The sequence below is a fragment of the Myxococcus xanthus genome, assembly GCF_013116825.1.
GTDB lineage: Bacteria > Myxococcota > Myxococcia > Myxococcales > Myxococcaceae > Myxococcus > Myxococcus xanthus_B.
The window spans coordinates 54,678-96,532 of sequence record NZ_JABFNS010000009.1; the positions used below are offsets into that span (position 1 = coordinate 54,678).

Here is a 41,855-nt window from a genome sequence, read left to right on the forward strand (position 1 = left end):
CCCGCCCCTGACTCCGCTTCCCTGGAGGCACTGGAGCACCAGGCATCCAGCCGCAGGCCGGAACTCATCGCAGCCCGCAAGGAACTTGAGGCGGCGCGCGCCGAGCGGAAGCTCGCCACACGTGCGGCCTTTCCTTCCTTGCGGCTCGGCGCGGCCTACAGCCGTGAGGAGGGCGACCAAATACTTCAGGGCGTCCTCGCCTTCGATATCCCCGTCTTCAACCGTAACCAGGCTGAGCGCGGTGAGGCTGCAGCAAGGATTGCCCAAGCAGAGACCGCTTTGGGCACTGCCGAGCGCTCCGTGCGCCAGGAGGTGCAGTTGGCGGCAGCGCGCCTGGGCGCAGCGAGCGCCTCTGCGGCGGCCTTTGCCGGTGAGGTGCGGGAGGCCTCTCAGGAGAACCTCCTACTCATCAACGAAGCTTACGCCGCAGGGAAGGTGGACTTCCTGGAGCTGCTACTCGTCCGGCAGGCAGCCCTCGAAGCGCGGCGCGGCTACCTCGAAGCAATGGAGGAACTCATCAGCGCCCGGGCGGAACTAGCACGCGCCTCAGGCACCGGATTGGATGAACTGCCGCAGTGACGAGTACCGCGCCGCCCTTTATTCGAGGGCGGCGCACGGCTGGCCCCCGGGGCGCCCGGCCCCTCTCCACTTTCTGTCGAGACGACGCCCAATGAAAAGCGACAACAACCCTTCAGACATCACCGACAGGAGCGAATTCAAGGTGCCCCGCATGGACTGCCCCTCAGAGGAGCGTACCGTGCGCATGGCTCTTGAAGGCCTGCCCATGGTACGCGCACTCACCTTCAACTTGCCCGAGAGGCGCCTCACCGTCTGGCATGCGAGGGACACGGCATCCGAGGTGGCGGGACGCCTGGAACCACTCGGGCTCGGCGCCCAACTTGTCGAGACGCACAGAGGTGCGGCAGCAGACGAGGGCTTGCCCGAGGCTGGAGACGACCCGGGCACGGAGGCCCGCACCCTCTGGGTGCTACTGACCATCAACGGGATAATGTTTGTGGCCGAACTCGTTGCAGGCTGGCTCGTCCAGTCCACAGGCCTTATCGCGGACTCCCTCGACATGCTCGCCGACGCCATGGTGTACGGCCTCAGCCTCTATGCGGTGGGCCGCGCAGCCACACATAAGCTGCGCGCCGCGCACCTCAGTGGCTATCTGCAAATAGCGCTCGCACTGGGTGCCCTCTTCGAAGTGGGCAGGCGCTTCCTCTTTGGCAGCGAGCCGGAGCCCAATTGGATGCTGGGGGTGGCCACACTCGCCCTCGCCGCCAACGTGACGTGCCTCCTGCTCATCTCTCGTCACCGAAAGGGCGGAGCCCACATGAAGGCCAGCTACATCTTCTCCACAAACGACGTGCTGGCGAACCTTGGTGTCATCGCAGCGGGCATCCTCGTCGCGCTCACCAAGTCTCCCTACCCTGACCTCCTCGTAGGCCTTGGCATCGCGGTTCTCGTCCTCTCTGGCGCAGTGCGCATTCTTCGTCTCCGGGCGTGAAAGAGGGCCCATGCCGCTCAAGCTCGTTGAACTTGGGGCATAGGCTGCCCGGCCCGAGGCTGACACTCGGAGGTACGTTGGCCCAGGACATCAACCCCGCTGCCCGGGCCCTAGTACATCTTCGCCGTGGCAGAGCTTCACCGCTGGCGCCATCAACGCCGGTGGGTGGACGTCCAGACCACCCATGACACCTGTGCCTCCCCAAAACCCGGTCCCTTCGTCGTGGGGGAACCAAGGCCACTTCATGCAGTGCGTCAGTGCGAGTGAGCGAGGCGCGCGAGAGGGCATCGGCAGCTCAGTGTATCCGCCGAGGCGACAACTTCCCTGACATAGGGGGTAACGTCTTTCCTACTCGAGCTGACCATTTGCCCAGCCATCTTTGCCTCTGGGAGGGGCAAAAAGTTCCCTGAATTGCACGAGGGAGGAGGGCCCGGTGGTACGGCCGCTCGGGAATGCACGGCATCGCGCCAGTCCGCGCCGCGTAGTGCAGCGCGGAGAGAAAGCGAACAGCCATGCCCCGGCAGCCTCCGCTCCATGGCGGGAGGGGCAGCAGGCCATTTCCCGACCCCGGCATGAGTTTTTATAGGTGGACAATTCCAATTTCCGGGAGGAATTAGCGTGAGGAAGCTTGGATATGGACTACTCGTCACTACGGGGCTTCTTATCGGCACATTTACTGAAGCCCAAGGGGCTTCCCAGCCACCGTCCGCGGGACGCCAGGCGGATGACTCGACAAGGCAACAGCCAAGCTGCGCCTGTGGAATGATGGGCAGCGGCATGATGGGCCAGGGAATGGGCGGCGCGGGAATGAACTGCCCCATGCGCGGAATGGCGGACGTGCAGATGGAGCAGACGCAAGAAGGGGCCACATTGCACCTCACCGCAAAGAACCCCAGTCAGGTCGAGGACGTCCGGCACATGGCGGAACGGATGCAGCGCTGCATGAGCGGAAGCGGCGCCCCGCAGCAGGGTCAACCGGCTTCGCCCCGTCAGCAACAACGCTGAGCACGGCGCGTCGTTCCCCGGTCTAAAAAGCGGCGTTTCAGTCCACGGGCTCGCTGTGGGCAATGAACGCACTCTTGAGAGACACGCTCACGGCAGGACGCGGCGAGCCACTGCCTCCTCCGCATGAAGCCCCTGTGGTGTAGCCCCCTCCGACACCTCGACGTAGGCGTCCCGGGCACGCCGGGCACTCGCGACGCTCCGCATGCGGTACAGCCCCGGCGCCGTCACCCGCACCGTGGCCGGGCCGTTGAGGTCCGCCGTCCCATGCAACCACCGCACGCGCCACTCAGCGGCTGCAGGCTGGAGCTCAGCAACCCCACCCCGACGCGACGATGCGGACGCTGCCGCACAGGCAGCCGCTGGTGAAGCGCTCGGGTCCTTCCACGCTCATCCCGCTTTGCGTCGGAAGTGGAGCGCCTGCACGCCGGACTTGAACCGCTGCGTCGAGAGGAGTTCGAGATGCCGCGCACTCGACAGGCCATGAAACAACGTCGGCCCGCGGCCACTGATGATGGGATGAACGACGATGTGATGGACCTACCCATCGGATCGCTCGCGGGTCACCTTGTCGGATCGCACTTTCGATCAAGACCGAAGCCCGCGTGCTCGGGAGCGTCAAGGGTCGGCTGCGCCGAAACCTGAACGGTTTTGCGCCCTTGACCCTCCCTCCGCGCACGGACACTGGGCAATCGGCCGCAAGCGGCCAATCCTATGCGATCAAGACTCGCGATCCGTTTGGCCGACCCGCTCGCGGTCCATGACCCCGGTCCCTGACACGACGATGCGGTACTCGTCGATGAGCCCCAACTCCTCGAGCGCAGCCGCGAGCTTGGGCGCTCCGACGAGGACGCCCCGCTCGGTCTTCGCTTTCAGCGCCGAGATCGCCTCGCGAAGGTCACCCTCCACCTTGATGGTGTTCTGCCACGGAAAGTCGCGCCGCGAGCCCGACACGACGTACTTCGCCTTCGCATCGAGCTTCTGTGCCCACTCGCGCATCGCGCGCGGCGCCTTTTCGTCGCGTGCCACCGCGGGCCAAGCTCCCTCCATCAGCTCGTAGGTGTTGCGCCCGAAGAGCATCGCCCCGCTCTGCTCCATGAGCTGCCTCCAATAGTCGTGCAGCTCGTCGTCCACGATCCCCAGGGTGTGATGGATGCACCCGTCCAAAGTCACATTGAGACCGAATGTGAGGAGGCCCATGGCGGGGGATTCTACGAAAAGCGCGCCCAGCGCGCAGCAGCCCGAGCCATCGACGCAAGGCCCCATCCCCGGTTGGTATCGGCGAGCAGAAACTCGACACCATCCAATCCATCACCCGGTTCTGCTGCGCACTGCGCGCAGAAACCAGACCTGCCCCTCGCCCCACTCCAAGCCCCTTCGTCCGGTGGCAGTGGACGCGACAGTAGCGGACGGAGCCAAGCCGCCCCGGCGGTCAGGCGCGGCTGGCCCAAAGGCCACCTGCGGCGACCGTGGACGCGGGCCAGGCCGGCCGCCATGGGCCACGAAGCCGCCTCGGCAGAGCTTCGTCGCTGCACCTGCGCGCGCGCCTCGAAGTATGCGACATTCACCCACCTTGGCGCGTCGCCCGCGAGCCCACGCGCGCCGCTACCACGCACTCCTTGTGAAGCCGGCGCCGAGAGGAGCAGAACCATGGACGGGAGGCCCCCCACTATGTAGTTTGCGGACATTCAATCGGTCCCCGATTGAAGGGGGCCCCCAGCCCCTTCTTTGAAACCGCTGGATATCACTCGGTTTTTTGGCCCTCAGAGAGTTTGAGTCCTCTCAGAGAAACGCGGAGAACGGGTTCGCGTAGGGCTTCATTCGGGGAGCTGAACGAAGGGCCCTACCAACCGGTAGGGCCCTTTTTGTTTAACAAGGGCCTCGCGATGACATCGCGGGGCCTTCGTGTTTAAGCCCCTGAATCACAAGGGATTTTGGCTCGCGGTGCTGAAGAGGGCGCTCTCGGCGCTCTACCCCGCAGAGCGAGATGCCCCCTCTTCTCCGCCGCCGATTGGGCTCTCTGGACCGCTCTTTCACCCGTTTTGGGGAGAGAGGGGCCGAGAGTGGTTAACAGTTTTGTTAACCACTTCGGGCCACCGATTCTGACAATCCAGGGCTTTCGATGTCGTACCTTCCAGGGTTGCTTCACTTCCCTGTCTCTTGGACGGCCCGGAGCTCTTTGAGGCCAGCCGAGCCCCTCGTTTCTGTTAACCGAGAGAGCGAAACGCCCCCAGCCCTTACTGGGTACTCCTGATTTTGTCGCGGGCGCAGACTCTCCGAGACGACTCTCAGAAGCTCTTGGCCTCGTCCTCGGCACGGCCCTCTGCCCCGCCTCCCTGCCCTTGCCCGCGCGCCGTGGTGGCTCCGGCTGGGCGAGGACGGCCAGAGGATGCGCATCGACGAAAGCAACGCCACACGCGAACAGACGCATTCGGAATAGTTCCGTGGCTCGAATGCCTTGATGCGGGCAGAGGCTCTCGATGCCAACTAGGTCATCCCTCGCCTTCGCCAGGTGCTGCTAGTGGACGCCGCCCAGCCCTGGGTCGGCCAACTCAGTCTTGGGGCGCCGCGTCCGTGGCACGTCGCCCATGTGCTGGTTGAACCAGCCCACCAGACGCCCGGGATGCTGCCCGAAGTAGTTGTAGGCGTAGAATCGCTGATTGGATTCTTCTATCCACAGCAACTCCTTCTCCTTTGCGCCCAGCGCATCGAAGATCGCCTGACCATCGCGTTCACCATGGACAAGGAAGTCCCGGCGCAGCTGCGCTTGAAGCGTTGGCACCTTGACGTGCTTCGCGTACGGCAACGGCGTTTCCTCATCCAGACGGAAACCCGTCAGTTCGCGGACGCGCTCGTCCAACCTTCTGGCTGCCTTCTGGGGGTCGAGGCGCAGGTTCTCGGCCCCTCGCTCGATGAAGGTCTTGCCGGAGACCACGTTGAGTAAGACCAGCGCTCGAATGTGAGTGAACTCTTCCGGCCATTTCGCCATGGCGATGATAGTCGAGTTGCCTCCCATGCACCTGCTGTAAAGGCCCGTCGCCATCGACGCCAGGTCCTTCCGGCTCTTGGCGTAACGGAGAGAACCCACAACATCCCTGCACTCCAAAAGCCCGAGTCCGCTGATGCCCCCGTTCGCCGCACCGCTGAGACCATGATTGCGGAGATCATAGGTCAGGATGTTGTAGCCAGCATCGTGCAGGTGCTTCAGCTCTGGCAGGAAGTCTACCTCGAAGCCACCGAACATCGTGTTCCAAGGGGGCAGATGTCCTGGGAAGCCATAGCGATTGCATGTCATCGGGTGGTTGACAATCAACAGCCTTTCGGAATCCGCGGGAATGAACCACGCTTCAAGCGGAACACCATCGAGCGATGGGAAGAACGCATCTTCATAGTCCAACCCCACGTCGCTGGGGCGCTTGAGGACCGGCGTGCGGGCACCATGCGCGAACATCTGCGCATACCGCTCGACCAGGGGATGTAGCTTGTGGGCGAGGGAGTCCGCTGCCTTCTCCGCGACATTTCCAACCATGTCGATGAAGCTGGCGTCATTCTCACCCAGGTCTCTCTTGGATTCGGACATTCGAATGCGCTCCTTCATCAATGGCATTTCAAATATCCTGAACACGGGGGCGGCGAGCGCCAAGCGGGGGCCCCGCGAGCAGGGCCAGACGACGTGGCATCCACCCTGCTTGCTCGTCGGGTGGGCATTCGGAGGAATGCCTTGCCCACCCAACCCAACGTCGGTGGCGTGTAGGAACACCTCGTCCAGGCCGCGCCCTGTCGCACCGGTAATACTTGGCCGGTATCATGTCAGGTCGGCAGACGACCGAACATGCTAGGGGCTTTCCAGTCGCCACTCCTCATCCATGATGCGGACCATCTCGTCTGGCCCAAGCTGACGCGTCATCCGCCCCCTCCGGGCGGCATGGTGCTCAAGCGAGCGCGCGCCATCACCTTCACACGAAACCTCGCGATGGAGTCTTCACTGAGCTCGCTGTTGAACGTATTGAACAGCACAACGCGCTTGCCATCGAAGCGGTTGTTCTCGACGAACGCCCAAATCGGTGGCGCGGGGCTGTAGAGCCAGACCGGAGAGCCGAGGTAGACGGTATCGAAGCGTGACAAGTCCATCTCACGCGGCGAGATATCCGCCTCCTCTCCACGCGCGTCATGCATCGCATTCGCCCAGCCCGCCAGGCCGAGTCGATAGTCGGGCGCGTCCAGTTCGAACAACTGCGCGCCAAGCCGGTTGGCGATATGGCGCGCCGCGAGCGCAATATTTCCGGAGCGAGAGAAGTATACGACTGAGGTCCCCCCTTGCCCGTCCGTCAGTGGCCCGACGTATGGCACAAGCCGCTGCAGCTCGCGCGCGTGGCGCTTCTCGATGAATGTCACCGCGACGGGAACCAACGCCGTCGTCACGACCAGAAACGCCAGTACGAGGAGCCCCCACTTCGTGATCGCCACCGTTCTCCATGCGGTCAGAGAAATGAGGGCTTCTCGCCATCGCTGCCGGGCTTGTGCACGCCGAGGTTGCCACCAACGTGCAGGCCGGGCGAAGCGATAATTTTCGCAATCAGCGCCGCGACGCTCTTGCGAGAAACTTCTGTACCTCCGAACGGTTGATTGCGCGCAGTGATTGCATAGTCGACCTCGTCGACATCACTCAACCACGCTGGCCGCAGAATCGTGTAGGCGAGACCCGATGCCTCGATTGTGTCGGCCGCGCGACGAAACGGTGGAAGATATTCGCCGATCTCCCGCCGGTTCCACTCACCGAATGCGCCAGGCACCTCGTCGTAGATACCGAGCGAGGTCACGAACACGAGGCGCTTCACGCCTGCCGCCTTCATCGACGCGATGACGCTCTGCGCCTGCGCGTCGATGTCGTCGCCGGTCAGGTTCGCGTAGACGACTTCCTGCCCGGTCATCGCCGCGTCGAGGCTCGAGCGGTCGAGGACATCGCCCTCGACTACGTGCGCATTCTCACCTGCGAGCCTTCGCGCATTTCGCAGGAACAGCGTGAGGCGGATGTTGCTGTCGCCGGCGAGGAGCTGGATGACCCAGCGCGCAATCTGCCCACCAGCCCCCAGAATCAGAACGTTCTTCATCACATCTCCTGCTGACTGTTTAGGGTTTTTCCTTGAAGAACGGCGCCAACTTCGACGTGGTCCCATCGACAAACTTCGGCACGTCGTACAGCTCCATGTGGTTGGCGCCTTCCACGACGTGCATGACCTTGTCCTTGCTGGCGGCGCGCGCGAGCAGGCCTTCGCCCATCCACTTGCTGCCCGCCACAACCCGGAGCGGCTGAGTCAGGAAGGCCTTGGCCTTGTTGTAGGCGTCGTAGGTGATGATTTACTCAATAGTCGCGCCCGTACCCTCACTCCCTAAAGCTCATTAGCGAGAGGCCTCTGAGCAAGGTTTAGAGGTTTTCCTTGTAGAAGGGGACCAGCTTGGCGAGTGCCTGGCGGACCGGCTCGGGCTTGTCGTAGAGGTCGTAGTGCGACGCGCCTTCGACGACGACCAGTTCCTTCTTCTTCGATGCCGCGCGTTCGATAATCTCGCAGCCGTCACGATAGGCGCCGAAGGCGCCGACCTGATCGCCGACGACCACGCAGAGAGGCTGGGTCAGCAGCACTTCCGCCAGATGGAAGGCGTCCCAGCCGACCGCAGCGGCCTGATGTGACAGAAGCGAGCGATTCAGACCGTTCGGCTTCTGGCCACGGGACGTGCGATAATAGTCCGTCGCCTCCAACGGGTCGCGATCAGTAACACCGGCCGCTCGTGCGTCCTCGACAGAATTAGCCAGCAGATTGTCGACGTGGAGCGGTGCGCCACGTGCCTCGGCGGTCCGCTGTTTGGCCATGGCTTCGAGCGCGGCAATCGGATTCAGTTGGGTGAAGTTGCCGCGCATCAGGCGACCGTAGTTTGCGCCGGTAACAGTCCCCACCGCCTTGATGCGGCGTTCGGTCATCGCGGCGTTGATCGAATAGCCGCCACCGCCGCAGATGCCGAGGACGCCGATGCGCTCCTCATCGACGTAGGGGAGCGTCACCAGATAGTCGGCGACATGGCGAAAGTCCTCGACGCGCAGCGTCGGGTCTTCGATGAAACGCGGCTCGCCGCCACTAGCGCCCTGGAAGCTCGCGTCGAAGGCGATGACGACGAAGCCTTCCTTGGCCAGAGCCACGCCATAGACGTTGCCCGAGGTCTGGTCCTTGCAGCTGCCAATCGGGTGGGCGCTGATGATGGCCGGATACTTCTTCTTGGAATCGAATCCAGGAGGGAAATGCAAGTCGGCGGCGATGTCCCAGTACATGTCCTTGTTGCGAATCTTCACGGTATCCATGGCGAGTCTCCCTGGCAGCCGGGCGTGCGGCGTCTCCGCATGCCCGCCGCCATTACCGTCAGTCGGTGAAAGGAAGATGCGCCCACGACTGGGCACCTTCAAGAGCACAATTCTGAGCACAGATGTAAGTCCAGATTTACAATCCCCTGATGGAACCGTCTCTGCTGCCGTCCCTCGCGTGGTTCGCCCACGTCGCCTCCCACCGTAGCTTCACCAAGGCCGCAGCCAAGATGGGGGTGTCCCGTGCGGCGCTATCCCAGAACCTCAAGGCACTGGAGAAGCAGCTCGGCGTTCGCCTGCTCAACCGCACGACGCGCGACATGTCACTGACCGAGGACGGGCAGCACCTGTTCGACGCACTGCAGCCGTCGCTTGGCGCCATCGAAAGCGCCGTTCGCAGTCTCGGGGAGGCGGCTGGGGAGGCATCCGGCCTGCTGAAGGTCAACACCGCGCGCCTGGCAGCCAAGGCGTTGGTCGACCCCTACTTCGGTGAATTCCTCGCGCGCTACCCGAAGCTTTCGCTCGAGCTGGTGATGGACGACGGCCTGTCCAACATCACCGCCAGCGGCTGCGACGTCGGCATCCGCCTCGGGCAGCACCTCGCCGAGCACATGGTCGCGGTGCCCATCACGCCCATGCTATCGATGGCCGTCGTCGGCACACCGGCGTACTTCGCGCGTCGGAGTCCGCCGAAGACGCCAGCCGACCTCGTCCATCACAACTGCCTCAACTTCCGCCACACAGGCAGCGGCGCGCTCTACAAATGGGAATTCACGTCACCCGACGGCCACGACTTCTCGATGGAAACGAAGGGCAACCTCATCACCAACGACGACGACAGTATGCTGCGCGCCGCGCTGCAGGGGGTCGGCCTGATTCAGCACATCGACATCGTCGTGCGGAAGCACCTCGACGACGGCAGTCTGGTGCGCGTTCTGAAACCCTGGTGCCCACCGTTTCCGGGGTTCTATCTCTACATTCCTTCACGCAAGCAGATGCCGAAGAAGACACAGGCGTTGATTGATTTCCTGGTGGAGAAGCGAAAGCAGTGGGAGAGGAGAACCTGACCTCTCACGGGCACAACTCGGCAGATGGTAGCCAACTACGCCCGTGCCCGCCCCAGTCCGCGAGCTGCGCGACAGCCCACACACTGACGCGCGCGGTCAGCAACTCCAGTTGCAGTCAGGGCCGGTACGCTCCACCTCATGGAAGAACTGCGTGAGCGAGTAGTCCAGCAGCGCTTGACGGGACGGGCTGAGAAGAGCTCGGCACCTCGTCCCGTGGGTGGCACCCCGCCCTACTCCTCCATGCGGATCACGCCCACATCAGCCCTTCGGCGCCAACCGGCCCGCGAAAGTCAGCAGAAGGGCGGCGTGGGTTCCGACGACCTTGATTAGCTCAGCTTCCGCGGCCTCCAGCCCCCGCGTGCTGACCATGTGATGTGCGGACACGAGCGTCTTCAGGAACTGCGGGAGCGTGCAGTCGAGCCGATCGAAAGAGTGCGGATCCTCGCACAAGATGCCCATGCGCCCATCCTCGTTCACCAGGACGTAGAACCCGCCGCCGCCGTGGACGACGCTCACTGCGCGCATGACGAAGTCGGTCGCAGCCTCGTCGCCGTCGAACCACTCCTCCAGTACCTCGTCGCGATCCGCGCCGTTCTGCCAAGGGCTCGGACAGAAATCGCCCCATTTCAGCACACAGAGCTGGGGCGGGGACCAGTTCTCGGCCAGGTCGATCAGCGCTTCCAGCTCTGCGCGAAGCTCCGGCGTGAAGCCGTCGAGCGTGAACGCATCGTCATCCTCCTCTGCTTCGTCGTCCTCCGAGCTCTCGTACTCGTCCTCTTCGTCCGCGTCTGGTTCACGAACAAGTGCCACTCCCATGAGCTGCTCGAGGTCGGCGCGGAGCTGCCCGGATGAAATGTAGGTCATGCGCGGCAGTCTACGGAACACGGAGAAGGCACCACAAGAGGCGCATGTTTACGCTCACCAGAACACGGAAACATGCGCATCGTTCGGAAGGCTTTCGCCCGTAGCGTGCTGCTACTGCACTGCAACAACTGGAACGTAGTGGAGAAAGGCGCGGAATAGCTGGCATATGAAGCCACTACCGCCTTCCGGTCCATAAAAGGAGGACGAGCGCATCGGCGGCGCAAGCGCGCGAAGATCGCGCCAATCAGGTTGGACTGCCTCCCAATGAGACCCTGCTGCACCCCTCCGATGGACAGCTGATCCTTGCCGACAATGTGCTGCCCAGACGCGTCCGCCGGTCTCGGCCACGGACCAGCTCGATCCACCATTCGCCGTCCTTCCAAGCGCGAAGGACGGCGCCTCTGCACCGCGCAGTAGTCCGGACGGCCTTGAGCACCGCAGTCTAGCCCTTCCCCGCCTCCTAGAGCGCATCTCACAATCGGTCGTTTCGTAAGCTCTCGAAATGAGGGCTCTTTTCCGGAGGGAATCGACTGGGACGGAGGAGTTTGAGCAACAGTCGGGATGCAGCTGACAGATGAGCAGTGGGTAGCGGTGGCGCCCTGCATCCCGGAGGAGGAGCGACTTGCGCCTGGAGCGAAGGGAGGCCGTCCTTGGGTTCCGCCCCGGGAGGTCCTGGACGGAGTCCTCTGGATCCTTCGAACTGGAGCGCCCTGGGCCGACATGCCTCGCCGATTCCCTCCCTATCAGACGTGTCACCGACGGTTTCAGCGCTGGATAGAGACCGAAGTTCTCCCGCGCATTCTGGCGGCTCTGAGGACTGACTTGGAAGGGCGCGGGGGAATCAAAGACGTGGCAGCCTTCATCGACGGCACCTGTGTTCCGGCCAAAAAAGGGGGCCTGCAGTGGGCAGTGCCGAGCGGGGAAGGCCACGAAACTCATGGCGATTGCAGACAGCCATGGTCTTCCGCTCGCTGTCCATATTGCCCCTGGAAACCGATTCGACAATGTGCTCACCGAGCGAACTCTCGATGCTGCTTTCGTGGAGAGACTTCCTCCCAGGCTCATTGCCGACAAAGCTTGGGATGGTGCACCGCTCCAGAAATGACTGAAGGAGCAGCGAGGGATTGACCTCATCGCCCCCAAGAAGAAGGGCAGTCGACGCCATCAGGACGGGCGGAAGCTCCGACGCTTCAGGCGTCGTTGGAAGGTTGAGCGCCTCTTCGCATGGCTCAAACGCTGGCGGCGCATCGCCACACGCTGGGACCGCAAGGCCTAGAACTTCCTCGGCTTCGTTCATCTCGGCTGCATGGTCCTTCTTCTTCGACGAATTGCTAACCCAAGGTTGTGAGATGCACTCTAGGCTCCACAGACCCAGCTCCCGTCCGGGTTCCCCAGGCGTCCCGCCGTTCACAACATTCCGCTGAGTGGTGCGCGCAGGCCCACACTCGCGAGGTGACAATGCAGCCGAGGTGGTCTGGCAGTCCCCGCTGTCATCAGCACGAGGAACAGGCAGCCATCGACACCTGTCACCGCTGTGGGGTGTTCGTGTGCCTCCGGTGCGTTCGAAGTGCCGTCGCCACCGTCTACTGCGGCCCGTGCCTCGAGCGGAAGTTGGCCGTCCCGCAGAGGGTCTCGGCCCTGGCCTGGGGAGTCCTTGCCCTCTCTTGCATCGGACTCTTCCTGCTCCCGTGCGCACTCGCAGGCGTCTCGCTCGGCTGGAAACACCTACGCGCAATCAAGGCTGGGTACGCGCCAGCGATTGAGCGCATCCACGCCCTGACTGCTGTCCTCCTTGGCGCCCTGGGGCTTCCCGTTTCACTCGCGCTGACGTTGTTCGTGCGCCTCCGCTGGTAGGCCACAGCACGACGTCACGCGGCCTCCTTCTCGCTCAGGCCGCGAGCACGGAGGAAGTCCTCCATTCGAGGCCACTGGGCGCCAAGGTAGTCGAACTCTCCAGGCCGGACTGACTCCAACCCCTTCAGCTCCTCGTCCGGGGTGCCGCCCCCCTCCATGGCGAGCGCGCCCCAGGAGAAAGCCCGAATCACTCGGAGCTGATTGCGGACAAGGACGCCGGACTTTTCAATCGACTCCGACTGCGCGCCATCCGCGCAGCGAAAGACTTCGACGCCTACTGGGCGTTTCACCTCGAGCGGGACAGGGAGCGCAACCACGCGTCACGCTATCAGGACGGCAGGATCCCTGCCCCTCTGCCCGCGCCCAAGCCAAGGCTCAAGAGGGTCAAGTGATCGATCTCCTTGGCCTCCGACCTCGACGCAGAAGAGCCCCCCAAAGCCAACCGCATGCAGCCAGGGCGCGCGGTCCGCGTAGCAAGGCCCATTTCCGGCCAATATGCCGCCGCTCAGGTCTTCTTCATGTCCCAGAACACGTCTTCGCGGACGATCACAATCTGCGCGCCGCGGGCGTTTAGGGCCTCGGCCTCGAGGAGCGGTTTCGACTTCGGGCCTTGCCCGAGCAGAGGCGAGCGGTTGTCGCCCACGACGAGGAAGTCGACGTCCTTCGACACCTTCGTCGCAAGGGTGCCACCCTGGATCTCGACGATCCGCTGAGCGTCCTTCATCGTCGCGTACCGCGACGCTAGCCGCCCGGTGAAGAAGAACGTCTTGCCACGGACGTCGCTCGTCTTCGTCTTCTTCTTCGCCATCGCGGCATTCGTCTTCGGGAAGGCGCGGCCTGACGCGGCGAAGTCGACGACCCGCTCCCAGGGGTCTTCGCGCTCGTCGTCCCCGAGAAACGGGAGCATCGCTCCAAGCGAGGCGTGCTTCTTCGGCTTCACGTCCCGCGGCAAGCCCGCCACCTTCCCGGCGCACGCGCCGATCCGAACCTTCGCGCCGCTCTCGACGTCCACGCCGCCGCCCGAGGTGCGCGACACGACGTACGGCGCCGCGAGGCTCTTGGCCACGAACGTGTGCGCGTCCGGCGCGTCGAAGCACGCGACGCGGTCGGCGCGCAGGCCGCCCGCGAAGATCGCGAGCGTGTCCGGCACGACGCACACGTCGCGCGCGCGGACGGGCCCGAGGAAGACGTAGACGATCCCGTCGCGCGCCGCGTCGAAGCCGAAGATGTCCCGCGTCCGGAGGACGACCGCGCGCGTGGTCGTGACCGTGCCCGAGACGACGACGAGCGCCGGCCCGGGTGACGGGCAGGTCACGCGCGATGGCTTCGCGACCCAGAGGGCCGGGTCCGTGCGACCCAGCGGCGCGCCCTTCAGCGCAGCGCGGGCGGGGCGGGGGAGGTTGAGCCCGGCGAGGCGGTCCAGCGCCTCCCCAACGGTCAGGAAGATCGGGGGCATGGGCGCATTATGTCATCGGCCCCCCCGCGAGCGTAGGAATCGCAAGCGCGTGGGGCGCGCACGTTCGGGACGTCGCGTGGAGCCCGAGCCTGAAGCCGACCCGCGCGATGCCAAGCGTCAGGTGAACAGGTAGGCGCCCTCGCTTATGGTCTGGGAGGCGACGCTGCGGCGCTGGTATGCTGCAGCGATGCTGAGCAGTCCCCTCGTTTCTCGCGTCGGACAAGCCCGTACACCTCCAGAAAGAAGGGGACGGCACGCATCAGCTCATTGAATTTTTCGATAAGGAGTTGAGCCTTTGCCTCGCGCATGTTCGGCAGAGCTCTGTAAGTAGCACACGCCCTGGTTGAAGAGAGAGTGGCTCCGATGCTTGACGGTGTTGACCTTGAGGTCGCGGTCGAGTCCTGGCGCCTCGGAGGCGGCGCCGAGCAGGGTCAGGAGCACCACCGCCATGGCGCTGATGAGCAGCATCCGGTCGCGTCGGTCGCAGTCACCAATGCGTACATGGCCGAGGCCCATGCCCATCCACCAGTCCTTCTGGTCTCGGAAGGCCTCTTCAATGGTGAAGCGGCGTCCGTACAGTTTGATGATGCCCGTCGCCGAAGCGTCTCCCATGGACGAAGCGAGGAACCATGCGTCCTTCATTCCCTTCTGCTTCACGGCGACGACCGCCGGCAGAAGGTACCGGGTGTCGGTGACGCGGGCGCGATTCAGCTTCCGCGCACGTACCTGCACTTGAAGCCAGTCCTTGGCCTTGCGCGCCTCACCGTCCTCGCACTCCACTTGGATGACGCCTTGGAACCGAATGACGAAGTCCCAGTTCCACTCGGTGAACTGTGCATACAGTGCGACGTCGCCGAAGCCTCGGTCTGCCACTTTCGACACGTGCGCAGGCAGCACCTCTCGCAGACGCGCCAACACCATGTCCTCGGCATCCGAACGGTTGCCCTTCAGTCCGCTCTTCGTCGCCGTATGCCAGATGAGCGGGGTCGCCCGCAGGGGCATTACTCAAAGAATACCACCAAAGGTCGGCTACCTCGTATGTCGGCCCCTCTTCGAGAGATAACCATGTCCCAAACTACTGCTCGTTGCATTGTCCGCGCGCGGGAGCAGCAGATGATCACGGTCCTCATTGCTGGCGCCAATAGCCCCGGCCCCGAAATCGGTGCCCCTGAAATGGCGGCCATCCTGAAGAAGGCAAGTTCGCAACTCCCGGGGACCCAGGTTGTGAAGGCCGAACTGACACAGGTCACCGTGCCTACGCCTAACGGGAACAGCTACTCTTGGCCTACTGTCGGGGTCCTGAGGTTCTCGGAGCCTCAGTCGACCGAAACGCTAGATGCCGCTGTGAAGTTGGTTGCCGATATCCTCGAGGCCGAGAACTTTGAGGTTAAAGCGATGTACGAGTATGGTGCCAAGTAGTCCGCGCGAGTGACTTCCGCGGCATCCTGATGGGCCGAGTGCTGGTAGGCCACATGGAAACGTCACGCGGCCTCCTTCTCGCTCAGGCCGCTAGCACGCAGGAAAGTCTCCATTCGAGGCCACTGGGCGCCAAGGTAGTCGAACTCTCCAGGCCGAATTGACTCCAAGCCCTTCAGTTCCTCGCCCGGGGTGCCGCCCGTCTCCGTGGCGAGCGCATCCCAGGAGAATGCCCGAACCACTCCGAGCAGCTTGCGGATGAGCACGACGGACTTTTCAATCGCCTCCCGGCGGTCGTCGAGCAACCGCAACGTCGCGCCGTAGCGTTCCTCTCGGCACAGAATAAATATCTCCCCCACCGAAAGGTTCGCGACGCCTGGGCTGCGGCGGCGATGGGCTTCTTCCAACCAACGCCGCGCATCGACCAGGTCTCCCTGGACGGCCAGACACGCCGCCAGCATGTCGGGAGCGGCGACGAACACGTCGGGCACTTCCTTGGTACGCCACCCGCGCGAGAGCGACAGGAAGGTCGAGCGTGCGGCGTCCACGTGTCCCTGGAACCACTCACAGCATCCAAGGTGATAGCGAGTCAGAACGCGCTCCGGAGGGCGCAGGGCATAGCCATCTGCATCTTCGAACACGCGTTGGGCAGCCCCTGGGTCTCCAGCATCAAGCAACTCGGTCCCACACACAAAGAGCGCCTCCCACTTCCTGAATCGCCACCTCCTGTAGCGACCGGCGACGACGAGGATTAGGAGAAGCAACGAAATCTGGCCCCACTCCATCGCCCGCCCTTCGGGCTTCCACGCGTACCCGACAGCCCCGAAGACAGCAGCGACCGTGCCAACAAATCCCATCAGGCCTGGATGTTTCACACACCACCCCACGCAAGAAACGACAGTCATTCACACCGAGGCACCCACCGCGTCTCCCAGGAGCCGCTTCCCCAAAGGAATGCTGGGTGGGTGCATGGTCCAGCAGCGGCCGCGGGATGGCGTGTACCAGCGGGTGCGGCAGGAGCAGCCAGGCGCGCCCTCCGGCACGCGTCCTTGCTCCTCCTGCATCTACCTCAATCCCCACAGCCACCCAGCCGACGCCGTCAGGGCCGGTACCGCGACACCTCATGGAAGAACTGCGTGAGCGAGTAGTCCAGCAGCGACTGACGAGACTGCATGTACCGGCGGGCGCGGAGGAAGGGCAGCCAGACGCGCTTGCCCACCCGCACCTGAGACTCCTCCATCTTCGCCCGCAGCACCCACATCCCGCCCAACTGCTGCACCAGCATGTTCCCCAGGTAGACACCAGGGCAGGAGGAGTGCAGCGAGTTCGACGGCAGAGCCAAGCCTCTTGGTCCATACCACCCAGGGGTGAGGCCCGGGTGGCCAGCCGTTCCTCGACGCCCCATGGAGGGCTCGCTACTGTCCCCATGGTGAGCGGCAGCCCCTCCGTGACGCGAGGGGGGATGGCTAACTTGCGCATACGAAACAGCCTCAAGGCGACAATGCAGCCGAGGTGGTCAGACAGCCCCCGCTGTTTCCAGTATAAGGAGCAGGCAGCCCTCGATACCTGTCACCGCTGCGGGGCGTTCGTGTGCCTCCAGTGCGTTCGAAGTGCCGTCGCCACCGTCTACTGCGGTCCGTGCCTTGGGCGGCGGTTGGCCGCCCCGCAGAAAGTGTCGGCCCGAGCCTGGGGAGTCCTTTCGTTCGGTCCAGATCAATACCAAGCCGATGCGCCTCCCCTCTGGTTGTCAGAACGCAACAAGCAGGCCGACTTCTTCCCTCCCGCGATAGGCTCTTAGCTGTGGCCCGCCACCTTTTGTAGCTGCCGAGGCCGCTGAGCCCTACTCCCAAGGAGCTAGCGGATTGCGTGGAAACCAATAGAAGAACCACACCAAGACGCCGGTGCAAAATGTCAGCATAACCCTGCATGGCAGCTTCGAAAGTGCTAGCGCCGACAGGATGCATTGGCTGGGAACAAACAAAAGCATATAAAACGGGTAGGTGACGCGCACCTGGGCAACCAGGATGAATAGTAGGTACGGGACACCAATCATCAGCGAGGCAAGAAGTACCAGCGGATGCCGCTCCCGAATATCCGACCAGACAAGTGGGATAGCAAGCCAAGCAAACAGCAAAATGACCAGGTTTGGCTGATCCAGGTACTGTAGAATATAGCGCGGAATACTGCCGTCTTCGGCCCCGGTTGACGTGACGAAATACGGCGAATTCGGAAACCCCGAAAACCAACGAAGCGGATGAACACTGTCACTCATTCCCGGCGAACCAATGGTCTGGTGGTAGTTAGCCATGCTTGCGATGTGATGTAGCGGACTCGGGAATGCTTGATAAACGACGTCATAGATGCCCAGACCCACGAGAAAGCTCAGTGCCGCAGGAATGCCGACGCTGAATCCGATCCGTGCAGTAACTTTAAGCGCGGCCTTGGAAAGCCATCGCTCCTGACTGACCAAAACATAGAAGACAAGAGCGATGAAAACCATCGCTACGACACCCTTGGCTAGCATGCCGATGCCGAGCGCGAGTCCGGAGAGCCACCACCTTTGTCCCGTAAATAAGTAGACCCCCAGTGCTGCGAAAAAGAACGCCGGGATGTCGAGCATGGCGATTGACGAGTGGACAAACCAAAGATTCTCAAACCCGAGCAGAAAGGCAGCAAGAAGCGCGACCCTGTCGTCAGTAAACCGGCGCGTGAGCAAGTAAACCAACGCTAGCGTGAAGCTGCCGAAAAGGACGGAGGGCAGGCGCCAGCCGAATCCGCGGTCACCGAACATCTGGATGCTGAGTGCAATTAGCGCTTTGGCAAGAGGTGGATGCTCCTCGTTGCATACTGCCCCGTCGACCAGGCATTTGGCGGCCGGCACGTAGTGTGCCTCGTCGAAGACATAGGACGCGGACGGCTGATCGATGATGAGCAGGTGAAGAATCAAGACGACCGACACGAGTCCCACAAGTGCCCAGCCGTAGTTGGGTGCAGAAGGCTTCGAAGATGTTGCACCATCAAGCCATGGTGCCTTACGTATCAATCGAGAAAGAGCGTCCATCTTTTCCATCAATCACGCCTATGACTATCTAACCCGGGTGAGACTCGATGAGTTGAGTCTGTCGGTTGAAGCGCGAGAAAGGTGATGCGCAGCCACAGTCGCGTGGCGCGCCCATGCAAGCATCCGACGAGGAGATGCCTCGAATGGTGGCGCTGGTAAATGCGCATCCAGCCGCGACGCTCCCCGAGTTGGCCGTCCTGGCGAACAAGAAGTTTGGCCGTAAACGTCCGAGCAGTGACGTGAACGACTGAATACTGGCGAGGCCCGTGATTGGCGGGCGCCGTGACTCGGGCGGCCCTGTAGTCTGCCGACGTTTCCACTCCTGTGTCAGCAACTCCGCGATGCGCGAATTGGGGGGGGCCGCGAGTACGGCATCAACTCCAGCCTGTTGTTACCATTGTCGCCATAGGAAAGCCGCTCCTCGCCTCCGAGCAGCGCCTGGCGAAGAATCGCCTCGTGCGACGGTGATATTTGAGAAAGGCCGCCGAGCTGAAGCCTTCGCACCTCCATCCCGTCGTCGCGAGCGCTCGAGACTTGGCGCTAGTTCTTGACACAGCAACTAGCGCCCTGGGGCTCGCTACTTCACTTTCGTCGCCGAACTCGTTTGCGTTGTCACGCCGCCTGGCGCCTTCATAATCGCCTTTGTTACAGTTGTCGTCACCGTTGGCCCTTTCTTTATAGTCGTCATTGTCCTTGAAGCTGTTTTTGTTGAAGCCGTTTTCGTTGGAACTGCTTTCGTATAAACTGTTTTCACTGAAATCGTTTTTATCTTCATCGGCGCCTCGGCAGCCTCGGCGGCCGACGTCACCCCATTTGTATCAAACCCCTTCAAGAAAAGCAGAACGACCGCAAGCACAGACAAAGCACTGGCCAGTGGCTTCACAAACCCTCCTGTTTGTTATCAACCTGTCGCATGGAACCCAGGATATCAAGGAGGGACAGGATTCTCGTTTCTTAGGAAACACCAACAGAGCTGCCCTCCTCGGGCCGACGTCCAATACATAAATCGGGCCAATGTCGAACTGCTCCGCGGCATACAAGCGGCTGCCTCTGTACACCCACATCCTTCAGACGCGTTGCGCAGCGAGAGCCCTGTGTCAGCACCTGATATTGACACGTCAACTGCCCCTTGTTGACGCGTCAAGCGCGGATTCGTGAGAGGCGCTGCCGACGGGCCCAACTGGAGTGGCCAGTCCACGCTTGGGCTGCGCGTCAGCCAGCATTTCCTGACGCGCAGGTAGTGACAGTTCCAGGTCAGGGCCGGTACCGCTCCACCTCGTGGAAGAACTGCGTGAGCGAGTAGTCCAGCAGCGACTGGCAGGACTGCATGTACCGGCGGGCGCGGAGGAAAGGCAGCCAGACGCGCTTGCCCACCCGCACCTGGGACTCTTCCATCTTCTGCCGCAGCACCCACGTTCCGCCCAGCCGCCGCACCAGCACGTCCCCCAGGTAGGCTCCGAGCGCCGGTGCGGTGTGTCCATCGATGAGGTGCCGCTCGTACCGTTTGGGGAAGTCTTCCTTCCAGAAGAAGAAGTCGAGGTCCGTGAGGGACTCGGCCGTCTCGTCCATGATGGAGGGCACCTTCGTGTGCAGCCCAGCCACGAGACCTTCGGACAAGTCCCCGTAGGATTCGAGGACGCGCTCCGGATTCGCCACATCCGATGGAAGGGCGACCGGCAGCCACTCCTCCGGCACCGGTGGCCGGAAGGCGTTGAGTTCGGCAATTTTCCGTTGCCGCTCGCTGATGGCGAACTCGTCCGGCAACCGAGAGAGGAACGGCGCCACGTCAGGGTGGAAGCGCGGTTCGACGGGTACGAGCGCTGCGCTGCGCTCCCGCAGCGTGCGCAGCACCGTGTCGAAGTCGAGGTCCGGCCGCAGGTGAACATGGGCGCGGGCCTGCGCCACGCGCGCTTCGTCGCTCGCGAAGTCCGCAGCGGTGGGCCGCAGAACCAGGAGAACAGAGCCGTTGGGCAACTCCTCCACGAGGTGCGCGGGCGTCGAGAGCATCCGCTCGCGGCCTACGCTCTCTACGAGCTTGGGGCCGAAGACGTTCAGCCAGGACACTTCATGAACTCTGTTCTCCTCCGAAGCCTCCTCAGCGCGGTCAAAACTGGAGACGTCCGCCAATTGATCCTCGGAAAGACTGTTGGCGGTGGCGTCACTAACCGGGTAGTGCGCGGCCCAGGTGCGCACCATCTCCACAAACTCGCGGCAGCGCGCAGTCTCCATGAAAAGCGAAAGCGGCTGAACGGAGATCCAGACATACAGTCTGGGGGCTGAAGGAGGTAGCCAGAGCCTAAGGGACATATCCAGTAAGGGACTCGCCACACGAGAGAAGCCGGCGGACATGCTTTTCTTTCCGCGCTTCTCGTCGAGTGCCTTCAGCACTGTGGCGCGGGAGTAAGTGTACTTCCGTTTACCCTCGACAACTTCCGGCATCCACACGCCCGCGTGCGCCTCAAGCACATTGAGCAAGGGCTCCAATGCCCTCTTCAAGTCTACGGTCTGGTCGAAGGTAGCTTCGAAGGAGAGACGAAGACGGTCGTCGATGTTGAGTTCGTGTTTCTCTGCTCCATTCATTGAAACGACACCTCCACTCCCTCGACTTCACTCTGAGCATCTCTCACGGCCGCTCGCGATGCTTTCGGATCAGTGGGTTTGAGCTTTCCGCCCTCATATATAAGGCGGACTCTTCGAATCTGTGCCGTCTGTTCGATGCCGGGGCGACGGATGTTCAGGGTCTCCCCGTAGTACCGCAAGGCAGCGCTCGCGTCCTCGATCATTTGCGCTGTAAGGGCCTCGGCGCCTAACTGCGAAAGGTCCCGACTCTTGAGACTGAACGTCTCCACGCGAGGCGTCAGGCCGGCCCCGGGCCCATCCTCGATGACGAGCACGTCCGCGAAACGCAGGTCCGCCTTCGCCACACCCACGTGCGTCTCGATGCGCGGCTGCTCGAAGTCGCCGAGCCAGCGCCGCTGTGCCCGGGGCAGCGCCGCGTCCGCCTCCAGGATGGCGATCATGGTCCTCTCGAAAGCCATGCCCCGAGCATAATAGGCGCGCATCCCCCCGTAGCCCTCCCACTTCAGGGGGCCCTTGACGGCGTCACCGTTCCGAATCTCCTTCAGGCGCCTCTTACGGTAGGCAACGTACTCCCGCCAGAGCGGCGCCCCCTTCTCGACTCCCGGCGGCGGCTCATTCAGCTTGGGCGCTATCTGCTTCAGCAGCTTCGCGTCCTTCGGGAGACGGGGCCCCTGGGACTCCAGCTCCGCCAGGAACAGCTTCGCCTTCGCGGCCTCAGCAGCGCCGACCTTGGCGTCCTGGGCGAAGAGGTCCAGGTTGTCGAATTGCAGCCTTCTCGCCGAAGAGCGGGCGGGCTCGCGATTCACCCCTTCCCTCGTCGTTGCAGCCTTAGAGGACTCGCGGCTCGCCGCCTGCGACTCCGCGGCGGACACTTCGGCTTCCCTCTCGAAGAGGTCCAGGTTGTCGGACCGCTTCCCCGCCGAGCCCCTTGAGGCCACGGGCTTAGCGGACTCGCGACTCGCCGCCTCCATCAGCACCGCCTGCGCCTTCGCGGGGTTTCCGCGCGCCTCGTACAGCGCCAGCAGGCCCGCCTCGCCCCACTCGGCGACCACCAGCGCGCCCTCGCGGCTCGCCTGGAGGTAGCGCAACAAGTCGCGCGCGGCGGTGATGCCGAGCTGCTCCTCCAGGCGCGCCATCAGCGCCTTCATGCCGGCCACGTCGAGCGCCGGCATCTGGAGGCGCCGCAGCCCGCCACGCGACTCCACCAGGGCCCGAGCGCCCTTGCCCCCGGCGTACACCGCCACCGCCAGCGCGGCTGGCGCCAGCTCGCGCGTGGCCTGCTCGTACTTGCCCTGCGCCAGCGAGTACGCCCCGTGCCCCGTCCCCACCGCCAGGTGGTAGAAGCCCACCGGCACACCGAAGGTGAGAGCGTCAAAGGCTCCCGCCGAGAGGCTTCCCGGCGAGTAGTGCCTCTCCATCAGGGCCTTCCCCACCTCATCGATGGCGGCTTGGTAGGGCGACGGCATCTGCCCACGCATCGCCATGAGCTCCGCGTACCGGGCCTCGCTACTCATCGAGGTGCTGGAGAGCATGTCCCGGCCCGCGCGCCCCAACCCGCGCAGCACGTCGCCGGCCTTCTCTCCTCGCTCCGGGAACTCCCCCAGCTCCATGCCCCGCCGCTTCAGCTCCTCGCGGACAGCGGCCATGGCCCCCAGCGTCTCGCCCAGTTGCTTGTCGCGGGCGAGTCGCTGCACCACCTCGCGCAGCTCGTCGTCGAAGGCCGAGTGCAGAATGAAGAGTGCGAACACCTCGGCATACGGCACGCCGTACTTCTCCACGGACGTGACGATGAAGTCCGCGCGCTTGCGACTGAGGACGGCCGAGGCGTGTTCGTCCAGAGGCCCCAACGCGCCCAAGCGGACTGCATCCCAGGCCGTGAGGGACTGCACCAGCGCGGCCATGTCCACCCCGCGCTGCATGGCCACGAATTCCGCGGGCGAGGCACACGCCAGGAAGGGCTCCACCACGTCCCGGCTGTAGGCCAGGCGGGGCCAGCCCGAGGGCAAGGCCTTGCCGCCACAGACGAAGGCCTCGCCCTCCTCGTCCGAGCCCCGCGCTCCCTCCCTGTCGACGACCACCCCCTGGAGCCCGCGTCGCAGACCCATCGGCGCCGCCACCGGCGGCCCCTCCGCGGAGCCCGACGCGTCCCCCTGGTACACACCCGCCGCCACACTCCTCGCCGCATGGGAGGGCACGGAGAAGGGGCTGAAGGCCAGGGCCGCACCACGGCCCGCCTGGCCCGGCCTCGCTGGCAACGAGGCGCACCCGGAGGCCAGGAGGGCCACCACCAGCGACAAGCCAAGCCCGCCGCGCCAAGGCCGCTCAGCGCGCATTGTCCACCCCCAGCCCCACGGAGGCGAAGGCGCCTGGCCGCAGCGTCCCTTCCGCCGTCGGGAAGAGCAGCGTGCCCCCCTGCCCCACCGCGTACAGCTTCCCTCCCAGGAAGCGCCACCGAGCCTCGCCCGAGGCGAGGTAGCGCGCTCCCGGCTTGCCCGCGCCCACCGCCAGCCCGCCCACGCCCACCGTGAGGTTCCGGTGGAAGGCCTGCACCTCCACCCGGCCATCCACGTCCACCCGGCCCCAGTTGAAAACCTCGGCCCCCATCGTCAGGCGGAAGTGGCGCTGCCCCAGCCGGCCCAGGCCCTCACCATCCCAGTTGAGAATCACCTCGCCGTGGGCCGAGTACCCGTCCGGAAACGGTGCGTCCGCCTGCGGCACAGCGTCCGGGCCCGCCACCTGGAAGCGCGCCAGCTCGTAGTCCGGACCGAAGGCGCCCTGGCGGAAACCTCCGCGCTGGAGACGCCCCTCCAGGCGCGCGCGCAAGTCCATCTTCGAAGACATGTACTCCGCGCCCAGCCCTGCCACCGCGCCCCACGCGCCGCCCTCGCCGGGACGCCCGCCCCAGCCCGCGTTCGCCTGCAGCTCGAAGCCTCCCTCCTTGTTGCGGCGGCTCACGAGGACGGCTGTCCCATCCAGGTGGGCCAGCGTCAGGGGCTCCGAGGTACCAGCGGCCCTCCCCCAGTCATGCGCCGCCGACAGCGACAGCATGTACTTCATGGGGTACGGCTGGCGGCCGAAGAGGACGTGCTGAATGTCCAGGGCGACTTCTGCCCCCATCAGCCGCGCACCCAGCACGTCCGAAGCGAAGGCCTCCACGTAGAAGGGCCTCAGCATGCCCGTCACCAGAGCACCGGCTGGGTGGTAGTCGGGGTTGCCCCGGTTGTTGTAGCGGCGCACCAGGTGCCCGGACAGCAGCGTGTAAGACTCCAGGGCTCCCAGCCACACGAAGTTCGGCGCGTCGCCACCTATCGTCAGCGCCTGCACCACCTGGCCCCAGTCGGAAAGCTCGTCCCAGTCCTCCTTCCGCACCAGCCTGGCGCCCGCCTCGCCTCCCCACATTCGCAGTCGCACTGGCGCGCCCAGGTCGAGGTGGAGCATGCCCGGCTTGACGAGCTCCAGCCGCGGCGCCACCTGCAGGAAGCCTTCATCCGTCCCCGCCCCACGTCGAGGCAGCAACGCCCACGTCGTGGTCTCCAGGCTCAGCCGGTTCGCCCAGCGAGAGCCCGAGCCGGACGTGGCCGGCCCCTCCTCGACCAGGGAGTCCCCCTCGTCCCCAGAAGGCTCGAGCAGCGCATCCCCGTCTGCCTCAACGGGGTCGACTTCCTCCTCGGCCACGTAGTCATAAGGATAGGCAATCTCCTCCGCCCACCCCGCTCCGGGAACTACCAGCAGCAACACGACGACCCAGCGCATGAACATCGACGTCTCCTGTGAAGGCCCCAGCAGGGGTAATGGACAGAGGCTTCCCGTTCAGTCCGGCAGGGCGCCGGGCCGTGGGGTGAATGCATTGCATTGGCGGAGTCGCTGGCAGGCCGGTTGGGCCAAGCCATAGGCAGACGCGTCACGTCACGGCGCCAGGAAGCCCGGCTCCGCCCCAACAGCAGACAGACGTGTCGCGCGACGGCGCCAGGGCAAGGCCCGGCTCCGTTCATGACTCCAAACGTGCGAATGGGGATGACGGAGGAAGGGCTCCTCAGCGTCCGTCAGGCACGCAGCCCGACGAAGCGCAGACGGCTCCTCGGCGCACGGCTTCCGCCAGCACGCGCCTCACGTGGCGCCGCAGGGGTCCTCTGCGCAGCGCGAGAGCCAACGCCTACTTCGATGAGGAGCTATGAAGGTGGATCAAGCGCGTCGCCCTCCGGGCGCTCTCCACAGCCACCAAGGAAGCGCGCAGTTGCGCGCGCGCACTCCAGCACAGTGAGGAACACATCGCCCTCCAGGGCACGCCAGAATGGACTAGACCAAAATGTATAGTCCATTTGACCCTAGATTGGCATTCGGCACAAGCCCCCAAACGCCGGAAAACCCACGAAAGAGCTTGGAGGCAGTGCTCGTAGGGTTAAGGGAAGGTGACGTTGCCTAGGGTGACGGTGCGGCGCCCATCCGCATCCCAGAGCTTGAGCGTGAAGGGGCCTTGGGGGGACTCGGATGCGGCCTCAGCCTCTACCACCACGCGCTGGGTATCCGAGCCCGGGGCGACAGGGCCGGACTGCCACACTTGGAGCACCTTCAGCTCCTCATTGGCCTTGCCCCGGAGCATCGCCCCCACTGCGGTCCACGGCTGGTCGTCCCCTCGTGACATGAGGGTGACCTCAACAGCCACCCTGCGGGCTGTGCGGTATGCATTAACAGTGTGCTTTGCTGCCGCCCCTCCTGGTCCCTGGGCCACACCCTTGGTCACGTCGAGGAACTCAACGCCTCGCCCACTGAGGACTGCTGTCGAGATGAGCCCCGCCAGCCCATCAGGAGCACTTCGCTCCGCGCGTAGACGCGCATTCTCCTCCCGGCACTGCTCAGCCTCGATGCGCGCCTGGCGGACTTCCTCCTGGTATGTCTCGACGCTCCTCTTCCGCCGATAGACTTCGACATGCGCCTCCGACCGTGCGGGGTGCGCAACCAAGACAAACGTCGCACTTGCCGGGGCCGCACCATCGTGAAAGCGCACCGTCAATTTGAGCCGCTCTCCTGCCGATATTTTCTCGGACGGAATCAGGCGCAAGGTGGTGAGCCCAGCGTCCACGATCGCGAAGCGCTCGCGCCCCTCGAGCGTCAGCCCCTCTCGACTCACCTCAGAATCAAAGAGGAACACCGTCGAGAGCCCCGGACTCACCGCCACTTCAACTGCTGGCTGAGCATCATCCGAGACCAGCTCGATTCGGCGAACGCTCAGCCCCACGGTGGATGAAGGCGACTGAGCCAGAGCCGTCCCTCCTCCTGCGAGCAGGAGGAAAAGAAGACCGGCCGACACTGAATGCATGCGACGTTTCTCCTGGACCAAGCCAGCAGCGACACCGCTGGCGACTCACGGGCGTCTGCAAACCCGTCATTCAAACTCGCTCACTGCCTTGACCCAAATGGCCGAGTACACGCGAGCCTTTCCGGAATCCCCTCCGCCCCCCTCTATTTCCAGTCCTCGGTTACGAGAGGTGTCCAACACCTCCAGGCACACAGGAAAGCTCTCTCCGCGAAATCGCGCTCGCGTCAGCCGGACATAGACGCGGTCGGCGATAACGAGCCGCCCAGACAGAGTGGCCTTGTCCGAGCCCAGGATAATCTGCGCAGTGCCTTCCCTCACCGTTACGTACCTCTGGTCCCCCCGGATGAAGCTCGCACCCGCATCGTCCCCAATGTCCATGCCCAGCATCTTCATGCCCTTGGCGGAACCTGCCGGGCACGGTTCAGGGTCGGGAGCGGGACGCACCTGGGGGCCCGAGCAGGCCAGAGCACCACAGAGGGCCGTCGTCGCCAGGGCGCTGCGGACGCTCCTCGCGGCCTTCTTGGCAGGTGCTGGCGGGGAGGAAGGGGTGTCATTCTGAGGGGTCGTCACGGTGGCAGTCACCTTGGGAAGCGTCGCGGGAGGCGCGACGGCCGCAGGTGTTGCCTCCGGCCCGGTGGGAGCTGCGGCCGGGGCAGCTTGAGGTTTCTTGGCATATGCCGCTACTTCTTGGCCGGGGTCGGCCTGCGGCTGCGGTGAGGCCGTCCGCTGTGAGAAGTACGCCCCAGACGCGAGGGCCATGGCCAGCAGCCCCGCGCCCAACACGCGTCCCATCCTGAGTCGCGAGAAGAGCGAGCGCCGCTCCACCTCAACGACGGGAGCCACAGGCGCCGCTTGCTGCGCGGCGTCCGCATCCATTGCAGCTTCCGCCCCCACCCCCGCCTCAAGCACCAAGCCCGGCAGGTGCGCCTCCACAGGCCGCAGGGCAGCAGGCGCCAGCGGGGCCTCGGGCGGCAACGCCGCGGGCATGCCTTCGCCCAGCAGTTCCAGCCCGGGCGCCTTGCCACGGCGCATCTGGCGCAGGGGCCGCTTCGCCCACCGGGCGAAGCCTTCCACCTTGCCCTCATTCTCCGTGGTGGCCGAGTTCGGGCCATACGTGTCGAACAAGGGGGTGTCCCACGCCTCGCCTTCCGCCCCGGGCAGCAATTCCTCCAGGGCCGCACAGACGGCGCTCGCAGTGGGACGTGCAGCAGGCTCCTTCTCCAACAGCCGCATGCACAGCTGACTCAGCCGCTCCGGGACGAAGCGGTTGACGAGGTGAGGGGGCACAGGCGACTTGCCCATGACGCCCTCGACGTATTCAGCGTCCGTCCCCGCGTCGAAGGGCAGCCTCGCCGTGAGGAGGCGGTAGAGGACAGTGCCCAGGGCCCACATGTCGTCCGAGGGGACGGACACGTAGCGGGCGCCCGACTGCTGGCCCAGGTGCTTCCTCATGAAGAGCCAGGCTTCGGGGGGCCGGTACTCCATCGTCCCCGGCGGCAGCAGGGACTGGGTGACGCCGGGGGCGCCCTTGTAGTCCCCAATCCCGTAGTCCACCAGCACCGCCAGCCCGTCCGCGTCGCGCACCATGACGTTGGCGTCCTTCACGTCTCGGTGCACCACTCCCGCCGCGTGAGAGGCCGTCAGCGCCCGCGCCAAGTCCAGCGTCACTTCCGCAATCCGCCGGGCAGAGGGGTTCTCCTCCGTCACCCACACCCCCAGCTTCCGCCCCTCCACGTACTCCATGGCGATGAGGGCGAATTCGCGCTCCCCCAGTTGCCAGTACGAGAAGCCGCGAAGCCCCACCACGTTGGGGTGCTTCAAGCTCAGGAGAATGGCGATTTCCCTCTCTACCCGCCCCTCCACGCGCTGCCTCTCCACCAACTTCAAGGCGCAGGGCTGCCCGTCATTCGTCGCGAGGTACACGGTGCCGAAGCCGCCTCGGTCCAGGTGCCTCACCACCGTGTAGCCCTTCACCACGTCCCCGGGAGACAGCACGGCCGGGGGGCCGTTGTCCCTCATGGCGACGTCCTCCTGGAGACTGTGTAGGACAGCAGGACTGCGGCCACGCGCATGCAGCTCCCTCCCCGACGCCGGCGCACGGTACCAGAAGCCCTGGGAAATCGCGCGAAGTCTTCCCCCACCTCTAAACACCAACCACAGAGGCGCCAAGCCACACCAGCTGGTGAAGTCGATTAGACTTTCAGGTATAGCTTGCTTGGAATGTACATCCACCCTGACGCCCGTGGCGCCGCCCCACCGAGGGAGCCCTCCCGTCCTTTGCCTGGCATCGTCGGCGGCGCCCTGCGCGCGGCCCGCCTTCGGTCAGGCCTGAAGCAGACAGAGGTAGCCCACCTCATCAACATCTCCCCCGTCGTCTACAGCCGGATTGAGCGCGGCCGAATGCTCCCCAGCCTCCCGACGCTGTACCGCCTGTGCGCCGCCCTCCGCACTACCCCCAACGAGGTACTGGACTACCCCACCTCATTGCCACCGGACGTCGTCGCTGCCGCCAAGGAGGCCCTGCTGCGCCGTGTGCGCCAGTTGGACACACACCAGGCGCTCGCCCTCATCCGGCTCCTTCCGGGTGTGCGCTGATGGAATCGTACTCTCTTGACAGCTCGCGACTCAGGTATACTCCCTTACACCTATGAACCAACAGCTTGCAGCGCACCTGGGCGCCATCGTCCGCCTCGCTCGGGAGCAGATGAGTCTGACGCAAGTCCAAGTCGCCGACCGCGTGGGGCTGAACTCTGTCGTCTACAGCAGAATCGAACGCGGGCTCATGATTCCCAGCGTCGAGACGATGAAGAAGCTGTGCATCGAGTTGATGGTCTCCCCGGAGGACTTGATGGGCCTCACCGAATCCTCGGGCGGCGGGGCACGGGCTCGGCCGGAGGACGACACCAACTTGCGCCGGCTCATCTTCGTCGCACGGAAGCTCGACGAGGGGAAGTTGGACGCCCTCGTCCACGTCGCCACCGAGTTGGCTCGCTGAAGCATTCTTCTGAGGCGGGGCGCCGTCCTCCCCTGGCTCCAGACTGCTTGGGGCCGGCGCTCCGGCGTCTCCGAGCGGGGAGCAGGCCAGGCGGGCAGAGCCCCATGCTGCGGGGCCCTGCACCGGAGCGCGAGTCCCCGGCCCGCGCAGGCCGCAGCGACGACGCAGCGCCTCCCCATGCGAAGGAGGAGGCCCCCCCCCCGCTACGCCCCGCTGCACTCCCGCAGCTCCTCATTCACCTCGGCGAGCAGCTTCTCCAGGCGCGTCTTCTGCAGCCGAAGGCGGGAAACCTCGTCCAGCCCCGCCTCCTTGTCGAGGTGGCGCTCCTTCGGGGCCTCTGCCTCCAAGTCCTCACGCACCTCCACCGTGAGGACGTCGCCCGCGCGAATGTGGACGTCACACCACGCCAGGTGCTCGCGGTACTCCTTTCCCACGGAGCCGCCCACATGGAGTGTCAACTCAGGGGTGGCGTTGGACTCGTCGTCGGGGCGGCGCACCCACGACAGTATGGTGTGGAGGACGCCGAAGTCCGGCACCCCCGCGGTGGTGAGGTGCCCGCCATTGCGCAGTACGCGAAAGCAGAGCATCGGCGGCCTACTCCTTCTTCGGGAGCCCCAACTCGTGCTTCTCCAGCCCCTCCGGGTAGAGGCCGGCCTCGCCGAACTCCACCACGTCGCGCAGCACCCCGCCCTCGGACACGACACGGGCTGCCTCCTTGGCGGCCTCCGCGCGCCCGTAGGGCTCGCGCAGTTGGGCGTTGGCGACACCACGCAGCGAATCCCTCATGTCCGCCGCCGTCGCGAAGCGCTCCTCGGGGTTGAGACGCAGGGCCATGTGCAGCACCGCCTTGAGGTCCTCGTTGAGGTGGCCCACCGCCTCCTCGACGACGTCCGGAGTGAATGTCTCCATGAGGGCCTGCATCTGCTGTAGCGGCAGTGAGGGCTGCACCTCCGGGCGGAACCGCGTCTCCTTCGCCGCCACCACCGGGACGTCGTGCACCTCGAAGAGGTGCTTGCCCGTGAGGACTTCCACCAGCAGCACGCCCAAGCTGAAGACGTCGGAGCGCGGCGTCAGCCCCTCCTTGCGCAGGTACTCGGGGCTGGAGTACGCCACGTCGCCCCGGAGTAGCAGCTCCGGCGACTCTTCACGCCCCACCAGCAGCGAGTACGCCGCGCCGAAGTCCAGCACCTTCACCTCCCCATGGAGGCCCAAGGCGATGTGCCGGGGATTCACGTCGCGGTGGATGATGCCCAGGGGCACCCCTTTCTCCGACGTCAGCATGTGCGCGTAGTGCAGCGCGTCCGCCACCTCCGCGCCCACGTACAAGCCAAACCCCTCCGAGAGGGGCTGCCCTCTCACCAGCGCCGCGCACACCAGCGTCTCCAGCGAGGGCCCACCCACGTACTCCATGACGGCGTAGGCGGCGTCTTCCTCGTCATCCGCCCGCACATGGAAGATTCGAGCGATGTTGGGGTGGTTGAGGCGGAAGGCCAACTGCACCTCTTCGTACATCCTCTGCCGCTGAATGTGCGTGATTGGGCTGGTGAGCTGGCGGACCAGGCACGGGCCGGCAAGCACTCCATCCGCCACGCGCCGCTCCACTTCCAGGAGCCGCTCTCCATTCGGCCGCACCTCCAACTCCCTCACGCCTTCGAATCGCACGCCCTCCACCTCGAAGTGGACGCGCGACGTACCGCGTGCAGACAGGGTGGGGAGGCTGGGCGGCAACTCCTCCGTCGTCACTTCATCTTCCGAACGCTTCGTCATGACTGTGAATCCTCCTGAAGGAAGGGGCGCGGCTCCACGGGCAACGAGGCTCGCCATCTCCGGGCAACTCTCTGGGAACACGCAAGGTCTAGTTAACTTGACCATCGAATTAACATGGCCTTACTTTCCTGTGAAGCCCTCTGGCACCCGCAGCGGACAGGGCGAAGCCTCATGAGCGCCTCTCCTGGGTGCAAGGCGCCCCAGCCATGGCTTCACCTGCAAGTCCTGGCCGCTCGTAAAGGAAATTTAACTCGTGAGTAAAACCATTGACTGGGGGCCGATTCGCGCACTGGCACGTCGTGTCTTCACTGACGGAGAGCGCTTGGCCCTCACCCGGAAGGAGAAAGTGCTGCTGAAGCGCACGGCCACCCAGGTGGGCATCGACGACAGCGAAGCGGAGAGTGCGCTCGCCACGGAGGAGGGTGCGTGACTCGGGGAACACGCGGCGAAAGTGGGCCACCGGCCAGCCCTCGGAAAGCACTGGCCTGAAGTCAAGGCCCCCTCTCGGCCACGACCAAGTTCCAGCGCTTCCTGGTGACCATCAACCAGCCTGAGCGTTCAGGAGTCGGGATTCGTTTCGCCGCCACTCATGCGGTCCGTTGACCCGGCCCCTGGCAACTCCGCAGGGCACACCTCGACTCGGCGCTGTCGGAGAATGGGGCCGAGGCGTTTCTCCTCCCTGTGATTAGGACCAGGAGACAGAAGAGCGGCGACTCCGCCCTCCTGGAGCGCCTCTTTTTGCACTGGCCTCCGGGACTTCTCGTCGCCGAAACTCGCGCAATGAGCCAGAAGAAGCTCTCCCGAAACGCGCGGTGCCCCTGCGGCACAGGCCTGAAATACAAGGCCTGCTGCTACAGCAAGGGCTTTCACTACGTCGTCGATGACAGCGGTAACGTTTCCCGCTCAGTCCCCCTCAACGAGGAGGCCGTCGCACTCCTTGAAGAACTGCGGGAGCGCTTCATCGCGAAGCACGGACGCCCTCCCGGGCCCGATGACCCCATCTTCGACCCGGAGGACATGGCCGACGAGGAGACACGGACTGCGGAGATGGTGGCCTCCATGACCAGGGCAGGCATCCACCCTGCCCTCATTCACGCCTACAAGAAGACAGGCCTCCTCCTCACAGAGGAGAACAGGCACCTCATGCCAACGAGCCACGTCAAGGAGTTCGAGGACGCGGTGGATGAGTACTACGCCCTTCACCCGGAAGAGGATGAAGAACTGGATAGCTGAGAAGCGACGTCGGCGGCCACACCGGACTCCAGAAGGCGAGCCCGGCGCCGCGCACAAGACGCTCCACTCAGGCTGGCGTCACCTTGTCGAAGGGGCGCATTACCTGCTTGCCATCGGAGACGCGCTCCACCGTCACCGTCTTCGCCTTCTCGTCGACGGCCTTCACCTTCGCCGTGAAGGCGCCCCGCCCCTGCTTGTAGCGCACCTCCTGCCCCACCTCGAAGGAGACGGACGCCTCGGGATTGGGGCTGGGGGCGGCGGCCTTCGCGGTGCGTGCCGCTGCGCGCGGGCGCCCGCGGCTCTTCTGGGGCGCGGGCCCGGCCCGCGTGGGCTGCGGCGCGGCCTCCTGCTTCGGCTTCACCCACTTCCGCACGCGCACCGAGGACGGGCGCTTCGGCGCGGGCCCGGTGGCCGGCGCTGGCGGGCGCTTCGACGAGGGAGGAGGCACAGGGGGGCGCTTCAGCGCGGACGACGTGGGATTCGCGCCAAGCTCAATGCCCAGGAACTGAGCGATCTTCTCCAACAGGTCCAACTGCCGGCCCATCGCCTTCCCCACCTCCTCCGCTACCGCAGCCTGGATGGTGCTCTTCATGTCGTTCTGCATGTGCTCTCGCTCGCTTTCCTCGCGGGGCATACAGCCCGCGCGCTTTCAACACGGACAACAATCAGCCTCTTGCACTCACGCTACACCAAGTAGTCAAGGTATTCGGGCTCCCATCTCAGAATGAGGCCTTCAGCTCGCGCCAGCGCTCGCGTTGCACCTCCCACGTCCCCGCGTGTGCAACGGCCCGCAGGCCTCGCTCGCTGAGGGGCTCCTCCCCCTCGACAGCCTCGAGGAACAGCACCTCCTCCTGGATGTCGGGCGCCAGCAACTGCAAATCCAGCAGGTGTGTCACACGCGCTCGGGTAAAGCCCAACTGGCTGGCGACATCCGCTGCGCTCGCCACGAGGCCCCGCCCAATGGCGGACTCCACATGGTGCGCCAGGGCCAGCATGCGCGCGACGTGTGCTGGCCGTCGCGCTACCTCTCGCGGCGGGGGTGGCGCTCCCCCTCGGAGGCGCACCACCTTCGCGCGACGCACGCGGTGGAAGTGAGCGCTGACGAGGCCGGCCTCTGCCGGCTGAGACGCGGGGCTCGCGCTCACGCCGCCACCTCCTCGCGCCCAGCCGCTGCGGCCTCACCAGCGTGGGCCATATGCACGTCGACCTGGCCCGTCGCCTCGTTCACCACCACCCGGCCAACGAGGGCCCGCAGCAGGCGCCCCCGATTGGTCGCCGTCAGGGCGTCCCACACCGCGTCAAAGTTCGCCAGGGATTGGGCTACCCACGCCGCCTCCACCTTCTCCCCCTCAATGGCGTCCAGGGCGCGCTCCACCTCCGCCAGCCGCTTCCGCATGCGGGCGACCTCCTCTTCCGCGGCCGTCAGGTTCTCCTCGACGAGGCGCCGGGCTGGGCCCTCCAGCTTTGCGAGGGAGTCCACCCACTTCCTCGACTCCCCGGCGCGCTTGGCCAAGTCCTTCGGGAGCTGCGCACGCTCGGCGCGCAAGGCCTGGTGCTTCTCGTCCAGCCGCGCAGTGAGGCGGGCATGCACCTGGGCAGCGAAGCCGTCACCTACCGAGACTTCCCGCAGCTGAGCGACGACGAAGTCCTCCAGGGCGGCTGCCGGAAGGGGTGCTGCCCGGCACCCCTCCTTCCCCTGCTTGTCCCGGGTGACGCAGCGGTAGTAGCGGTACTCGCGCTCGCCCTTGCGCGTGGAGCCGGGCGTCATCGCCTCGCCGCACAGGCCGCAGCGCAGCAGGCCTCGCAGCACGTAGTCGGGGTTGCGCCCGTGGTACTGAATACCGGGGCCCTCCAGCATGTCCTGCACCCGGTGGAAGGTGGCCCTGTCCACAATGGGCGGATGCTCGCCCGGGTGCGTCTCGTCCCCATAGGGCACGAAGCCCGCGTACAGAGGGCTCCTCAAGAGGCGCAGCACGTCCTGCGTCGTCCACTTCCGAGCCGCGCGCGTGGCACCGCTCTGGGCCTCGTACCGCTTCGTCTTTCGCCCCGTCTCGTTGAGGAGGCGCGCCACCGCCGAGGCCTGCTGGTGCTGGAGGTACAACTCGAAGGCCTCCCGCACCACCACCGCCTCGTACTCATTCACCACGAGGCGCTTGTCCTTCACCTCGTAGCCCAGCGGCGCGCGCCCTCCCGTCCACTTCCCCTTGCGGCGCGCGGCGGCCACCTTGTCTCGCGTCCGCTCGGAAATCATCTCCCGCTCGAACTCGGCGAAGGACATCAGCATGTTCAACGTCAGGCGCCCCATGGCGTCCGCCGTGCTGAAGTTCTGCGTCACCGAGACGAAGGAGGCACCCGCCGCGTTGAAGCGCTCCATGACTTTCGCGAAGTCGAGGAGGCTGCGGGAGAGGCGGTCCACCTTGTACACCACCACCACGTCCACCCGGCCCGCGTCCACGTCCTGCAGCAGCCGCTGGAAGGCGGGCCGCTCCATGTTGGCGCCGGTGAAGCCGCCGTCGTCGTAGCTCTCATCCACCAACGCCCAGCCGGGCTGGCGCTGCACGTAGGCGACACAGGACTCGCGCTGGGCGTCCAGCGAGTTAAACTCCATCTCCAGGCCCGCCGCCGTGGACTTGCGCGTGTAGACGGCGCAGCGCTTCTCCTCGGTGAGCGGTGCTTTGCTCTTCCTCATGGCCCCTCCGAGTCCTCTGTAGTTGTCGGATGCACCGGCTCGGCGCTCGATGCATCCTTCTGATTGGCGAGCTGCTCCGCGACGGCCACCAGCCGCTCCACGTTGTCGTTGAGACGCCCCAGTTGGCGGACGAGCTGCGGCATCGTCGTCTCGTAGAAGCGCTGGCCCATGTGCGTCTGGAAGAAGGCGGGGCCGCTCATGACTTCACCGCCTTCGGGCTGCCGTCCTTGATGCCGAAGAAGGTGAAGCCATTCCAGGCCGTGCCCGTAATCAGCTTGGCCACGCTGGAGAGGCTGCGGTGAAGCTGGCCCTCGTATTCGATGCCGCCCTCGCGCACCGTCACCCGATGCTGCGTCCCTTTGAATACGCGCGTCAGCACCGTGCCCGGCGGCGGCAGGCGCGCGTCGCGCCCGTCCGCAGCGGCTGCGCGCTCGTCGGCAGCGACTGGAGGAGGAGGCTCGGAGGGCTTCGTCTCCTCCAACTGTCGCATCCGCCAGCGCTCGGGCAGCTTGTCGCCCAGCTCCGAGATGCGTGCGACGGCGCGTGTGGAGAGGCTCCCTTCGGCCATCTCCTGAATCCGGAAGGCCAGGCGCTTCTTCAGGTAGTCCCGGTTGCGGCTGCGCGTGGGCTCGCCGTACAGCTCCAGGTACTTCGCCGCCAAATCCGGCACCGACATGCTGGCCAGCGCGGCCAGTTGCTGTGGCACATCCGCCAACTGCCTGCGCGCGGCACGCACAGTCCCCTTCTTCGCCATGGTGGTCTCTCCTTCGTCCGGGGCAGCACGCCCTCGGGCGAAAGCCATGGACGCTCTGTCCCCAGAAGAAGACAAGTCGAGAGTCCGCGGCTCAGCCATGCGCGCTCTCCTCCGCGCCCCACGCAGGCACCTGCTGGCTTCGCTGTGCATGACGACGCAACCACAACTCCCAGAGGGCCTCGGACAGCACGTCCACCGCGTCCTCGCTGCGCTGCTGCATGGGGGCTCGCCGGACAGCCGCTACGCCCAAGGGTCGACTTCCGTCGACTCCTCGGGAGTCGTAGCCGTATTCACCTCCGGCTCGCCCTCCAGCTTCTGGAGTGCGTACATCGTCCGCTTCTTGCGGTCCTGGTTCCGCACCACCACCCGCAAGTCCCCAAAGACTCTGTCCCTCGCCGTTTGCAGCGCGCGGCCCAGGCGGCTCTGCTGTGAGCGGGAGCCGCCCTCGCCTCGCACCTGCAGCATCAGCTCGTCCTTCTCGCACAGCTCGTTGAGGCTGGAGACGAGCACCTCCGCCGTGCCGTGCGCCGCCCACCAGGCCTGCACGAATTCGCGCCAGGACTCCCCTTCGACGTCCGCATTCGCATACAGCTCGTCGAGGTTGTCGAGGAAGCCCTCCACTCCAGCCACCTTGAGAAGGCCGCCCATGACGGCCGCCCAGTGCTCGAAGGAGCCCAGCCGCTCGTGTCCCAGGGGCCTCCCTGCGGCAATCCACGCCTGCACGAGCGTCAGGGCCGCGCGCACCAATTCGCTCCGGTGCTCCTTCACCCAGGGAATAATCGGGTTATGTTTGAAGCCGGTTCGCGTCCAGGCCCTGTCCAACTTGGGGTCGAGGCGGATGCGCACGGAGCGACGGGCAATGTCCTTTGAAAGCTTCGGGTTGTTGCCGGTGAGCATCCACATGGCGACATTGGGCAGCGTCAGCTTTTGCGTCTTGCCCAGGAGGCGGTCCGTCCAGGAGGTACTCGTCAGCACGGCTGCGAGGGCCGCGGACGAAAGCGTCGCCTTCTCATTCGCGTTGTCGAGGAGAATGAGGGGACGCGCCAGGGCGAGTTCGGCGGTGATTGTCTTTCGAATCTCCTCTTCACTCTCAGGCAAGGTGCCAATGGCGAACGCCCTGCCCGTCGCCACCCACGAGACGATGTCGCACAAGAGGCCCTTTCCGGAGCCAACAGCGGGCGCCTCCACGAGGTGGAGGGGAGTACAGCCCTCAATCATCCGCCGGACGAAGGGCAGGAGGACGGCGGCGAGGGCATGTGCCTTGTCGCTGGGGTGGGCGAAGGGGAAGTCCACGAAGACGTCGTCAAAGAAGAGGGCCCGTGCGGCGGCAACCTCCTCGGGTGTCGGCCGCTCGGGCACGGCGCCGAGGTGAAGTGCGGGGGTGGGCTCCAGCCAGAGTCTGTCCTCCGGGTGCAGCCCGGGCGTCAGGAGGAGCTTCCCGTCCTGGCCGAATACCGGCGTGGTAATGACGGCCTCCACGGGAGGGAGGCCCGGAGGCGGGTACGCGAGGAAGTCCCGCGCGACGTCCTTCGGCGGGAAGACGGAGTGCGGCCTGCCCTCGACTTCCGCTACCCACGTCGCCTCCCGGAGGAGGACTCCGTAGACGGCGGCCTCCGTCATCTCCGCGAGAATGGGCGCCTCCTTCTCGGGCTGGGCGAGCTGCGCGAGGGCGTTGCCTCGTATGAAGAGTGGCGCCGCCTCGTTGGCGAAGCCCTGCGTGCTGGCGGCCCGCATGCGGCGCTCATTCGCCTGCACCACCGCTTGGCGTGCCTCGGTGACAATGGCCCAGAGTTGGCGGTTGCCCACGTTGATTTCCGGGCGCACGGCGGACGCACGGCGCTGAGCCGTGGCCGCCGCCTCCTTCTGCGCCACCACCCCCTTGAGGTTGGCGTTGAGGGCCCGCCTCCGGAGGCCAAACTTCGCCGAAATGGCCTCCAGCACGACGTCGGCCCGCACGGCGGTGCACGTCTGCAGTGAGGCCAGGAGGGGCGCCAGCGCCTTGTCCAAGTCGGCCTTGGGCGAACTCTCGGGAATGCCGTCCAGCAGGTACTCCGGGTACCCCCTCGCGCGGCCGAGGACTTCGTGGAGCGCCGCGGCGCCGTGCGTCGTCACAAACGCGTTGACGTCCACCTTCTCGGTGCCCTGCGGACGTGGAAGCAGTGCGAGGCACGCCTCGCACCCCTCGGCCCAGAGGGCCGCGGCAGTCTCCCTCGCGCCCGCCTCTCCGGCGCCGCTGGCCTCGGCGTCATTGCAAATGACGACGCGCCTGGCGTCGCGCGTGAGTCTCAGCAGCCGGGGAATGTCCTGCTTGCGAAAGCGCGTCGTGGCCGGAGAGAGGCAAGCAATGCCCGCCTGCATGGCGCTGATGCAGTCCGTGACGCCCTCGGTAATCAGCAGCGTGTCGGCCTTGCGTGCCGCGTCCTCGTTGTAGAAATAGTCGTTGCGGACGGTGGGCGAGACGTAGGGGTGCCGCTCCGAGTGGGTGAGGAGCTTCTTGTACTTGGCCTCCTCCTTCGTGTGTTGCGTCGCCCGGGCGATGAAGTAGACGACGCGGCCCCCCTTCCAGTACGGGAAGACGAGGCGCTCCCGGAAGAAGTCCTCGACGCGGCCGCCCGGCAGTTGGACGAAGAGTCCCGTCTTGAGGGCCGCCTCGCGGCTCGCGCCCAACGCCTCACGCAGGTGCGCGAAGAGGCCGCCGTCGGCCCACCCCAGCTTGAGGTTGTCCACCATCTCGTCGGTGAAGCCGTAGTGCTGGTTGAAGGACTCCTCGCGGAGTTTCGCGGGCAGGCGGCGGTGGTAGTAGTCGGCGGCGGCCGTGAGGAATCTCTCGACATCGCGGCGCTCCACCAGCGCCTCGAGCTCACGCGCGTGGGACTCGTCATGGGGAGAGGGAGGAGAAATACCGGCGCGCTCGGCCAGCCGGAATACAGCCTCCTTGAAGTCAACCTTCTCCCTCTCCTGGACGAAGTTGAAGACGTCGCCCCCCAGGCTGCCGCCGTTGGAGAAGTCGCGCCACGTCTGCGTGGCGGGCCACACGACGAAGGAGGGCGTCTTCTCCGGGTGAAAGGGTGAGAGTCCCTTGAGGGTGCTGCCCGAAGGTCGCAACTCGACGTGGGCGCCGACGACGTCGGTGATGTCCGAGCGGCTCCGCACCTGCTCCACGAAGGCGCGAAAGCTCATGGGGCCCGCCCCTGGGGGCTGCGCCTCGTCGCCGCGGAGTCCGGCCCGCGACGCACGGCAGGTTGGCGCGCACGCCCAGCCAGCCTGGCGCCGAGGCGCCGCTGCGCAATGACTGTTGGGAGGCCGAGGGCACGAGAGGCAGCGCGCCCCTCGTCCCCACGGCGCGCGGAGAAGGAGTCCTGCATGGGTTGCTTTCCGGGGACGTGTGGACGGGCTGACTCGCAGCACGCCCTCGCTTGGCGGCTCAACTCACCTCGGGCTGGCGCTCAGCAGTTTCGTTCCCAAAACGCCTGGTACTCGACTGCAACCTCTTCGACGAAGGTTTGCCACTCCTCGCCGCGCATGGCTGACACGTCCCCAACCTGCTGCATTCCGAGGTAGTGGTGGAGGAGGCGCTCCACCCTCTTGCGCGGCATGGTTTTCAGGACGTCAGAGAGGTACTGCACGAGGCGCGCGTTGGGCCGCCTCGCGCCCGAGTCGCCGCGGCGCGCTGCTTCGGCTGCCGTCGACGCGTCCACCCGGAGCTTCGCCAAGTCGTGAAGCGGCAGCCCCTGGAAGGCATGCTGCTCCTCCGAGGACAGGCGGCGCTCGGGCTGCAGGGAGTAGCGCGTCTGCCACCAGTCCTTCGCGGCCCCGTGACGCTGGACTTCAACGGCCCACGTCTCAAGCCCAAACGCGTGCCGCACGCGCAGGACGTCCTTGAAAAAGCCAATCCCGTACTCAAGCACCTTCACCTCGCGCGTCTCGAAGAGGGCGACGTTGTGGGTAAATCGCAGCACGGGCTTGTGTCCCTCCGCCTTCAGCCTCCGGGTGAAGGGGACGAACTTGTTGTCGATGACAGCCACGTCGCGCGGGTGCGGCTCCCCGAGGAAGACGACGACGGCGGCGTCGCCGTCATTCTCCAACTTCAGCCAGGCAACCCCGGCCTCCTTGGGCTGCTTCGCCCACTCCTGCGTGCGGCAGTCCACCCCCAAGGGCTGGGCTGGGGCAGGGCTGGGCGTCTGGGTAACTGGCCTGGGGGAGTCGCTCTCGTCACGCATGCGTGCCTCGGGGCCGGAGGAGGTTGTGGCCGCCGCTGCTGGGGAGCCGCTCCGCCCTGCAAAGACAAAGGCTCGGTGCCCGCAATCGGGGACATGCCGACGCGCACGAATTTCCACCGGGGCCTTCGACTCGCCAGGTACTCAGGTTTTACTGGAGTCCTGGTGGATTGCCCCGTGTCCGGCAGCTCTATGAGCAGGAGGCCGCGGCGGGCCATGCCGCATGAAGGAGAGCTCCTTCATGAGGGCGGCGATGGCCTCTGCTGGGCGGGCCTCATGCCCCTGCCTTGAACATGGGCGGAAGTTCCCACCTCCTCCATTCGGACGCCCACGCTGCGCTCCAAGGGGAGAGGCCACGAGCACTCCACGAGGGGCTGGCCATGACTGCTCGGAACGAGTGAGGAGTGCGTAGGCGAGGCAACCTTCGCGCCGAAGGGCCTAGACAGCCGCCTTCCCCAGAAGCCGCTCGCGCTCGAACCAGGGCAACCCCAGCAGACACACGGGGGTGGTGCTCACCGGTGACGCGCAACCGACGGCCCCAGCACGACGCGGGGACAGACAGGACGATGAAGGCGAGGAACAGGGGAGTGAGTGACCTCGACACCTACTTTCCCCCTCCGACTCTCGCATCCCTGCCGGACTGCCGGACTGCCGGACTTCATGCCGGACTTCCCCCGCAGAAGTCCGGCACCCAAAACGGCTGTAACTACGAGTGGTTAGGCCCTCCTGCCGGACTTGCCGGACTTCCTCCCCCCTCCCTCACCTATACGGGGAAATATTTTCTGCGCGCTTCCCTCCCAAAATATTTTCCCTCGCGTACGTAAAAGTGGCTTTGAAGTCCGGCAAGTCCGGCAGAGTGACTCAACCCCATGAAGTTGTTACGGAAATTACTGCCGGACTTCATGCCGGACTTCTGCCGGACTTTGGAGAAGTCCGGCGGCTGAAGTCGGGGTGTTGGTGCCTTGCTTCAACTGGAGGTACAGGGCGCCTGGGTGAGACCTCGGCACCTCCGGCTTCCCTGCCCTGGTTGCTCTGGACGCCAGGGACCGGCTCAACGGATCGCATCCGGGTCGGCCAACCAGCTCGCGACTCCTGCGCTCTCAGGACTGGCCACTTGCGCCCGGTTGCCCTTCGCCTGCGCGAGGAAGGCGGGGCAAGGGCGAGAACCGTTCAGGCTTCAGCGAAGCGGCCCTTTGACGCTCCTGAGCACCCGGGCTGCTTGAGCGGAGCTGGACTTCGATTCGCGCAGGTGCCCCACAGTAGAGGGCGGCCCATGACAGTTCGAAGGCGCGGCTGTCTCGGCGGCTGCGCGAAGCCCGAAGCTGTTCGTCCAGGTGGGCCCTGGGCCAGCGACACTCCCGCGCTCGGGACGATGCCCCTCCAGCAGGCTCTCTTCCCCCCACGCCCCCCTTTGGGGCGAATCCCAAGAAAGTGAACGGGCTTCATTCCCGAGCTTGTTCACTTTCAGGCCCGTTCACTTTCACCGGACCAAGCCCCACCAGGCCAGGCTCCGCCGTGGAGCTCACCTGGCGCGCGGAAGCACACGCCTGGCGCCGCAGGTCTCGTAGTTTCGCGGGGTTGGGGCGCCAAGCCACCAGGTGCTCGAGCACCGCGGTCCGAGTCCGAGCCTGAACTCGCGCCCGGAAGTACACTCCGTCCAGCGGGCCGGACTCCAGCGCGCCATTCACTTCCCCGGCCCACCTGCCCCCTCCCCGCTGGAC

The 41,855-nt window shown here is 65.3% G+C and carries 40 protein-coding genes and 3 pseudogenes (1 of these 43 only partly in view); 12 read left to right on the forward strand and 31 right to left on the reverse strand.

What is annotated here, in order from left to right; all coding sequences use genetic code 11:
* The 3 genes from HNV26_RS04490 to HNV26_RS04500 form a co-directional block, all read left to right on the forward strand.
* Positions 1-579: the 3' portion of a TolC family protein gene (locus HNV26_RS04490; protein ID WP_253816212.1), read on the forward strand. It extends 594 nt beyond the left edge of the window; only the last 579 of its 1,173 coding nucleotides appear in the window; its start codon lies off the left edge, out of view; it ends in the stop codon at positions 577-579.
* Positions 580-670: 91 nt separating this feature from the next.
* Positions 671-1,510, forward strand: coding sequence for a cation diffusion facilitator family transporter (locus HNV26_RS04495; RefSeq protein ID WP_171442562.1), 840 nt, complete (start codon positions 671-673; stop codon positions 1,508-1,510).
* A gap of 762 nt (positions 1,511-2,272) precedes the next feature.
* A complete protein-coding gene (locus HNV26_RS04500) occupies positions 2,273-2,515 on the forward strand; it encodes a hypothetical protein (protein ID WP_141252941.1) in 243 nt (80 codons plus the stop codon).
* 87 nt (positions 2,516-2,602) lie between these two features.
* Here the strand turns inward: HNV26_RS04500 and HNV26_RS04505 are convergent, their stop codons facing one another.
* From HNV26_RS04505 to HNV26_RS04535, 7 genes and pseudogenes are all read right to left on the reverse strand, one after another.
* Positions 2,603-2,794: a hypothetical protein gene (locus tag HNV26_RS04505; protein ID WP_253816213.1), complete on the reverse strand. Its 192-nt coding sequence runs from the start codon at positions 2,792-2,794 to the stop codon at positions 2,603-2,605.
* 483 nt (positions 2,795-3,277) lie between these two features.
* A pseudogene (locus tag HNV26_RS04510) lies at positions 3,278-3,712 on the reverse strand (dihydrofolate reductase family protein); the annotation flags it as partial.
* A 1,318-nt stretch (positions 3,713-5,030) separates the two neighbouring features.
* Positions 5,031-6,092 carry an alpha/beta hydrolase family protein gene (locus HNV26_RS04515; protein ID WP_216611790.1) on the reverse strand — a complete coding sequence of 354 codons (1,062 nt, stop codon included), beginning with the start codon at positions 6,090-6,092 and terminating at the stop codon, positions 5,031-5,033.
* 323 nt (positions 6,093-6,415) lie between these two features.
* Entirely contained in the window at positions 6,416-6,979 is a 564-nt protein-coding gene (locus HNV26_RS04520; protein ID WP_216611791.1) for a flavodoxin family protein, read from the reverse strand.
* A gap of 14 nt (positions 6,980-6,993) precedes the next feature.
* Positions 6,994-7,623 (reverse strand): SDR family oxidoreductase, encoded by a 630-nt coding sequence (locus HNV26_RS04525; RefSeq protein WP_171442563.1) that lies wholly within the window; start codon positions 7,621-7,623, stop codon positions 6,994-6,996.
* Positions 7,624-7,642: 19 nt separating this feature from the next.
* The gene (locus tag HNV26_RS04530; RefSeq protein ID WP_216611792.1) at positions 7,643-7,810 is read right to left on the reverse strand and encodes a hypothetical protein; all 168 of its coding nucleotides are present in this window, start codon (positions 7,808-7,810) and stop codon (positions 7,643-7,645) included.
* A 127-nt stretch (positions 7,811-7,937) separates the two neighbouring features.
* Positions 7,938-8,864: an alpha/beta hydrolase gene (locus tag HNV26_RS04535; protein ID WP_216611793.1), complete on the reverse strand. Its 927-nt coding sequence runs from the start codon at positions 8,862-8,864 to the stop codon at positions 7,938-7,940.
* A 149-nt stretch (positions 8,865-9,013) separates the two neighbouring features.
* On the opposite strand from HNV26_RS04535, the gene HNV26_RS04540 reads away from it, so the two are divergent.
* Positions 9,014-9,931 carry a LysR family transcriptional regulator gene (locus HNV26_RS04540; RefSeq protein ID WP_171442564.1) on the forward strand — a complete coding sequence of 306 codons (918 nt, stop codon included), beginning with the start codon at positions 9,014-9,016 and terminating at the stop codon, positions 9,929-9,931.
* A gap of 258 nt (positions 9,932-10,189) precedes the next feature.
* Here HNV26_RS04540 and HNV26_RS04545 read toward each other — a convergent pair whose 3' ends face one another.
* Complete coding sequence (locus HNV26_RS04545) at positions 10,190-10,795, reverse strand: hypothetical protein (RefSeq protein WP_171442565.1); 606 nt, start codon at positions 10,793-10,795, stop codon at positions 10,190-10,192.
* 561 nt (positions 10,796-11,356) lie between these two features.
* Here HNV26_RS04545 and HNV26_RS39195 point away from each other — a divergent pair.
* A pseudogene (locus HNV26_RS39195) lies at positions 11,357-11,584 on the forward strand (transposase); the annotation flags it as partial.
* Between the two features lie 85 nt (positions 11,585-11,669).
* Positions 11,670-11,900 (forward strand): transposase, encoded by a 231-nt coding sequence (locus HNV26_RS39200; RefSeq protein ID WP_216611794.1) that lies wholly within the window; start codon positions 11,670-11,672, stop codon positions 11,898-11,900.
* 763 nt (positions 11,901-12,663) lie between these two features.
* Here HNV26_RS39200 and HNV26_RS04555 read toward each other — a convergent pair.
* From HNV26_RS04555 to HNV26_RS04565, 3 genes are all read right to left on the reverse strand, one after another.
* Positions 12,664-12,939 carry a hypothetical protein gene (locus tag HNV26_RS04555; RefSeq protein WP_253816215.1) on the reverse strand — a complete coding sequence of 92 codons (276 nt, stop codon included), beginning with the start codon at positions 12,937-12,939 and terminating at the stop codon, positions 12,664-12,666.
* A 215-nt stretch (positions 12,940-13,154) separates the two neighbouring features.
* The gene (locus HNV26_RS04560; protein WP_171442566.1) at positions 13,155-14,105 is read right to left on the reverse strand and encodes a BRCT domain-containing protein; all 951 of its coding nucleotides are present in this window, start codon (positions 14,103-14,105) and stop codon (positions 13,155-13,157) included.
* A gap of 264 nt (positions 14,106-14,369) precedes the next feature.
* Positions 14,370-15,107, reverse strand: a complete 738-nt coding sequence (locus tag HNV26_RS04565) for a transposase (RefSeq protein ID WP_171442567.1) — start codon at positions 15,105-15,107, stop codon at positions 14,370-14,372.
* Between the two features lie 111 nt (positions 15,108-15,218).
* Between HNV26_RS04565 and HNV26_RS04570 the strand changes: the two genes are divergently transcribed.
* Positions 15,219-15,524, forward strand: coding sequence for a hypothetical protein (locus HNV26_RS04570; RefSeq protein ID WP_171442568.1), 306 nt, complete (start codon positions 15,219-15,221; stop codon positions 15,522-15,524).
* A 62-nt stretch (positions 15,525-15,586) separates the two neighbouring features.
* On the opposite strand, the gene HNV26_RS04575 is transcribed toward HNV26_RS04570, so the two are convergent.
* The 3 genes and pseudogenes from HNV26_RS04575 to HNV26_RS04585 form a co-directional block, all read right to left on the reverse strand.
* Positions 15,587-16,162, reverse strand: a complete 576-nt coding sequence (locus HNV26_RS04575; protein ID WP_253816216.1) for a hypothetical protein — start codon at positions 16,160-16,162, stop codon at positions 15,587-15,589.
* A 458-nt stretch (positions 16,163-16,620) separates the two neighbouring features.
* Positions 16,621-16,824 (reverse strand): annotated as a pseudogene (locus HNV26_RS04580) (hypothetical protein); the annotation flags it as partial.
* Positions 16,825-17,361: 537 nt separating this feature from the next.
* Positions 17,362-18,591: a glycosyltransferase family 39 protein gene (locus HNV26_RS04585; RefSeq protein ID WP_171442570.1), complete on the reverse strand. Its 1,230-nt coding sequence runs from the start codon at positions 18,589-18,591 to the stop codon at positions 17,362-17,364.
* Between the two features lie 104 nt (positions 18,592-18,695).
* Between HNV26_RS04585 and HNV26_RS04590 the strand changes: the two genes are divergently transcribed.
* Positions 18,696-18,833, forward strand: a complete 138-nt coding sequence (locus tag HNV26_RS04590) for a hypothetical protein (RefSeq protein ID WP_171442571.1) — start codon at positions 18,696-18,698, stop codon at positions 18,831-18,833.
* Positions 18,834-19,159: 326 nt separating this feature from the next.
* On the opposite strand, the gene HNV26_RS04595 is transcribed toward HNV26_RS04590, so the two are convergent.
* The 6 genes from HNV26_RS04595 to HNV26_RS04620 all read right to left on the reverse strand — a co-directional run bounded on the left by HNV26_RS04595 (position 19,160) and on the right by HNV26_RS04620 (position 28,498).
* On the reverse strand, positions 19,160-19,465 hold the full coding sequence (locus HNV26_RS04595; protein ID WP_171442572.1) for a hypothetical protein: 306 nt from the start codon (positions 19,463-19,465) through the stop codon (positions 19,160-19,162).
* A gap of 371 nt (positions 19,466-19,836) precedes the next feature.
* Positions 19,837-21,162, reverse strand: a complete 1,326-nt coding sequence (locus HNV26_RS04600) for a hypothetical protein (protein ID WP_171442573.1) — start codon at positions 21,160-21,162, stop codon at positions 19,837-19,839.
* Entirely contained in the window at positions 21,159-23,495 is a 2,337-nt protein-coding gene (locus HNV26_RS04605; RefSeq protein ID WP_171442574.1) for a hypothetical protein, read from the reverse strand. The genes HNV26_RS04600 and HNV26_RS04605 overlap by 4 nt, the downstream gene beginning before the upstream one ends.
* Positions 23,485-24,921 (reverse strand): hypothetical protein, encoded by a 1,437-nt coding sequence (locus HNV26_RS04610; RefSeq protein ID WP_171442575.1) that lies wholly within the window; start codon positions 24,919-24,921, stop codon positions 23,485-23,487. Before HNV26_RS04610 ends, HNV26_RS04605 begins: the two co-directional genes overlap by 11 nt.
* Before the next feature lie 640 nt (positions 24,922-25,561).
* On the reverse strand, positions 25,562-26,479 hold the full coding sequence (locus HNV26_RS04615; protein WP_171442576.1) for a DUF2381 family protein: 918 nt from the start codon (positions 26,477-26,479) through the stop codon (positions 25,562-25,564).
* Between the two features lie 66 nt (positions 26,480-26,545).
* Positions 26,546-28,498, reverse strand: coding sequence for a serine/threonine-protein kinase (locus HNV26_RS04620; protein ID WP_171442577.1), 1,953 nt, complete (start codon positions 28,496-28,498; stop codon positions 26,546-26,548).
* 258 nt (positions 28,499-28,756) lie between these two features.
* On the opposite strand from HNV26_RS04620, the gene HNV26_RS04625 reads away from it, so the two are divergent.
* Both HNV26_RS04625 and HNV26_RS04630 read left to right on the forward strand, forming a co-directional pair.
* Positions 28,757-29,074, forward strand: coding sequence for a helix-turn-helix transcriptional regulator (locus tag HNV26_RS04625; protein WP_253816218.1), 318 nt, complete (start codon positions 28,757-28,759; stop codon positions 29,072-29,074).
* A gap of 52 nt (positions 29,075-29,126) precedes the next feature.
* The gene (locus HNV26_RS04630) at positions 29,127-29,474 is read left to right on the forward strand and encodes a helix-turn-helix domain-containing protein (RefSeq protein ID WP_171442579.1); all 348 of its coding nucleotides are present in this window, start codon (positions 29,127-29,129) and stop codon (positions 29,472-29,474) included.
* Positions 29,475-29,677: 203 nt separating this feature from the next.
* On the opposite strand, the gene HNV26_RS04635 is transcribed toward HNV26_RS04630, so the two are convergent.
* Together HNV26_RS04635 and HNV26_RS04640 are read right to left on the reverse strand one after the other, a co-directional pair.
* Complete coding sequence (locus HNV26_RS04635) at positions 29,678-30,061, reverse strand: hypothetical protein (RefSeq protein WP_171442580.1); 384 nt, start codon at positions 30,059-30,061, stop codon at positions 29,678-29,680.
* 7 nt (positions 30,062-30,068) lie between these two features.
* The gene (locus HNV26_RS04640; protein ID WP_171442581.1) at positions 30,069-31,241 is read right to left on the reverse strand and encodes a serine/threonine-protein kinase; all 1,173 of its coding nucleotides are present in this window, start codon (positions 31,239-31,241) and stop codon (positions 30,069-30,071) included.
* 253 nt (positions 31,242-31,494) lie between these two features.
* On the opposite strand from HNV26_RS04640, the gene HNV26_RS04645 reads away from it, so the two are divergent.
* Both HNV26_RS04645 and HNV26_RS04650 read left to right on the forward strand, forming a co-directional pair.
* Positions 31,495-31,671, forward strand: coding sequence for a DUSAM domain-containing protein (locus tag HNV26_RS04645; RefSeq protein WP_171442582.1), 177 nt, complete (start codon positions 31,495-31,497; stop codon positions 31,669-31,671).
* Between the two features lie 350 nt (positions 31,672-32,021).
* On the forward strand, positions 32,022-32,474 hold the full coding sequence (locus tag HNV26_RS04650; protein ID WP_171442583.1) for a YecA family protein: 453 nt from the start codon (positions 32,022-32,024) through the stop codon (positions 32,472-32,474).
* A gap of 67 nt (positions 32,475-32,541) precedes the next feature.
* Here HNV26_RS04650 and HNV26_RS04655 read toward each other — a convergent pair whose 3' ends face one another.
* The 9 genes from HNV26_RS04655 to HNV26_RS37860 form a co-directional block, all read right to left on the reverse strand.
* Positions 32,542-33,078: a PspA gene (locus HNV26_RS04655; RefSeq protein ID WP_171442584.1), complete on the reverse strand. Its 537-nt coding sequence runs from the start codon at positions 33,076-33,078 to the stop codon at positions 32,542-32,544.
* A gap of 115 nt (positions 33,079-33,193) precedes the next feature.
* Positions 33,194-33,469 (reverse strand): hypothetical protein, encoded by a 276-nt coding sequence (locus HNV26_RS37855; RefSeq protein WP_216611795.1) that lies wholly within the window; start codon positions 33,467-33,469, stop codon positions 33,194-33,196.
* Positions 33,470-33,615: 146 nt separating this feature from the next.
* A complete protein-coding gene (locus HNV26_RS04665) occupies positions 33,616-35,163 on the reverse strand; it encodes a recombinase family protein (protein WP_171442586.1) in 1,548 nt (515 codons plus the stop codon).
* Positions 35,160-35,363, reverse strand: coding sequence for a hypothetical protein (locus HNV26_RS04670; protein ID WP_171442587.1), 204 nt, complete (start codon positions 35,361-35,363; stop codon positions 35,160-35,162). Before HNV26_RS04670 ends, HNV26_RS04665 begins: the two co-directional genes overlap by 4 nt.
* Positions 35,360-35,917, reverse strand: coding sequence for a DUF2924 domain-containing protein (locus HNV26_RS04675; protein ID WP_171442588.1), 558 nt, complete (start codon positions 35,915-35,917; stop codon positions 35,360-35,362). Before HNV26_RS04675 ends, HNV26_RS04670 begins: the two co-directional genes overlap by 4 nt.
* 91 nt (positions 35,918-36,008) lie before the next feature.
* Positions 36,009-36,137, reverse strand: coding sequence for a hypothetical protein (locus HNV26_RS38880; protein WP_301338480.1), 129 nt, complete (start codon positions 36,135-36,137; stop codon positions 36,009-36,011).
* Positions 36,138-36,157: 20 nt separating this feature from the next.
* Complete coding sequence (locus tag HNV26_RS04680) at positions 36,158-39,097, reverse strand: CHC2 zinc finger domain-containing protein (RefSeq protein WP_171442589.1); 2,940 nt, start codon at positions 39,095-39,097, stop codon at positions 36,158-36,160.
* A 266-nt stretch (positions 39,098-39,363) separates the two neighbouring features.
* Complete coding sequence (locus tag HNV26_RS04685) at positions 39,364-40,137, reverse strand: hypothetical protein (RefSeq protein WP_253816219.1); 774 nt, start codon at positions 40,135-40,137, stop codon at positions 39,364-39,366.
* A gap of 1,439 nt (positions 40,138-41,576) precedes the next feature.
* On the reverse strand, positions 41,577-41,855 hold a 279-nt coding region (locus HNV26_RS37860), incomplete at its 5' end, for a hypothetical protein (protein WP_216611796.1).

Bases quoted from the DNA above. Each gene is read 5' to 3' on its own strand.
- HNV26_RS04620 (WP_171442577.1), bottom strand. From the start codon at position 28,498: ATGAGGGACAACGGCCCCCCGGCCGTGCTGTCTCCCGGGGACGTGGTG.
- HNV26_RS04610 (WP_171442575.1), bottom strand. From the start codon at position 24,921: ATGTTCATGCGCTGGGTCGTCGTGTTGCTGCTGGTAGTTCCCGGAGCG.
- HNV26_RS04685 (WP_253816219.1), bottom strand. From the start codon at position 40,137: ATGCGTGACGAGAGCGACTCCCCCAGGCCAGTTACCCAGACGCCCAGC.
- HNV26_RS04525 (WP_171442563.1), bottom strand. From the start codon at position 7,623: ATGAAGAACGTTCTGATTCTGGGGGCTGGTGGGCAGATTGCGCGCTGG.
- HNV26_RS04565 (WP_171442567.1), bottom strand. From the start codon at position 15,107: ATGCCCCTGCGGGCGACCCCGCTCATCTGGCATACGGCGACGAAGAGC.
- HNV26_RS37855 (WP_216611795.1), bottom strand. From the start codon at position 33,469: ATGCTGGCCCTGGCGCACCATGTGGAGTCCGCCATTGGGCGGGGCCTC.
- HNV26_RS04540 (WP_171442564.1), top strand. From the start codon at position 9,014: ATGGAACCGTCTCTGCTGCCGTCCCTCGCGTGGTTCGCCCACGTCGCC.
- HNV26_RS04535 (WP_216611793.1), bottom strand. From the start codon at position 8,864: ATGGATACCGTGAAGATTCGCAACAAGGACATGTACTGGGACATCGCC.
- HNV26_RS04650 (WP_171442583.1), top strand. From the start codon at position 32,022: ATGAGCCAGAAGAAGCTCTCCCGAAACGCGCGGTGCCCCTGCGGCACA.
- HNV26_RS04665 (WP_171442586.1), bottom strand. From the start codon at position 35,163: ATGAGGAAGAGCAAAGCACCGCTCACCGAGGAGAAGCGCTGCGCCGTC.
- HNV26_RS04545 (WP_171442565.1), bottom strand. From the start codon at position 10,795: ATGACCTACATTTCATCCGGGCAGCTCCGCGCCGACCTCGAGCAGCTC.
- HNV26_RS04675 (WP_171442588.1), bottom strand. From the start codon at position 35,917: ATGGCGAAGAAGGGGACTGTGCGTGCCGCGCGCAGGCAGTTGGCGGAT.
- HNV26_RS04615 (WP_171442576.1), bottom strand. From the start codon at position 26,479: ATGCATTCAGTGTCGGCCGGTCTTCTTTTCCTCCTGCTCGCAGGAGGA.
- HNV26_RS04560 (WP_171442566.1), bottom strand. From the start codon at position 14,105: ATGCCCCCGATCTTCCTGACCGTTGGGGAGGCGCTGGACCGCCTCGCC.
- HNV26_RS04655 (WP_171442584.1), bottom strand. From the start codon at position 33,078: ATGCAGAACGACATGAAGAGCACCATCCAGGCTGCGGTAGCGGAGGAG.
- HNV26_RS38880 (WP_301338480.1), bottom strand. From the start codon at position 36,137: ATGCAGCAGCGCAGCGAGGACGCGGTGGACGTGCTGTCCGAGGCCCTC.
- HNV26_RS04570 (WP_171442568.1), top strand. From the start codon at position 15,219: ATGATCACGGTCCTCATTGCTGGCGCCAATAGCCCCGGCCCCGAAATC.
- HNV26_RS04640 (WP_171442581.1), bottom strand. From the start codon at position 31,241: ATGACGAAGCGTTCGGAAGATGAAGTGACGACGGAGGAGTTGCCGCCC.
- HNV26_RS04680 (WP_171442589.1), bottom strand. From the start codon at position 39,097: ATGAGCTTTCGCGCCTTCGTGGAGCAGGTGCGGAGCCGCTCGGACATC.
- HNV26_RS04635 (WP_171442580.1), bottom strand. From the start codon at position 30,061: ATGCTCTGCTTTCGCGTACTGCGCAATGGCGGGCACCTCACCACCGCG.
- HNV26_RS04630 (WP_171442579.1), top strand. From the start codon at position 29,127: ATGAACCAACAGCTTGCAGCGCACCTGGGCGCCATCGTCCGCCTCGCT.
- HNV26_RS04670 (WP_171442587.1), bottom strand. From the start codon at position 35,363: ATGAGCGGCCCCGCCTTCTTCCAGACGCACATGGGCCAGCGCTTCTAC.
- HNV26_RS04515 (WP_216611790.1), bottom strand. From the start codon at position 6,092: ATGTCCGAATCCAAGAGAGACCTGGGTGAGAATGACGCCAGCTTCATC.
- HNV26_RS04585 (WP_171442570.1), bottom strand. From the start codon at position 18,591: ATGGAAAAGATGGACGCTCTTTCTCGATTGATACGTAAGGCACCATGG.
- HNV26_RS04500 (WP_141252941.1), top strand. From the start codon at position 2,273: ATGATGGGCAGCGGCATGATGGGCCAGGGAATGGGCGGCGCGGGAATG.
- HNV26_RS04590 (WP_171442571.1), top strand. From the start codon at position 18,696: ATGCAAGCATCCGACGAGGAGATGCCTCGAATGGTGGCGCTGGTAAAT.
- HNV26_RS04605 (WP_171442574.1), bottom strand. From the start codon at position 23,495: ATGCGCGCTGAGCGGCCTTGGCGCGGCGGGCTTGGCTTGTCGCTGGTG.
- HNV26_RS04600 (WP_171442573.1), bottom strand. From the start codon at position 21,162: ATGAATGGAGCAGAGAAACACGAACTCAACATCGACGACCGTCTTCGT.
- HNV26_RS04495 (WP_171442562.1), top strand. From the start codon at position 671: ATGAAAAGCGACAACAACCCTTCAGACATCACCGACAGGAGCGAATTC.